The organism is Streptomyces sp. NPDC058092 (assembly GCF_042884935.1).
Lineage (GTDB): Bacteria > Actinomycetota > Actinomycetes > Streptomycetales > Streptomycetaceae > Streptomyces.
The window spans coordinates 80,866-138,536 of sequence record NZ_JBHVSY010000015.1 but is presented as its reverse complement, the minus strand read 5'-3'; the positions used below and the strand labels follow the sequence as shown (position 1 = coordinate 138,536).

Sequence of the window (57,671 nt, the reverse complement as noted above, 5' to 3'; positions counted from 1 at the left end):
TGCTGGCCAGGGTCCGGACCAACCACGGAACGGTCCACCCCGGTTACCGCGAACCCGTCCAGCTGCTGATCGACATCAAGACCGACGGGGCGGCCGCCTACCTCGAACTCGACCGGCAGCTCCGGCGGTACCGGCAGATGCTGACGGCGTACCACCACGGCCGGGTCCGGCCCGGCGCGATCACGCCCGTCATCTCCGGCGACCGCGCCGCTCGCGTCCCGATGGAGGCACAGCGCACCCGGTACGCCTTCTACGACGGCCGGCCCGACGACCTCGGGACTGCGGCCACCGCGTCGTTCATACCGCTCATCAGCAGCAGCTGGCGCGACAACTTCGGCTGGCTGGGCGCGGGTCCCTTCCCCGTGGCCGAGCGGGACAAACTGCGCTCGCTCGTCACCACGGCCCACCGAAGCGGCCAGCGCGTCCGTTTCTGGGCCACTCCCGATGTCCCGGGACCGGAGCGGGACGCCGTATGGACCGAGCTGCTGGCCGCCGGGGTCGACCACCTCAACACCGACGACCTGGCGGGGCTCGAACACTTCCTCCGTACCCATGACAAGGACGCCGGGGCCGGGGCCGGGGCCGCTGCGCTCGGCGGCTGACCGGACACGGGCGAGCGTGACAGCCAGTCAACACCCATATGGCGGACACGCCAGTCCGCCGGATGGCCTCCCCGCTACGCCACACTGGCGGCCGAATGCCGCAATTCCGGCGCGGCGGAGGAGGTTGGCCATGGCCATTTCGATCTCACTGGTGCTGCTTCTGCTGATCCTTGCGGTGATCTTCCTCCGCAACGGGGGGCTGAAAATCTCGCATGCGCTGGTCTGCGCCATGCTCGGGTTCTTCCTCGCGGGTACGAGCATGGCGCCGACCATTCAGAACGGCTTGACGGCCACGGCCGACGTCGTCAGCAGCCTCAAGCCCTGAACTACGGCGGCCCGTTCGGTGACCGGGGCCCCAACGGCACGGTCACCGGACACCGCGTGCGGTGCAGCCGCTGGCCGGTCCCGGGCCTCGGTCGCAGACGGTCGTCGGTGATCCGGAACAGGGTGGATACGGACCGGTACCACGAGCAGAAAGTGATCGTTCCGAACAGTCGGTGGCACGAAGCCGTCATCCGGGGACGGCCGGCAGGTGGGGATGAAACGGTCCTGGGCGACACGGACAGAACGGGTGACGGGCCCCGTCCGGACCTCGCACCGGGCCCCGCACCTCCCCAAGGACCATGGAGAACGCCGCCATGTCTTTTCCGCCCCTCGGACGCGAATCCGGCGCCGCTCACCACGAGTACTGCGCCCCCGGACGCTGTTGCCGCTGCCAGCAACGCCCCTGGACGACCAGGACGGGCAACGAAAAGCTCTGCGGTCCGTGCGCCGCCTGCTGCCGCGAATGCGGCCGGGCCCCGGCACCGTATCTGGACGGGCTCGACGGCGGTCTCTGTCTCGACTGCCGTGGCCTGTGCGGCCGTTGCCGCAAACCGCTGCCGCCCGAGGGCGGCTGTCCGTGCCGGAAGAAGTGGGAGAGGGCGGGGAGCGACCCGGTCGGCTACGTTCTCCAAGCGCTTCCCCAGCCGCTGCTGCGGGCGCTCGGCCGCCGCCTTCCGCCCGCTGTTGTCGAACTGGTCCATCAGGAGCTGTCCCGGCGCAGCGCCTACCAGCTCCTGGACCGGGTCGAACGTCGCTGGAATCTCCGCTGGGCCCACGCACTCCATGAGAAGAACGGGGAAAGCGAGCGTCGTTGGAGCGCTGCCGACATCGCGGAGCAGCTGCTGCGTCCGGGGTCCTGCTCCAACCCCCAGTGCGAGGACGGTTGTCTCGTCGCCACCGACACCGCGTGTCCGCACTGCCGACGGCCCGAGCATCGTTTCCTTTCCTCGGTCGCCGACCGGGTCGCCACGTCGGACCGCGCACGGGCCACGGCCGCCGAGATCCGGCGCGCGATGCTCGACCGGCGTGACCGCACGCGACGCCCCGGCCCGCGGTCCGGTCCCGGCTGACCCCGGCCGGCCGTACGGTGCGGCACCGTTCTGCGATGCGTCGTGTTGCGCTGCCATGAAGTCGTCATGAAACAGCGTGCAGTTGCATGGACACCTCAAGGGGTGCGCTCTGGCGTCGGGCGGTACGGGACACGGAGTGACCGTGACCGGCGCCCCGCGGCTCACCGGGTGGCGCGCACCTGCGGGGAGCGCAGCCATTCGGTGAGCAGGCGGTTGACGTCGGCGGTGCGCTCCTGCCGGATCCAGTGCCCGCACCCCGGCAGGATGTGGGAGGAGACCAGACCGGGAAGGGTCTCGGGGAAGCTCTCGACGGCGTCGGCCATCCAGGTGGTCGCCGCGTCGAGCTCCCGCCGATGAACAGCGCGGGCTGGGTGACCGGCGCACCGTCCCAGGCGGCGAGATCCTCCCAGTCCCGGTCGACATTGCGGTACCTGTTGAGCGCCCCCGCCAGCCCGGTCCGCTCGAACTCCGCCGCATAGAAGTCGAGATCGGACTCACTCAGCCAGGAAGGGCGCACACCGGAGACGAACCGGTCCCGGAGTCGTGCCCCCGGCGGGACGAAGAAGAGGCTGCCCTGACCCTCCGGAGGCATCGTGTCGGCGGACAGCCCGGCGTAGAAACCGGCCGGCCAGCCCCGCACATCGGGTTCGATCTCCCCTCACGAGCCGACGAGCCGGGACCGGATCAGGAACCGCACCCCCTCCGGTGCCTCCAGAGAGAATCCGCTGCCCCGCCCCTCCACCACGTCGACGATCAGCCGGGTGTGCGCCCACACCTCGTACTGGCTCCTCGACATCCAGAACGGGACGCTCTCCGCCACCCCGTCCACATCGAGTGAGGCCAGCAGCACGTCCGAGCCGCCGGTACGGAATTCACCGGCCTGGTAACACATGGGCGCACTGCCGTCGCAGCAGCCGCCCGACTGGTGGAACATCAGCGGACCGTGGGCCGCGCGTAGCCGGCGCACCAGATCGGCGGCTGCGGCGGTGAGCTCCACGGCCGCAGCCCCGGACGGGCTCATCGCCGCGGCCCGGAATCGGAGTTTCCCGCAGCGCGGCGGACCGGCCCCCGGGTCTTCGTACCGAGTCGGTTCAAGGATCGGTCCCTTCGGCCTGGTGCGTGAGAGGGTGTGCCGACGCTGCGGCCGGGCCTGTACCGCACCGTACGCTGCTCAGTTCGCCTTCGCCCACGCGTAACGGTGTTCGGGCCGACCGGTGTCGCCGTACTTGAGACTGAGGCTGATGCGGCCCGCACCCTCCAGATACTTGAGGTATCGCTGGGCGGTGGAGCGGCTCAGCCCGGACCGGGCGGCGACCTCATGGGCGGACAGCGGCTCCCCGGCCGCCGACAGAACGTGGCGGATCACATCGGCCGTGGGCGCCGAGTGGCCCTTGGGCAGGGCCGCCGCAGGGCCGGACTCCGCGGTGCGAAGCGCGGCGAAGATCTGGTCGACCTGCTCCTGCCCCGCCTCGCCCCGACCACCGCCCACGCCTTCGAGGGTGCGACGCAGGGCCGCGTAACTCTCCAGCTTCGACCGCAGACCGGTGAAGCTGAACGGTTTGACCAGGTACTGCAGGGCGCCGTACCGCATCGCGGTCCGGACGGTCGACACATCGCGGGCCGCGGTCACCATGATCACATCGGCCGGGTGACCGAGCTGGCGCAGCCGCCGTACCAGGGTCAGCCCCGTCTCGTCCGGAAGATAGTGGTCGAGAAGGACCAGATCGACACGTTCGCGCTCCAGGAAGGCCAGCGCCTGCGCGGCGGTGTGCGCACGCGAGACGACGCGGAAGCCGGGAACCCTGGCCACATACTCGGCGTTGATCTCGGCGACACGGAAATCGTCGTCCACCACCAGGACATCGATCATCGCAACTCTCCCACTTCGGTCGGCGGCCGGACGCCGAGTGCCTCGGGCAGAACGACGGTGAAGACCGCGCCACCGCCGGCCCTGGCCGTGACGCGAGCCGCGCCACCGTAGCGCTCGGCCAGCCGGCGCACCAGTGCCAGGCCCAGACCGCGGCCGCGGTGCGCGGGGGACTCCTTGGTGGACCAGCCCTCGGTGAAGATGTGCTCGCGCATGCCGGGAGGTATTCCGGGACCGTTGTCGCTGACCCGCAGGACCGCGGTCGTCCCCTCGGCGAGCAGCTCGACCTCGATGAGCGAGGCGACGTCCAGCGCGTTGTCGATGAGGTTGCCGAGGACCGTCACCAGATCGCGCGGGTCCACCACCACGTCCGGGAGCCGGGTGCTCGGCGAGACGCGCAGGGACGCGCCCCGCTCCGCCGCGATGGCCGACTTGCCCACCAACAGCGCCGACAGCAGCGGATCGTTGACGCGTTCCGCGACCTGCTCCGCCGATGCCCGGTGACCATTGGTCACCTCAGCGACGAACTCCACCGCGGCATCGTGCCTGCCGAGTTCCAGCAGCCCGAGCAGGGTGTGCAGCCGGTTGGCGTGCTCGTGGTCCTGGGCGCGCAGCGCGTCCAGCAGGCCGTGCGTGGAGTCCAGTTCACGGCCGAGGAGCTCCAGCTCGGTGCGGTCGCGCAGGGTGACGACGGCTCCGCCGTCACCGGTGGGCATGCGGTTGGCGATCAGCACGCGCCCGTTGCAGACGGTGATCAGGTTGGCTCCCTCGACGCGTCCCGCCAGCACCTCCGTCGTACGGCCGGGCGGCAGCACCTCGCCGAGCGCCCGCCCGACGGCGTCCTGGCCCAGCTCCAGCAGCCGCCGTGCCTCGTCGTTGAGCAGCCGGATCCGGCCCCGGGCATCGAGGGCGAGCACGGCCTCGCGGATGCTGTGCAGCATGGCCTCCCGCTCGTCCAGCAACGCGGAGATGTCGGCGAACGCGAGCCCGTGCGTACTGCGCTGCAGGCGCCGCGAGACGGCCAGGGCGGCCAGTACACCCACGGCGAGCGCCGCTCCGGAGTAGAGCAGCAGACCGGGAATGGCTCCGAGGAGCCGCTCATGGACGCTGTCGTAGGCGATGCCGACCGAGACGGCGCCCACGATGGTCCCGTTCGCGTCGCGCAGGGGGACCTTCGCGCGTGCCGAGCGGCCCAGGGTTCCGTTGTCGATCTGCATGATCTCCCGGCCGGCCAGCGCCGTGCTGGGATCGGTCGATACGTGCCTGCTGATCTGCGCGGTGTCGGTGTGCGACCAGCGCACCCCGCGGGTGTCCATGACCACGATGTAGAGCGCCCCGGTGGCCCGCCGGATCCGTTCCGCCTCGGCCTGCACCGGTCCGGAGGGGCTGGGGTCGGTGCTCGTCAGATTGCGTACCAGACCGGGTTCGGCGGCGGTGGTCTGGGCGATGGACAACGCCTGGTGCATCGCCTGATAGTCGAGCTGGTGGCTGAGGGGCGCGAGGAAGAGTCCGGTGACGAGCATGATCACGCCGGTGGTGATGACGACCTGGGTGAGCAGGACCTGGGCGAAGACACGGCGGGGCCAGTGAATCCGCATGTGCTTCGACCTCTGCCTTCCGCCGAGCAGGAACCTGATGCTCCGTTTCGTCCTTGTGTGAACGCAACGTAAACGTCGCCGACGCCGATGACCAGTCCTCGTGTCGCATTCGTTGTCGCATCGCGAGCAAAACGAGCAGAACCGCGGGTTATGGGCACAAGCAGGAGTTGTGAGCGCAAGGGTGCCCAGGTGCGCGCGCCGCACTTAGCGTCCCGCTCCATGAACAGCGAAACGAGCCCCGCCATCGAGCTGCGGGGGGCGAGCAAAGCGTTCCGGACTCCGTCGGGGACGCTCCACACCGCCGTACGGGATCTGGACCTCACGATCGGGCGCGGCGAATTCGTCGCCGTGGTCGGCCCGACCGGCTGCGGCAAGTCGACCACGCTGACCCTGGTCAGCGGTCTGGAAGAGCCCACCGAGGGGGAGGTGCTGGTCGGCGGCGAGCCGGTGCGCGGCATCGGCGACAAGGTCGGATTCGTCTTCCAGCAGGACGCGGTCTTCCCCTGGCGGACCGTGCTGTCCAACGTGATGGCCGGTCCCCGCTTCCGTGGCGTGCCGAAGCCCGAGGCGAAGGAGCGGGCCAGGGAATGGCTCGCCCGGGTCGGCCTCTCCTCCTTCGAGGACCGTTACCCCCACCAGTTGTCCGGCGGTATGCGCAAGCGGGTCGCCCTCGCGGCCACCTTCGTCAACGACCCCGAGATCCTGCTCATGGACGAACCCTTCTCCGCGCTCGACGTGCAGACCAGGGCCCTGATGTCGGACGAACTGCTGGAACTGTGGGCCGGTACCGGCGCCTCCGTCGTCTTCGTCACCCATGACCTGGAGGAGTCCATCGCGCTGGCCGACAAGGTCGTGGTCATGACCGCGGGACCGGCCACGATCAAGGAGGTCTTCGAGATCGACCTGCCCCGCCCCCGCAAGGTCGAGCAGGTGCGTCTGGAGCCCCGGTTCATCGAGATCTACCGGGAGATCTGGTCCTCGCTCGGTGAAGAGGTCCGTATCACCCGCGAGAGGGGTGCGTTCAATGTCGCCTGAAACCATCACCGCGAGCGCCCCCGTCACCAAGACCGAACGCACCCAGGCCCGGGCGCGGGCCGCCCGGAACCGCAAGTACCTGGTGCTCGGGAGCCGGATCGCGGTGCTCCTCGCGGTCATCGGACTGTGGGAGTGGCTGGCCCGCACCGCGGTCATCGACCCGTTCAACTTCTCCATGCCGTCCAAGATCTGGGACCAGATCCGCACCTGGGTCGTCGACGGCACCGCCCAGGGCTCCTTGTGGGAGCAGATCTGGTACACGCTCTACGAGGCGCTGCTCGGCTGGGTCATCGGTGTCATCGCCGGTGTGCTGCTCGGCATCGCACTGGGCCGCGTCCGGTTCGCCGCCGATGTCCTCGGCCCGTACATCAAGGTGCTCAACGCCCTGCCGCGTATCGTGCTGGCGCCGATCTTCCTCATCTGGTTCGGGCTCGGACCGGCCTCGAAGGTCGCCTCCGCGGTCGTCCTCGTGTTCTTCCCCGTCTTCTTCAACGCCTTCCAGGGAGCCAGGGAGGTCGACCGCAACCTCGTCGCCAACTCCCGCATCCTGGGCGCAAGCAACCGGCAGGTCACCCTTCAGGTGGTCATCCCCTCGGCCACGTCGTGGATCTTCACCAGCCTGCACGTGAGCTTCGGCTTCGCGCTCATCGGCGCCATCGTCGGCGAGTACATCGGCGCCACCAAGGGCCTCGGACTACTGGTCGCCGCCTCCCAGGGCACGTTCAACGCCGCCGGTGTCTACGCCGCGATGGTCATCCTCGCGATCGTCGCGCTGCTGGCCGAGGGCCTGCTGACCTTCCTCGAAAAGCGGCTCTTCCGCTGGAAACCGGCCGACGCCGACACCGCTCGCTGACGCCCGCCGTACACCCGTACACCCGCACACCCTTTTTCTTCACAAGGACGTGAATCAGATGCGCACATCCACCCGGATCTCGGCCGTCGCTGTCGCAGGGGCGCTCGCCCTGACCACCCTGACCGCCTGCGGCGGTGACTCCACCTCGGCCTCCGGTGACAAGAACGACAAGGTCAAGATCATGGTCGGGGGCCTGGACAAGGTCATCTACCTGCCCGCGATGCTCACCGAGCGGCTCGGCTACTTCAAGGAGGAGGAGGTGTCGGTCCAGCTCCTCACCGAGCCCGCGGGCGTCCAGGCCGAGACGGCCCTGGTCTCCGGCGATGTCCAGGGCACGGTGGGCTTCTACGACCACACCCTCGACCTTCAGGTGAAGGGCAAGCAGGTCGAGTCGGTCGTCCAGTTCTCCCATGCTCCCGGCGAGGTCGAGATCGTCTCGAACCAGGCGGCGGGTGACATCAAGTCGGCCAAGGACTTCAAGGGCAAGAAGCTCGGAGTGACGGGTCTCGGCTCCTCGACCGACTTCCTGACGAAGTACCTTGCCGTGAGCAACGACGTGCAGACCAGCGAATTCACGCCCGTGGCCGTCGGAGCGGGGCAGACGTTCATCTCCGCGCTTCAGCAGGGATCCATCCAGGGGGGCATGACCACCGACCCGACCGTCGCCACCATCCTGGACAAGAAGCTCGGCAAGATCCTCATCGACATGCGGACCCCCGAGGGCTCCCAGCAGGCGCTCGGCGGCCCCTACCCGTCCTCCAGCCTCTACATGCAGACCGAGTGGGTCAACAGCCACAAGGAAACCGTCCAGAAGCTGGCCAACGCCTTCGTCAAGACGCTGAAGTGGATGTCCACGCACAGCGCCGACGAGATCGCCGCGAAGATGCCCGCCGACTACGCCCAGGGCGGCGGCAAGGCGCTCTACGCCCAGGCCATCAAGAGCACCCTGCCCATGTTCACCACGGACGGCGTCATGCCCGCGGACGGCCCCGCCACCGTCGAGCGCGTGCTGAAGGCCTTCAACCCGAATCTGAAGAACGCGAAGGTGGACCTCGCCAAGACGTACACCACGGAGTTCGTCAAGAAGGCGAACTGACCCAGGGCGTCGACGACGCCCGCGCACATCGGACCGCGGAGCCCCGGCCCTGAACGACTCGTCACTTCCTGCGAGTTGTTCGAGGCCAGGGCTTCGCGGTCCGCGTTCATTCGCCTACTGCTTCCAGTTCGGCGGCTGGGCGGGGTCGAGCGTCCGCCACTGGGCGAGAACCTCGGGGTCCTGCGCATCGAGCCAGTCGGTCAGTTCGCTGAAGGAGACACAGCGCACCTCCTTGCGCGGGCAGACCTTGCGCATGGTTTCCTCGGCGGCATCCATGTAGATCCCGCCGTTCCAGTCCTCGAAGTGGTTTCCGATGAACAGCGGAGCCCGGCTGCCGTTGAACACCCGCTCGAAACCGGCGACGTAGGAATCCCCTGCCTCCTTGCGCCACTTCTGGTACTGCGCCGGGTCGCCCTCGGTGCTGCCCTCCGACTGGTTGTAGAGGAAGTTGAAGTCCATCGAAAGCACCTGGAAGTCCTTGCCGGGGAACGGCAGCATCTGCAGCGGGAGGTCCCAGATGCCGTTCTTCTTGGACGGCCAGATCTGGAAGTCCCCCGGGGAACTCGCGTCGTACCGCCAGCCGAAGGGCTTGGTCGCCGGCAGAAGGGTCTTCTGGCCTTCGAGGCACGGGGCACGCCCGCCGACCACCTCGCGGGTGGGGTCGAAGGGCAGCGGATCGAGGTCCTTGAAGCCCGTGTTCGTCTTCCAGTTCTGTACGAAGGAGTAGAACTGGTTGATCTCACCGATCCACTCGTGCGTACTCCAGTCCCCGCCCCCCTTCTTGTCGCAGAAGTGCCCGTTGAAGTGGGACCCGATCTCGTTGCCCTCCCGCCAGGCGCCGCCGAGCTGTTCCAGCGTCATGCGGATGTGTTCGCGCGTCGGGTAGGAGATCGCGGCCGCTCCGGGTTTGTGCTGGGGCGGCTCGTAGAGGTTCCTCTTCTCCTTCGGGAGGAGGTAGATACCGGTGAGGAAGAACGTCATGTGCGCATTGCTCTCCTTCGCCGCACGGCGGAAGCGCGAGAACGTGCGATCGTCGCCCTCAAGCGCGCCGTCCCACGAGAACACCACGAACTGGGGCGGTTTCTCACCGGGCTTGAGGCGTTCGGCCTTCAACCGGCCTGGCTGCGGCCCCGTGTAGGACGTGGAACCGTCCCCCAGAATCCTGACCTTCCCGTCCCATTTCCCCCCTTCCGTCTCCTTCCCGTCGCTCCCGCGACGCTCCCGGGCGGTGGGGGTCGGCGCGGCGATGGTGCTCGCCCCCTGCTGCGGGGTCCGGTGGTCCGGGGAATCGTCGGATGCCGACGCAACGAGCGCCGCGGCACCCGACGCCACCACACATGCCGCGAGCCCCAGGGCGATACGGGGCGTCAAGCGGGCCCGTATTCGTTGAACGGCTGATTCTGCTCTGGTGTCTGTCACTTCGTCGTGGCTTCCGTGTATGAGTTCCAGATCCGGGACGGGAGCTTCTTGCCGTCGGCCGCGGTGCCGCCGAGCCCCTTCAGAGGAAGTGGCGCCAGACTCTTCGCCAGGTCCATGCGGTACACGACCACGGCCGTGGACGCGGCCCGGTCGTAACCGACGTACCAGCGCGCGGTGTCGTCCTCGGTGGTTCCCGCCTTGGCGGCGACGGGTGAGGCGGAGACGGTGCCGTTCTCCCCGCCGGGCCGTGCGAGCGCCGCGGTGACCTCGTCGGCGACGGCGGACCGCACGGCGCGCCTGGCCCGCGGAAGATCCAGCCGGACCGGCTCGCCGTTGCGCGTGACCTTGCCGACCGAGTACGGATCGGTGTGCATGCCGTGAGCCGCGAACATGCCGTACGCGTCGGCCATACGGATGGCGCTCGGCGTGGAGTTGCCCATCGAGAACGCGGGAACGGGCGGACCGAAACTGGACGGGAGCAGCCCGGACGCCTCGGCCGTTCTGCGGACCTGCTTCAGCCCCGCGTCCATGCCGAGCTGGAGGAAGGGGGAGTCGACGGCCTTCGCCATGGCGTCGTGCAGACTGATGCGGCCGTAGGAGCGGTTGCCGTCGTTGTGCCCCTTGACCGTCTTCCCGCTGCGGTCCCAGTAGGGGCCTTCGGGCGTGACGACCGGAGTGCCGTCGTCACCGTCGTACACGGTGGACGGTGTGATGCTGGTCCGGGGACCATTGCGTTTGTGTAAGACGCCGTGCTCCAGGCCGGCGGCGTAGACGAACGGTGTGAATGCCGAACCGGCCGGGACGGTACCCGCGTTGGATTCGTTGAAGGCCTGCCGCTCGAAGTCCGGGCCGCCGTACACGGCGAGGATCCGGCCGTCCGGGGCGACGGACGTGGCCCCGAACCGGACATGGCGGTCGGCCTTGCGCTGCCCGGGGTCGAGTGTGTCGTCGCGCGCATCCTTCACGGCCCGGGTGAGGGCGGTCATCCGCGGTTTCTCGAACGTCGTGTAGATCTGGTAGCCGCCGAGGTCGAAACGGGCGTCGGAGATGTGCCCGGCACGCTTGGCGTACGACTCGGCGAGCTGGACGAGATAACCGTCCTGTCCGGCCGTGCTGTTGGGTCTGTGAGGCGGCTTCGGTTCGGGAAACGTGGTGTACCGGGCACGCTCGGCCGGGCTCAGCCGGCCGATCTTCACCATGCGGTCCAGTGTCCACTTCCATCGTTTGACGGCACGGTCATGGTTACGGGGACTGATGGCGGGATCGTAGAGCGAGGCCCCTTTGAGCAGTGACGCAAGGAACGCGCCCTCACTGGCGTCGAGTTGGGTGACCTCCTTGCCGTAGTACGCCTGGGCCGCGCGCTGGAGACCGTAGGTGCCCCGGCCGAACCAGCTGGTGTTCAGATACTCCTGAAGGATCTTGTCCTTGCTCACACGCCGGTCGAGCTTGACCGCGAGCAGCATCTCGGTGAACTTGCGGGAGAAGGACTGGTCCTGCGAGAGGTAGACGTTCTTGACGTACTGCTGAGTGATGGTCGATCCGCCCTGTGTGTCCCCATCGCCGACCGTGCGCCACAGCGCGCGGGTGATTCCCTGCGTCGATATGCCGTGGTCCGAGTAGAAGTCGGCGTTCTCGGCCGCCAGCACGGCCCATCGGACGTCGTCGGGGATCTTCGACAGGGGCATTTCCTGGCGGCTCACCCAGCCCGTACGGGCCATGGGAGTGCCGTCCGCCCAGTAGTAGACGGTGTCCTGCTGCGTGGCGAACGCGTTGAGGTCCTCGGGGATGTCCGTACGCGCGTAGGCGATGCCCACCACGGCCACGAGCATTGCGGTGAACATCAGGAACGAGCCCGTGACCAGCCGCCACGAGGGCACCCATCTTCGCCAGCCGCGTCGGCCCGTGCGCGGATAGTCCGGCTTGCGAGGCAGGCGCAGACGCGGTCGGTCCGCCCGTTTTCTGCACCGCTTCCCGGGGGCTAACACGGCCCGAGCGGCATGTGCCGTTCTGCTTAATATCTTGTGCTGTGTCATTCCGTCCAGCCATGACAGGCCGGGCCGGCCGCAGCTACGACCGTGCCCGTACACGTGTAGTGGTCATTGCTCGTGTGCCGCCACACGCCGTTTCGGCCGGCCCTCCCGTGGTCCCGCGGACGCCTGCCGGCGCTCGGCGGGCGGCAGGGTCATGCATCCCGGCCGGTGTATGGCATGTGCATCCCCAGGTTCAGTTCAGGCCGTGCGGCTGCTGATCGGTCCGAAACGCCCAGAGGGCGGCCACGCGCTTCCCCCTTGCCGACTCCGCCGCAGCAAAGGCCAAAGCATGACCGAGAGTTGCGTCGCGAAGTCACGTAAAGATAACAGGCCGCCCGGGCGGGTCGTGTCGCCCGGGCCCGACCGGCCGCCGTGGGTGCGTAGTTGGGCTCGGAACGAATGCTCGGTCCCGTGTCATGTCGTTGTCCGGTTCATTCCGACCCGCTGAGCGCGGAGCTGGTTCCACGGGTTCCACTGAGCGGTCGCCGAAACGTTCGCTTTCGGGTGACTTCGCGGCCGGTTGCCGCGGAAGCCCCGGCCGCGATACCCCACCATCGCTACCAGCCGGATCTGCCCGGCGTTGGGAGATTGCCATGCACATTCTGATCGTGGCGAGCGCGTTCAACAGTCTCACTCAGCGTGTTCATGCGGAGCTGAGGGACCGCGGTCACGCCGTGGCGGTGGAACTCGCAACTCCGGACGCGTCCACTCGCGACGCGTCGCTGCGGCGAGCCGTCCACGAGTTCGCCCCCGACCTCATCCTGGCCCCGTTGCTGAAGACCGCCATCCCCCGGGACGTGTGGGCGGCGTACACCTGCCTCGTCGTCCACCCCGGCCCGCCCGGCGACCGTGGGCCCTCCTCCCTCGACTGGGCCATTCACGAGGACGCGGACACCTGGGGCGTGACGGTCCTGCAGGCCGACGAGGAGATGGATGCCGGAGACATCTGGGCATCGGCCACCTTCGCGATGCCTCCGGTGGGCAAGAGCGATCTGTACCGCAACGAAGTCTCCGACGCCGCGTTGCGGGCCGTACACCTCGCCGTCGAGCGCTTCGCGTCCGGTACGTACGTCCCTCGGCCGCAGACCGGCGGGGACGAGGAGCTGCGCATCCGTATGCGGCCGTACTTCCGCCAGGAGCAGCGTCGCATCGACTGGGAGTCGGACTCCACGGAAGCGGTCCTGCGCAAGCTGCGGGCCGCCGACTCGTCCCCCGGAGTGCTCGACGAACTGCTCGGGGACGAATGGTTTCTGCACGGGGGGCACCCGGAGCACGAACTGCGCGGCAGGCCGGGCGAGCTGGTGGCCGTACGGACAGGGGCCGTCTGCCGGGCGACGGCCGACGGCGCGGTGTGGATTCCCGAACTCCGCCCCCGCCGCACGCCGGGCGGGCCCGCCACGTTCAAACTGCCCGCTGTGACGGCGCTCGCCGGGCGTCTGCCCGCACTGCCCGAGCATCCCGCGCCGCTGTACGAGGAAGGGGGCCGGCACGGCTGGAGCGACATCCGCTACCGGGAGGTGGGGCAGGCCGGGTTCCTCTCGTTCTCCTTCCCCGGCGGTGCGATGAGCACGGCGCAGTGCCGACGCCTGCACGACGCCTACCTGGTGGCCTGCCGGCGGCCCACCTCGGTGCTGGTGCTGGGAGGCGGCCGGGACTTCTTCTCCAACGGCATCCACCTCAATGTCATCGAGGCCGCCGCCGACCCCGGCGAGGAGTCCTGGGCCAACATCAACGCCATGGACGACCTCGTGGAGGCCGTTCTGACCACCACCGACCGGCTGGTGGTCTCCGCCGTGGGCGGCAACGCGGCCGCGGGCGGGGTGATGCTCGCCCTGGCCGCGGACGAGATCTGGTGCAGGTCGGGCGCGGTGCTGAACCCGCACTACCGGCTGATGGGGCTGTACGGCTCCGAGTACTGGACGTACACGCTGCCGCGCCGGGTGGGAAGCGCCGCCGCGGATCGCCTCACCGGCGACGCGCTGCCGGTGAGCGCCGAAGCCGCGGTGCGGCTCGGACTGGCCGACCGGACGGTCGACTGCGCTGCCCAGTCGTTCGCGGACGAGGTGACCCGGCCGGCGGCCCGTCTCGCCGCGTCGCCCGCGGCACAGGTGCGGATCGCGGCGAAGAAGACCGAACGGGACCGGGACGAGGCCCACAGACCCCTGGCCGACTACCGTGAGCAGGAGCTGACGGTGATGCGGCGGACCTTCTTCGACCCACGGTCGCCTTACCACGCACTGCGGCGCGCGTTCGTCCACAAGGATCCCCCCTCGGGCCGCCCCTCGCACCTCGCCCCGGGCGCCGGATCCGCAGCGGAACGGCCCGCTTTTGAGCCCGGCGTCACCGCACTGGCGGCGCACGATGGCGTACCCGCACCGAAGGCTTGCTACCAAGAACAGTGAAGGCCGATATGTCGGCCTTCACTGTTGTCTCTTTCCAGGGAGGCATCCTCATGGATGCAGCAACGTCGAACACCGTGGACGCACCCGCTGCGGCCACCGGAGAAGAGTCCCCGATCCATATCCTCTGGATCAACGCGGGGCTGAGCTGTGACGGCGACTCGGTGGCCCTGACCGCCGCGATGCAGCCGAGCATCGAAGAGATCGTGACCGGTGCGCTGCCCGGCCTGCCCAAGATCGAGGTCCACTGGCCGCTGATCGACTTCGAATGCGGTCCGGTGGGCGGTGCGGACACGTTCATCGAGTGGTTCTTCAAGGGCGAGCGCGGCGAGATCGATCCCTTCGTCCTGGTCGTGGAGGGTTCCATCCCGAACGAGACGATCAAGCCGGAGGGGTACTGGTGCGGTTTCGGTGACAACCCGGAGACCGGCCAGCCGATGACCACCAGCGAATGGATCGACCGGCTGGCGCCCAAGGCCCTGGCAGTCGTCGCCATCGGGACCTGCGCCACGTACGGCGGGATCCACGCGATGGCCGGCAACCCGACCGGTGCCATGGGCCTGCCCGACTATCTCGGCTGGGACTGGAAGTCGAAGGCCGGGATCCCGATCGTGTGCGTGCCCGGCTGCCCGATCCAGCCGGACAACTTCTCGGAGACCCTGACGTACCTGCTGTACCAGGCGGCGGGATCCGCTCCGATGATTCCGCTGGACGACAAGCTCCGGCCGACCTGGCTGTTCGGCGCCACCGTGCACGAGGGGTGCGACCGGGCCGGGTACTACGAACAGGGTGAGTTCGCCGAGACCTACGACTCGCCCAAGTGCCTGGTCAAGCTCGGCTGCTGGGGCCCCGTCGTCAAATGCAACGTTCCCAAGCGCGGCTGGATGAACGGCATCGGAGGCTGCCCGAACGTGGGCGGCATCTGCATCGCCTGCACCATGCCGGGCTTCCCCGACAAGTTCATGCCGTTCATGGACGAACCGCCGGGCGCCAAGGTCTCCGTCACCGCCAGCGGCGCGTACGGCGCGGTCATCCGCAGGCTCCGGTCGATCACGGCGAAGACCGTGGACAAGGAGCCGAAGTGGCGGCACAAGAGGGACCGGCTGACCACGGGCTACCGGCCTCCGTGGTGAACCCGTCCAGGACACCGACGGCACTGCGCACCTTCCGGTGACGACCCCACCTCACGCTTCTCAGAAGGGCTACGGCACACACGATGGCACCGACAACGAAGGCGGCCGGCGACGGCAGCGGCCTGGTGGAGATGGCCTGGGATCCGATCACCCGGATCGTGGGCAGTCTCGGCATCCACACGAAGATCGACTTCAAGCAGAAGCGGGTCGCGGAGTGCTACAGCACCTCGTCGGTCTTCCGTGGCTACAGCGTCTTCATGCGGGGCAAGGACCCCAGGGACGCGCACTTCATCACCAGCCGCATCTGCGGGATCTGCGGCGACAACCACGCCACGTGTTCCGTGTACGCGCAGAACATGGCGTACGGGGTGAAGCCGCCGCACCTCGGTGAGTGGATCATCAACCTCGGCGAGTCCGCGGAGTACATGTTCGACCACAACATCTTCCAGGAGAACCTGGTCGGGGTCGACTACTGCGAAAAGATGGTCCGCGAGACCAATCCCGGTGTCCTGGAACTTGCCGAGCGTACCGAGGCGCCGCACGCCGGGGAGCACGGATACCGCACGATCGCCGACATCATGCGCTCGCTCAACCCCATCGAGGGCGAGTTCTACCGCGAGGCCCTCCAGGTGAGCCGCTACACGCGGGAGATGTTCTGCCTGATGGAAGGGCGCCATGTGCACCCCTCCACGCTCTACCCGGGCGGTGTGGGCACCGTCGCTTCCGTCCAGCTCTTCACGGACTACCTCAGCCGCCTCATGCGCTATGTGGAGTTCATGAAGCGGGTCGTGCCCCTGCACGACGACCTGTTCGACTTCTTCTACGAGGCCCTGCCCGGGTACGAAGAGGTCGGGCGCCGGCGGGTGCTGCTCGGCTGCTGGGGAGCGCTCAACGACCCCGAGCACTGCGACTTCACCTACGCCAACATGAGCGACTGGGGACGGAGGATGTTCGTCACCCCGGGCGTGATCGTGGACGGCAAGCTGGTCACCAACGACCTGACCGAGATCAACCTCGGTATCCGGATCCTGCTGGGCAGTTCGTACTACGACGACTGGCAGGGCAAGGAGCAGTTCGTCACCCACGACCCGCTCGGCAACCCGGTCGACCCACGCCACCCGTGGAACCAGCACACGATCCCCGCGCCGCAGAAACGGAACTTCGACGACAAGTACAGCTGGGTGATGTCGCCACGCTGGTTCGACGGCAAGGACCACCTGGCCCTGGACACCGGCGGCGGTCCCATCGCCCGGCTGTGGTCCACCGCCCTGTCCGGGCTTGTCGACGTCGGCTACGTCAAGGCCACCGGACACAGCGTCGTCATCAACCTGCCCCGCACCATGACCAAGCCCGAGACCACCTTCGAGTGGCAGATCCCGAAGTGGAGCAACGCGCTGGAGCGCAACCGCGCCCGCACGTACTTCCAGGCGTACGCGGCCGCGATCGCGCTGCACTGCGCCGAAAAGGGGCTTGAGGAGGTCCGCGCCGGACGTACCCAGACCTGGGAGAAGTTCGACGTCCCCGACGAGAGCATCGGCGTCGGATTCACCGAGGCCGTGCGGGGTGTGCTGTCGCACCACATGGTGATCAGAGACGGCAAGATCGCCAACTACCACCCCTACCCTCCGACGCCGTGGAACGCCAGCACCAGGGACACCTACGGAACTCCCGGCCCCTACGAGGACGCCGTGCAGAACACTCCGATCTTCGAGGAGAACCCGCCGGAGAACTTCAAGGGCATCGACATCATGCGCACCGTGCGCAGCTTCGACCCATGCCTCCCGTGCGGCGTCCACATGTACGTCGGCGGGGGCCGGACCGTGCAGAAGATGCATGTGCCCACCGGTCTGAGCGGACTCGGCGGATGAGCGCGACCACACATACCGCGGCAGCGAAGGTGCTCGACGCGGAGCGGGCCGGGCGCCGCGTCGAAGAGGTGCTCGAACAACTGACAGCAGCCGGTGACCGGAAGACCTCCGCGACGGCCGAGGAGCTGGTGCGGGCCCTGATGGACTTCTACGGGGCAGGGCTGGCCCGGATCATCGACGGGCTCCTGGCCGCACCGGGCCGCGATACCGGCGACACCCTGGACGCACTCCTGGGCGACGGCCTCGTGTCGAGCCTGCTGGTCCTGCACGACCTGCACCCCGAGGACACCGGCATGCGCATCGGGCGGGCCCTCGAAGCCGTCCGTGATCCCGTCGAGGTGGTGAGCTTCGACGACAGCACGGGCACCCTGCGCCTGCGGACCGCCGGCACGGGCGGCTGCGGCTGCAGCGGTGCGCCGGTCGCACAACCGTCCGTCGAGAATTCCCTGGCCTGCTTCGCACCGGAAGTCACCACGGTCGAGATGGAGCCCGCGTCCGCCGGTCGGGAGCCGGCACTCCTTCAGATCGGAACCCGCCCGCCGCAAGGCGCGTCGACCGCCCGTCCGGCCCCGGCCGGGACGTCATGAGAGCGCCCCGGACGCGGGCCGGGCGGTCCGCGCCCGCCTCGGGCGTACACACCCTGCGGCGATTCGCGGTACCGCGTGAGCCGCGGCAGGAGCGGTGCGAACTGTGCGGAGTACTGGTCGCCGAGGACAACCACCGGCATCTGGTGGACACCGAGCAACGGTCGCTGGCATGCGCCTGCACTCCGTGCGCCCTGCTCTTCGAGCGGCCCGGCGCCGCCCACGGCCGGTTCCTGAGCGTCCCGGACCGCTACCTCGCCGACCACGACCACCGTCTCGACGACAACGCGTGGGAGCTCCTGCAGATCCCGGTCAGCGTGGCGTTCTTCTTCCGCAACGCCGCACTGGACCGGCTGGTGGCGCTCTACCCGAGCCCTGCCGGAGCCACCGAGAGCGAACTCGATCCGTTGGCCTGGCAGACGGTCCTCGGTGGCAGCCGTCTCTCCGAGCTGCTCGAACCCGACGTGGAAGCCCTGCTGTTGCGCCGCTCCGAGGGCCGGGCCCAGTGCTATCTGGTACCGATCGACATCTGCTACGAACTGGTGGGACGCATGCGCCTGCTGTGGCAGGGCTTCGATGGCGGAGCCGAGGCCCGGGCCGATCTGCAGGCCTTCTTCGAACACATCGAACGCCGGGCCGGGACAACGGTGGGGGAGCGTCAGCCATGACGGACTTCACCTTCACCTGCACCGGCGTACGCGCCGATCCGTACGCCGCCGGCCCCACCCTCGTCTTCCGGCTGCGCATCACCGCGTCCGGGGAAGCGCGGGTCCACGCGCTCGCGCTGCGCTGCCAGATCCGCATCGAACCGGCACGGCGCGGCTACGGAACGACTGAGGCCGAAGGCCTGAAGGACCTGTTCGGAGAGCGCTCACGCTGGGGCAGCACACTCCAGCCCGTGCAGTTCGCCCAGGTCCCGGTCATGGTTCCCGCGTTCACCGGGGAAACCGAGACGGACGTCGTCGTGCCCTGCACATATGACCTGGAGATCGCCGCGACACGGTACATGAACGCGCTGACGGATGGTGAGGTGCCGGTCCTGATGCTCTTCTCCGGCACCGCCTTCACCGGCTCCGGCGGCTTCCGGGTCGAGCCGGTGCCGTGGGACCTGGAGGCGCCGTTCCGGATGCCGGTGGCGGTGTGGCGGGAGATGGTCGATCAGCACTTTCCCGGGTGCGGCTGGATCCGCCTTCCCCGCGACACCATGGACGCGCTGCTCGAATTCCGCTCCCGGCACGCACTGCCGTCCTGGGAGGCGACCGTCCGGGCGCTTCTCGACGCGGCCGGGACCACGGCCCTCCCGCCGCCGGAGCGAAGACTCGCCGACGCCGGGCTCGCCGGGCTCGCCGAGAGGACGGCGCAATGACCACATCCGCACTCACCCCCGCGCTGGAAGCCCGTTTCGCCGCCGCCCGGGGCGTGGCCGACGCGGTCCTCTTCGAGGGCTACGTCCTGTACCCGTACCGCGCGTCGGCGGCCAAGAACCGGCTCCGCTGGCAGTTCGGGGTGCTCGTGCCACCGGCCTGGGCGGCGGCCGCCGAGGAGCACGACTTCCAGCACACCGAGTGCCTGATGGAACCGAAGGCGGACGCGACGCTGGCGGCCGAGGTGCGGTTCCTGCACGCCCGGCGCCGCACCGTGCAGCAGATCCGCGAGGACGGCACCTTCCGGACCGTCCCCGAACTCCATCTCACCGACCGGGTCCTGGTTCCCTGGGACGAGGGCGCGGAGGAACGGGTCGAAGTGCTCACCACCGTGGCCGAGCTCACCGGCGACGGCGTCGTCGTCCACTTCACGCGCCCGGCACGCGAGGAGTACGAAACGGTCCGCGACGAGGAGGGCCGGACCGTGGGCCGCCTGGTGCGCCGCTGCGCGGAGGTCAACGGCACGGTGAGGCTGTCCGCCGCCGAACTCGACGGCCCCTACCGGGCGATGCGGCTTACCGCCGTGGTGGAGAACACCAGCACCTGGACGCCGGACGCCGCTGACGCCGACCGCGATGCCGCGCTGCCCAGATCACTGGTGGCCGCCCACCTCCTCCTGGGCCTCGACGCAGGCTCGTTCCTGTCGATGACGGACCCTCCCCAGTGGGCCGAGGGCGCGGTCGCGGGCTGCCGGAACCTGCACACCTGGCCCGTACTGGCCGGGGAGCCAGGCCGCGCGGACCTGATGCTCTCGTCCCCGATCATCCTCGAGGACCACCCGGCCATTGCCCCTGAGAGCCCCGGAGCGCTGTACGACTCCACGGAGATCGACGAGATCCTCGCGCTGCGGACGGCCGCCCTGACGGACCAGGAGAAGCGTGAGGCCCGGGGGACGGACGACCGGGCGGCCGCAGTGATCGACTTGGCCGACTCGATGCCCCCCGAGGTCCTGGAGCGGCTGCACGGCGCGGTGCGGGCCCTGCGGGAGGTCACCGGGCCGGGTGCACCCGCGGCCGTCGCGTCCGACGGATTTCCGCACGTGCCGGAAGGGGCCGACGAGTACGACCTGATCAGGCCGGACCGGCCGTGGTGGGACCCGGCGGGCGACGGCGGCGCCGACCCGGCGCACGACCGGATTCTGGTGGACGGCCGGTCGGTGGGCGCGGGCAGCCGCGTACTGCTGCGGCCGGGCCTGCGTCGTACCGACGCCCAGGACCTCTTCCTCAAGGACCGCAGCGCACTGGTCGAAGCGGTACTCCACGACGTGGACGGGGGAGTGCACCTCGCGGTCACCGTGGAGGGCGACCCCGGTGCGGACATCCGGCGCGAGCAGGGCCGGTTCCTCTACTTCCAGCCCGACGAGGTCGCACCCCTGGAGGACGCATGACGGCGCCCTCGGAGCAGAGAGCGACGACTCTGGTCGCGGGCGTCGGGAACATCTTCCTCGGCGACGACGGCTTCGGTGTCGAGACCGTACGACGGCTGGCGTCAGGACCTCTTCCCGGCCACGTCGAAGCGGTGGACATCGGGGTGCGCGGAGTTCATCTCGCGTACCAGCTCCTCGACGGGTACGACACGCTGGTCCTGATCGATGCCACGCAACGCGGCGGCGAGCCCGGAACGCTGTATCTGATCGAGGCCGACCGGCCCGGCCGTATCGAGCCGCAGGAAGCGCTGCTCGACGGCCACCGCATGTCCCCCGACGCGGTCCTGGTCCTGCTGGAAACCCTGTGCGCCGGAACGGGCTGCACGCCCCCGGGGCGCACGCTGGTCGTCGGATGCGAACCCGCCCGCGTCGACGAGGGCATCGGCCTGAGCGAGCCCGTCGCGGCTGCCGTGCCGGAGGCCGTGAACATGGTCCTGCGCCTTGTGCGGGACGACGAACGGACCGCGCCCACCGCACAGTCGGCGGCCGGTCCGGCCATGAACTGAGGAGATGAACACCATCATGAAGAAGATCATCCTCGGCGGCGCGGTCGCCGCCGCCGTTGCCGCACTCGTGACGCAGGTCATGCCCGACATCAAGCGCTACCTGCGGATTCGCGCCATGTGACGCAGCCGCATCCGTCACGCCCCGGGCTGCACCGAATGACGTACGCGGCGTGCGGCGTCGGCGAGCCAGCCCGGCTGCGGCCGCAACCCCCCGGTGTAATGACACGGGCAGGACGGAGACCCATGCACGAGATGTCCATCGCCATGGCCGTCGTCGGCCAGGTGGAAGAAGCAGCCCGGGCCGGCGGCGCCGTAGCCGTCACATCGGTCCGGCTCCAGGTCGGCGAGCTCGCCGGGGTGGTCCCCGACGCGCTGTCCTTCTGCTTCGAACTGGCCTGTGCCGGGACCGTGCTGGAAGGCGCCGAACTGGTGGTCGACTCCGTACGGGCGAGAGCACGCTGCGAGCCATGCTCGGACGAATGGGCGGTCGGAATGCCACCGCAGCTGTGCTGCCCCGTGTGCGGCGAGGCAACCGCGGAACTGCTCTCGGGCCGCGAACTCCGGATCGCCGAGGTCCACTGGGACGAGGGGCCTGCGCAGAGACGTATCCGTGAACCGATTTCCGAGGAGTGCTGAACCATGTGCCGTGTGGTCGATCTCCAGCAGGCGGTACTCGTGAAGAACGACACGACAGCGCACCGCCTGCGCACCGAACTCGCCGCCCGCGGCACCGCGGTCGTCAATCTGCTCTCCAGCCCGGGCAGCGGCAAGACGGCACTGCTCGAACGTGAATTGGTACTGGCCCGGGAGACGGGCGTCCCCGTGGCGGCGCTGACCGCCGACCTGGCCACCGAGAACGACGCCACTCGCCTGGCCCGCTCCGGCGCCCCGGTCAAGCAGGTGCTCACCGACGGACTCTGCCATCTGGAGGCCCGGATGCTGGGCGGGCACCTCGACGGGTGGCTGCCCGAGGACACCCGGCTCCTGTTCGTCGAGAACGTCGGCAACCTGGTCTGCCCGGCCTCGTACGACCTCGGCGAAACACTGAGGGTCGTCCTCGCCTCGGTCACCGAGGGCGAGGACAAGCCGCTGAAGTACCCCACCGCCTTCGGGCTGGCGCACCTGGTGCTCGTCACCAAGACGGACATCGCCGAGGCGGTGGAGTTCGACGAGGACGCGTTCCGCGCCCATGTCGAGCAGGTCAATCCCGGTGTGGAGGTGCTCCTCACCTCCGCCCGGCGCGGTGCCGGCGTCGGGGCGCTCCTCGAACGGGCACTGGGCGCCGCGAACGGCGCCCCGGTCCACCGGCCCGTCATGGCCCAGCAGCACCGGTCCACGCACACCCATACCCACGCGGAACACGGCGAGGCCTCTCACGGCAGGCCCCACAGGCATCCCGGCGAAGACGAGCCGGGCACTGCGACGGATGCGTCCGGCGCCACGGCGCACACCCGCGCGTGACGACGCAACGGTCCGGCCCGGCCACGGGCGAGCCGGTGCAGCGCCGCCGGATCACCGTCCGTGGCATCGTTCAGGGCGTCGGATTCCGGCCCTACCTGTACACGCGCGCCCTCGGCATGGGCCTGGCCGGACACGTCACCAACACCCCCGAGGGCGTCGTCGCGGAAGTCGAGGGCTCACCGGCTGCGGTGGCCCTGTTCTGCGACGGGATCGCCGCCGACGCACCTCCCATGGCCGTCCTCGATTCCGTCGAGCACAGAGACGTTCCCGCAGCCGGCGGTGCGGGCTTCACCATCGTCGCCTCCCGGGCCGGCGGGCCTTCCCGCACGCTGGTCCCTCCGGACGTGGCCACCTGCGCCGACTGCCTGGCCGAGCTGGCCGATCCCGCGGACCGGCGCCACCGGCACCCCTTCATCACCTGCACCAACTGCGGGCCGCGGTTCACCATCGTCACAAAACTGCCGTACGACCGCGCGCACACCACCATGGCCCGCTTCCCCATGTGTCCCGACTGCGCCCGTGAGTACGCGGACCCGGCGGACCGCCGCTTCCACGCCCAGCCGGTCGCCTGCCACCGATGCGGGCCCCGCCTCGACCTGCTGGTGGCACACCCGGATCCGGACAAGCCCCCGCGGCGCGCGACCGCAACGGACCCGGTCGCCGAGGCCCGCCGGCTCCTGGCCGGCGGCGCGATCCTCGCCGTCAAGGGGCTCGGCGGCTACCACCTCGCCTGCGATGCGGCCGACTCCCGGGCCGTGGCCGCACTACGCCGCCGCAAGGCCCGTGGCGACAAGCCGTTCGCCCTGATGGCCCGCGACATCACCGACATCGAACACCTCGTCCATGTCGGCGCCGAGGAGCGGGCCCTGCTCACCGGCGTCGCCCGGCCGATCGTTCTGCTGAGGCGCCGCAGCCACGCCGCCCCCGGGCCGGGCGCTCCGGCACCGTCGGACGACGTCGCCCCGGGCAGCCCCGACCTCGGCGTCATGCTCGCCTACACCCCCCTGCACCACCTGCTCCTCGGCCTGCCCGGCGACCCGGCCGGACCGCGCCTGCTCGTCATGACCAGCGGCAACGTGGCCGGGGAACCGATCGTCACGGACGACGCCGAGGCGCTGGACCGGCTCGCCCCCCTGGCCGACGCCTGGCTGACCCACGACCGCCCGATCCATGTGCCGTGCGACGACTCCGTCGTACGCGTCTGTGACGGGGAACCGCTGACCGTACGCCGCTCACGCGGTTACGCCCCCCGGCCCGTCGAACTGCCCCTCCCGGTACCGGCGATCCTCGCCGCGGGCGGTGACCTCAAGAACACCCTGTGCCTGGCGGAAGGGCGCCGGGCCTGGCTGTCCGCCCACATCGGTGACCTGGACGACCTCGCCACCCAACACGCCTTCGAGCACGCCGGACAGCAACTGGAGGCGATCACCGGGGTGCGACCCGGCACCCTGGCCGTCGACGGGCATCCCGGATACCGCTCGGGACGGCTGACCCGCCGTCTGGCCGGTGAACGGCAGGTCGTACGCGTACAGCACCATCACGCGCACATCGCCTCGGCGATGGCCGAACACGGCCTGGACGGCACACGGCGCGTGATCGGCGTCGCGTTCGACGGCACCGGCTACGGCGACGACGGAGCCGTGTGGGGCGGCGAGTTCCTGCTGGCGGACTACGACGGATACCACCGGTTCGGGCATCTCGCGTACGTCCCCCTGCCCGGTGGCGACGCCGCCGTACACCGTCCGTACCGCATGGCCCTGGCACATCTGCACGCGGCGGGCATCGACTGGGCGCGCGACCTGCCGTGCGCGGCTGCCTGCCAGGCCGGAGAACTGGACGTACTCTCACGGCAGTTGGAGCGGAATCTCCATTGCGTGCCCACCTCCAGCATGGGCCGGCTGTTCGACGCGGTCTCCTCCCTCACCGGCATCTGCCACCGGGCCGGATACGAGGCCCAGGCCGCCGTCGAACTCGAGACCGCCGCGCTCGGGACGGCTCGGGACGACTGCGGCGGATACGAGTTCGCACTGCGCCGTCCCGCGCCGGACAGCACGAGCGCACTGATCGCCGACCCCGCGCCCGTACTTTCGGCGGCGGTCGAGGATGTGCGCGCGGGTACCGCGCCCGGTGTCGTCGCGGCACGCTTCCACGAGGCGGTGGCCGCCCTCGTACGCAGCACCTGCGTCCTGGCGCGTCAGCAGCACGGCCTGGACACCGTGGCCCTGACCGGCGGAGTCTTCGCCAACACGCTGCTCTCCTCGGCCTGCGCCCGGATGCTGCGCGAACTCGACTTCACCGTCCTGAGACACCACCAAGTCCCCCCGAACGACGGGGGGCTGGCGCTGGGGCAGGTGATGGTCGCCGCCCGGACCCGCGCCCCCCGAACACCCGATGGACGCATCGGCGCGGCGCGGGGGAGCGCGGCCACCCACTGACAGCCCGCCCGGCAGGACCGGGCGGGCGGGAGCAACAACAGCGAGGAGAAGCCATGTGCCTGGCGGTGCCCGGCAGAGTACTGGAGATCGAGGAACGGGACGGCACGCGCATGGCCACCGTCGACTTCGGCGGAGTGGTCAAGGAAGCGTGTCTGGAGTATCTGCCGGACCTTCAGGTCGGTGAGTACGCCATCGTCCACGTGGGGTTCGCCCTGCAGAAACTGGACGAGGAGTCGGCCAGGCAGACGCTGGAGCTGTTCGCCCAACTCGGCATGCTCCAGGAGGAGTTCGGCGACCCATGGGAAATGGCGGCAGAGGCCGGCGGACTGCCGCTGCCCGGCGCCGCCGAGGCATCGCGGGAGGCGCGGCAGTGAAGTACATCGACGAATTCCAGGACCCCGAGCTGGCCCGCGGGCTGCTCGACGAGATCCGCTCCACCGTGACCAGGCCGTGGGCGCTGATGGAGGTCTGCGGCGGGCAGACCCACACGATCATCCGGCACGGCATCGACCAACTCCTGCCGGACCAGGTGGAACTGATCCACGGACCGGGCTGCCCCGTCTGCGTCACCCCGCTGGAAGTCATCGACAAGGCGCTGGAGATCGCCTCCCGTCCCGAAGTGATCTTTTGTTCCTTCGGCGACATGCTCCGCGTTCCCGGCACCGGACGGGACCTCTTCCGGGTCCGCAGCGAGGGCGGAGACGTACGCGTCGTCTACTCCCCGCTCGACGCGCTGAAGATCGCCCAGCAGAACCCGGACCGGGAGGTCGTGTTCTTCGGAATCGGCTTCGAAACCACCGCTCCTCCCAATGCAATGACGGTCTATCAGGCACGTCGGCTCGGCATCCGCAACTTCAGTCTGCTCGTGTCCCATGTCCGGGTGCCACCCGCGATCGAGGCGATCATGCGGTCGCCGGACTGCCGGGTTCAGGCGTTCCTCGCCGCAGGACATGTGTGCAGTGTGATGGGCATGGGTGAATATCCCGAACTGGCCGAACGGTTCGGCGTCCCGATCGTGGTCACAGGATTCGAACCGCTGGACATCCTGGAGGGCGTACGCCGCACCGTGGTCCAGCTGGAACGCGGCGAACACACCGTGGAGAACGCCTACCCGCGCGCGGTGCGCCCCGAGGGGAACCCCGCCGCACTGGCCATGCTGGAGGACGTCTTCGAGGTGACCGACCGGGCCTGGCGCGGCATCGGCGTCATCCCCGGCAGCGGCTGGCGGCTTGCCCCGCGCTATCGGGACTACGACGCCGAATACCGCTTCCAGGTGACCGGTATCGACACCCGTGAACCCGCCCAATGCCGCAGCGGAGAGGTCCTGCAGGGCCTGCTGAGGCCCCACGAATGCGAGGCGTTCGGCACCGTCTGCACCCCTCGCACCCCACTCGGAGCCACCATGGTCTCCAGCGAGGGCGCCTGCGCCGCGTACTACCTCTACCGGCGGCTGGACATGAACAGGACCGTACCTCTGGAGGCGAGCCCCGTTGGCTGAGACCGTCGAGACCCCCTCGCGCGGCGACCGAGCCGTTTCGGCAACGCCTCCCTCCGGCATCCCGCCGCTCGATCCCACAGCATGGACGTGCCCGGCCCCGCTGCGGGATCACCCGCGCATCGTCATGGGCCACGGCGGTGGCGGCGTGCTCTCCGCCGAACTGGTCCAGCACATCTTCGCCCCCGCCTTCGGAGGCGAGACCCTGGCGCAGCTGGGCGATTCGGCGGCCGTGTCGCTGGGCGGCGCCCGCCTGGCCTTCTCCACCGACTCCTTCGTGGTGCGGCCGCTGTTCTTCCCCGGCGGCAGCATCGGCGACCTCGCGGTCAACGGCACCGTCAACGACCTGGCCATGAGCGGTGCGCGTGCCGCCTATCTGTCCTGCGGATTCATCCTGGAGGAGGGCGTCGAGCTCTCCGTCGTCGCGCGTGTCGCCGAGGCCTTCGGCGCCGCCGCGCGCAAGGCGGGCGTCGAGGTGGTGACGGGGGACACCAAGGTGGTCGAAGCCGGTCACGGGGACGGCATCTTCATCAACACCGCCGGTATCGGCCTCATCCCGGCCGGCGTGGATCTGCGGCCGCAGCGTGTCGTCCCGGGTGACGTCGTGATCGTGAGCGGGCAGATCGGTGTCCACGGCGTGGCGATCATGAGCGTGCGCGAGGGGCTGGAGTTCGGAGTCGAGATCGCGAGCGACTGTGCCGCCCTGGGCGGACTCGTGGAGGTCATGCTCGCGGTCACCCCGGACCTGCACGTACTGCGCGACCCCACCCGTGGGGGGCTCGCCGCATCCCTCAACGAGATCGCGGCCGCGTCGGGCATCGGCGTCCTGATCCAGGAGCGACACGTCCCCGTTCCCGCGCCGGTGGCCAATGCCTGCGCCATCCTCGGGCTCGACCCGATGTACGTCGCCAACGAGGGGAAGCTGGTGGCGTTCGTACCGCGCGAACACGCCGACGCGGTCCTGGACGCGATGCGGGCACACCCGCTGGGCCGGGACGCGGCAGTGATCGGTGAGGCGGTGGACGCCCACCCGGGCATGGTGGTGGCCCGCACGGGGCTCGGCGGGACACGTGTGGTCGACCTGCCGGTCGGGGAGCAGTTGCCGCGGATCTGCTGACGTCATCGTTGCGGTGTGCGGGTCCGGTTGCGAACCGGCCATTTCGAAGTGGCGGCCGGACCCGGCACGCGGCGGGCCACGGGCCCTCACCTGCCCCGGCACTGGGAGCGGCAGCGGGGGAGAAGAGGGGGCGCGAGGTGGCGTCAAGCGCTGTTCTGGCCAACAGCGAAACGGGCGCCGGGCAGTGACGTGGTGGCACCGGGGGGTGCATGCCTAAGGTCTGAGTGCGCGCAGCGGGGCAGACCGGCCGAGCCATGGAACAGGTCAACGACGCATCGCACAGGGGGGAAGCAGTGCCGCGTGTCAAACCCGTCCTGGCACGGGCACTCCGCAGGACTCCCCTACTTCACCTGGACGTCGCCCACCGGGACCGGGTGCGACGTCCGGGACTCAGATCTGCGGAGTACGGCCCCACCGGACCGGTGAAGGACCGCAGCGCCGTGGGGCTGTTGCAGGCGCTGCGCGACGAACGGCCGCTCACCCCGGGCACGGTGGTGGAATCCACCTCCGGCGATCCCGGCCCGGCCCTGGCCCGTCTGCTGCCCTCCGTCGACTGTGTCTTCCTCGCGGTAGCCGATCTCAAGACCCCGCACGCCACCCGCGGCATGCTCACCGAGCGCGGCGCCCGCGTGACCGCCGTCGACGAACCGGACGGCCGGGGCGGCCACCTGCTGAGCCGGCTGCGCACGGTGCGCGAGCTGTGCGGCGGCACCCTCACAGGCATCAGTGCACATCTGCGCGCGCACCGGCCCGATGTCGCCGCGATCGCCGTGGACGTACGCTGCTTGCCGGCCGTCGCCAAAAGCGCCGGACGCCGGCTGTCACCGGACATCGGGGCCAGCCGGCCCTCGGCGTTCCTGAAGAAGCCGCACAGCTACGACCGTGCCGTGTGTGTCGACGACATCGAGGCCATCGCCGTCTGCCGGATCCTCGCCGAGGACGTCGGACTCGTACTCGGGGGATCCAGCGGCTGCGCCGCACGCGCCCTGCTCACCGACCGCGGGAACGGCCGCGCGGACGACCGGCTCGCGGTCTGCCCGGCCGCCGACGACGGCGGCGGCAAATACCGCGACACCCTCTACTCCGACGACCGGGCGACCGAGCAGGGCGTCGTCAAGGAGATCACCGCCGTGGAACAACCGTGCCGCGAAGGCCTCTTCTTCGACCGAAAGCATCAGGAGCACTGACCATGGGCACGAGCACCACCCTTGACCGGCGGCGGACGGGAACCGACCACCGGCAGTTCCTGCCGCTGGTCCAGGGCGCCACGCTGATCGAGTGGACCGGCACGGGACTGTTCCTCGCCGTCTCGACCATCTACTTCGTCAAGGTCGCCCATCTCAGCACCTCGTCCGTCGGCACCGGCCTGACGATCGGCGGAGCCGTCGCCCTCGCCGCCGCCGTGCCCCTCGCCCGGCTGGCCGGACGCTTCGGGCCGAAGCCCGTCCTGATCGGTGTGATGCTGCTGCGCGCGCTGGCCACCGCCGGCTATCTGTGGGTGGACGGCTGGTGGAGCTTTCTCGTCGTGGTCGCCGTCATCGCCGTCACCGAGCAGTCCTCGCCCGCGCTCGTGCAGTCGTACGTCGGTGCGCGAACCCCCGAGAGCCTGCGCGCGAAGGTGATGGCCGTCCAGCGCACCGTCGTCAACCTCGGCATCAGTCTGGGCGGGCTGATCGCCGGAGTCGCCTTGGGCTCCGGAGCGCCCGGAGCCTTCCGGCCGCTGCTGATCGGCGGCGCACTCGCCTACGTGGCGGTGGCCGTGGTGTACGCCACCGCGCGGGGCGAGGGAGCCGCGACCGCTGTCGAGAGCGCCCGCGTCGGAGATCTGCTCAAGGACCGCCGGCTCCTGGGCTTCACCGCGTACAACGCACTGGTGTCGCTCTGGATGCCGGTGCTCAACGTGGCCTTCCCGCTGTGGCTCGTCACCGAGACGGACGTACCGGAGCGCTACGTCGGCATCCTGTACGCCGTCAACACCGTGCTGTGCATCGCCCTTCAGTACCCGCTCAACCGCTGCTACAGCACAACGCGCCGCGCGTGGTACTCGTACGCGACTGCGGCACTGCTGCTCAGCCTCGGCGCCCTGGCTTTCGCCGCCGCGCCCGGCTTCGGAGCGCGGGAAGCACTACTGGTGCTCGGCTCCGCCGTCGTCCTTCTGACGTTCGCCGAACTGCTCCAGGTCGGCGCCTCGTGGACGCTCTCCTTCGACCTGGCACCGGAGCGGTCACGCAGCGCCTACCTGGTGCTGTTCAACACCAGCCGCACCGTCGCCAACCGGGTCGCGGGCCCGGTGCTGATGACCGGCGTCGTCCTCGCCCTCGGCACGGCCGGCTGGATCGCCCTGGCATGCGTCCTGCTGCTCGGCGCGCTCGTCCCCTTCGCGATGCTGCGCGGACCGGGCGGCACCGGCGACTGAACCACCCCGGACCCCACCCCGCACCACGACCGACCCGCACGCCAAGGAGCCCCGCCCGCCATGGACTTCGAGCACTGTCCCGGCGGGCCGAGGCGTACCACCGCGCCACGTCCTCGGCGCACCCACCGTCACCCCGACCGCCGCACCGTGCAGCGGGACCCAGCAGGAGGAGCAGGCATGAACGTCCCATGGTTGAGCGTGCCGGACCCGGACCCGCAGGCCGGCACCCTTGCCGTCTGCTTCGCGCCCACCGGCGCGCACGGTTCGGCATTCGCGAACTGGCGGGGCCTGCTGCCCGAGGACACCGCTCTCGCGCTGATCACACCACCCGGCCGCGGCCCCCGCGTCGACGAGGAGCCCGTCACCGACCTGGCCGCCTACGCGGACGCCGTGGCGGCCGAGGTACGCGCGCTGCGGGGCGGGCGGCGACTGGTGCTGATCGGCGTCGGCCTCGGCGCGCTGCTCGCGTACGAGACGTCCTGCCGGCTGCTCGACGCGGGGGTGCCGGTCGCGCGGCTCTGCGCGGTGGCCGGGCAGTGTCCCGGTGACTTCCACGGCGACGGGGGCTCTGTGACCGTCGAGGACGCCCGTGCCTACGTCACCGGGACCGGACCGACCGACCCGGAGCAGCCGGCGGACCCCGAGTTCGAGGAGGTGCTGCTGCCCCCCGTCATCGCGGATCTGCGGATGGCCGCGGGCTACGACGGCAGCCGTACCCCCGTACCGCACGTCGAATTGCGCGCGGTGTGGTCGACCGATGACCCGCACGTGCCCGAAGTGACCGTGCGCCGCTGGGCCGAGTGGACCCGCGCCGAGTGCACGACGCTGTCCGTCGAGGGCGGTCACCACGCCCACCGGGAGAACCCTGCAGCGGTCATCTCCGCCTGCCTGGACGGCCTCCCCGGAGTCCGGCCGTCACGCCGCTCCGTGCTCGGCGTCGGGGCGACGGCCGTCGCGGGCACGGTGCTCGGCCTCGGCGCGATGGCGTCGGCGTCACCCACGGCATCGGCCGCACCCGCTGCGGGCGGCGTCACCTTCGACGGGGATCCCACCGACCCCGTGGTCCTCGCCGTGGCCATGATCCGCCAGAACACCAGCAACCCCGGCGACGGCGCGCTCACCCGGCCGCTCGCCCGGATGCTCCAGGGCGTCTTCCGCGCGGCCGGGGTCGGCACCGAGATCGTGCCCACCCCCAAGAACGGCAACGTCCACTTCTTCGCCCGCGTCCCCGGCAGCGGACCGGCCCGGAAGAAACCACTGGTCCTGCTCGGCCACTCCGACGTCGTCCCCGCCATCGGCGACACCTGGACGACGGACCCCTTCGCCGGTGACATCAAGGACGGCAAGCTGTACGGCCGCGGCTCGCTCGACATGAAGGGCGTCAACGCCACCTTCGTCGCCGCCCTGCTGCGCCACGTCCGCGAGGGCGCGGCCTTCGACCGCGACATCGTGTTCTGGTCCGACTGCGACGAGGAACAAGGACCTTACGGGGTGCGCTGGTTCCTCACCGGACATCCCGGAAAGGTCGAGGCGGGCGCGGTGATCACCGAGGGCGGCTGGGTGCTCAACCAGCGCGACGGCAGGACGCCCATGATCGCCTCGCTCACCTGCAACGACAAGCGCTCCCTGCTGCTGCGCCTGGAGACCTCCTCGTACGCCACCCACACGTCCAAGCCGTTCACCGGACAGGCCGTGATCCGGCTGGGCGAGGTGCTGGAGCAACTCGGGGACTGGCGCGCCCGCATCCGTCCCAACGCACTGTCCCGGCGGTACTTCGCCGAACTCGGCGAGGCCACCACCGACCGGCCGCTCGCCGAGGCCGTCCGCGCGATGCTCGACGCCCGTACCGAACAGCAGCGGGACAGAGCCGGCGAAGCGGTGGTCCGGCTCAGCGAGACCCCGGAGCTGCACAACGCGATGCTGCGTACCACGCTCGCCTTCACCTCGGCGCAGTCGGGCTACTACCCGAGCATCGTGCCGGGCACGGCGACCGCGGAGTTCCGGGCCGCATTCCTGCCGGGCGGCGACGATCCGGGCCGTACCGTCGCCGAACTGCGCTCACTGATCGGCAACCGGGCGACGCTGACCGTGGTCGGGAACACCGGCGAGAGCGAGCAGCAGGCCCTGGACCGGCTGCGCGGCTATCTGGCCACCCCCGACTCCAGCTACGACACGGACGTCTTCCGCGCCTGGCAGACGGCCGTACGCCGGACACACCCCGGAGTACGCGCCACCGCCTGCCAGTTCGAGGCCGTCACCAGCGCGGTGCCGTTCCGGGAACAGAACATACCTGTCTACGGCATGTACCCGTTCACCGTGAACCGGGACATGCTCAAGCGCATGCACGGCACCGACGAACACATCGGCGTCGACGCCCTGCGGCAGGGCACCGACACCGTCTACCAGCTACTGGCCGAACTGCGCACCGGGGCCTGACCCGCCGGACGCCGTACGGGCCCGCCCCGCCGGCACGCCCGTACGGCGCGGTCGCCGGACCCCGACGTCATTCCACCCGCACCCAGTCCAGGGTGCGCTCGACCGCCCGCTTCCAGTCGGCGTACCCCGCGGCGCGCCGCTCCTCGCTCCACTGCGGCTCCCAGCGCTTCGACTCCTGCCAGTGCTCCCGCAACTCGCCCTGGTCGCGCCAGAATCCCGTGGCGAGACCCGCCGCGTACGCGGCGCCCAGCGCGGTGGTCTCGGCGACGACGGGGCGGCTGACGGGCACTCCGAGGACATCCGCCTGGATCTGCATGCACAGGTCGTTGGCCGTGACCCCGCCGTCGACCCTGAGTACATCGAGATGGACGCCGGAGTCCTGTTCCATCGCGTCCACCACATCCCGGCTCTGGTAACAGATGGCCTCCAGAGTGGCACGCGCCAGATGGGCGTTGGTGTTGTAGCGGGCGAGGCCGACGATGGCTCCGCGGGCGTCCGAGCGCCAGTACGGGGCGAAGAGGCCCGAGAACGCCGGCACGAAATACATCCCGCCGTTGTCCTCGACGGTCCGGGCGAGCCATTCGCTCTCGGCGGCTTCGGTGATGATCTTCATCTGGTCCCGCAGCCACTGCACGGCGGACCCCGTGACCGCGATGGAGCCCTCCAGGGCGTAGACCGCCGGACTCTTCCCGAACCGGTAGGCGACGGTGGTGAGCAGGCCGTGCCGCGACCGGATCAGCTTCGTACCGGTGTTGAGCACGAGGAAGTTTCCGGTGCCGTACGTGTTCTTCGCCTCGCCCGGCTCGAAGCACACCTGCCCCACGGTGGCCGCCTGCTGGTCGCCGAGCACGCCGGTGATCGGGATCGCGGCCCGCAGGGGCCGGGACGTGCGTGTGCGGCCGTACGCCTCGGGGTCGGAGGACGGGTTGATGACCGGCAGCATCGCCCTCGGAATGCCGAAGATGTCCAGCAGTTCGTCGTCCCAGTCGAGCGTCTCCAGGTTCATGAGCATCGTCCGGCTGGCATTGGTCACGTCGGTGGCGTGGATGCCGCCGTCGGGGCCGCCGGTGAGATTCCACAGCACCCAGCAGTCGGTGTTCCCGAACACCGCGTGGCCCCGCTCCGCGGCAGCCCGGACCCCCTCGACGTGATCGAGGATCCACTTGATCTTCCCGCCGGAGAAGTAGGTGGCCGGAGGCAGCCCCGACTTGCGCCGGATGACCTCGCCGTGCCCCTCGTTCTCCAGGGCCCGGGCGATCGAGTCGGTACGGGTGTCCTGCCACACGATGGCGTTGCAGTAGGGACGGCCGGTGCGGGGATCCCAGACGACGGTGGTCTCACGCTGGTTGGTGATCCCGATGGCGTCGAGATCGGTGGCGCCGAGACCTCCGGTGCGCAGAGCGTTCTGCATGACCGAGTTGGTGCGCTCCCAGATCTCCACCGGGTCGTGTTCCACCCAGCCGGGCCGGGGCAGAATCTGCTCGTGCTCCAACTGGTGCTTGGCCACTTCGTTTCCGGCGTGGTCGAAGACCATGAAGCGGCTGCTGGTGGTGCCTTGATCCACCGCGCCGATGAAGTCAGCCATGGCATGCCGCCTTTCCGCGGTCCGCCCTCGGTGAAGGAGCCGGGCGTCAATTCTCCTGGGGCAGGGGGAGGGTGCCCTCCGGCTCCGCTTCGGCGGCGGGCAGGAAGCGGCCGATGAAGGTCTGGTAGAGGAACGCGCCGACCAGGCCGCCCACGAGCGGCCCCACGATCGGCACCCAGTAGTAGAGATTCCCGTACTGGTCCCGCCACGCCCCTCCGTAGCCGGTGAGGAAACTCGCGAGCCGGGGCCCGAGGTCACGAGCCGGATTGATGGCGTACCCGGCGTTGGTACCGAACGCCATACCGATGGCGACAACGATGAGACCCACGATGAACGGGCTGAGATTGGCGCCCGGTGGCGTATTGAGAAGATCCGTGACGGCGAAGATCAGCAGCACGAGAATGGCGGTGCCGATGACCTGGTCCCGCAGGGCGCCCCACTCGTGGACAGGAAGTGCGGGGTTCCCATTGGCAGGCAGCGTGGAGAAGACGAATTGCGTCTTGATGGTGTGCCCGGGATCCGCCCTGGCCAGGGCCTCGGTGTAATTCCAACGCACCAGCAATGCGCCGATGAATGCCCCGGCGAACTGCGCGACGGTGTAGGGAGCCACTTTCTTCCAGGGGAAATCCTTGAAAGCAGCGAGCGAGAGAGTCACCGCGGGATTGAGGTGGGCTCCGCTCAGTCTGCCCGCCACATAGATACCCAGAGTGACTCCGAGCCCCCATGCCCAGGCGATGCTGTCGTGATTCCCGAGGCCCCCCGGTGGTTCGGTGAGTGCTCCGCCCGCCACGACCTGGGCCACCACACCACAGCCGAACAGGATGAGAATCATCGTGCCGAGGAATTCCGCCGAGAGTTCCCCGACGAATCCCGACGCCTTGAGCCGCTCCATGGGCATCTCGCTTTCTGATCGGGTGCACGACCGTTGGCGGCATGGATCCACATGTGAGCGTAGACGCAGAGAATCGCTCCCGCATTCGGTGGCGCGGGCCCCGGCGACCGCGCTCGAACACCCCGGTCCGGTACGCGCGCTGGTCGTCAGCGGCGCCGGAACGAGTGAGCCCGAGTTCCGCGACCCCTGGTCCTTGGAGGTCTTGGCCGAACAGGCCCACGCCCCGGCAGCCGGAGACGTCGAAGGCTGGATCGACGCCTTCATGCGCTTCGCCGCGGGCCCGCACCGCGCACTCGACGACATCGACCCCGCCGTCGTGTGCCGACTCGTGAGATGACCGCCCGAACGGTCGCCAAGCACACCGGCGGCGAACCCGACCGGCTCGTGCCCGTGACCGACACCTGGGCGCGAGCGGCGAGGCTGACGATCCCGGTGCCGGCGATCGAGGGCGGCATCGATTGGGACGACCATCTCGGCATGGCGCGACGCCTCGTGCGGAGTGTCGCCGACGGGCGCGCGGCAACGGTCGAGGGCCGGCCGGACACCCTCGACGAGATCCTCGGGGAGTTCGTGACGGCAGTCCTCGCCGGGGAGGGCCTCAGCGGGTGACCGGGCGCGTCCGGCTGGAGAGCTTCGCCGGCCCGGGCGCCCCGAATGCCCCGGACGGCACCCGGACTCGCTTCAGCGGACGGCGGCGGCCACCGCGTCACCGGCTCCCACCGCTTCTTCCGCGGGGGTGTCGTGCAGGCCGAGGCGCAGGTGCTCGACGTGGAAGAGGGCCTGGTCGAGGAGTTCGGCGACGTGGTTGTCGTACAGCGCGTAGATCACCGAGCGGCCCCGGCGCTCGCCGGTGACCAGGCCGAGGTTGCGCAGCAGCCGCAGCTGATGGGAGCAGGCGGACTGTTCCATGCCGACCGCGTCGGCGAGTTCCGTCGCCGGGCACGGCCCCTCCTGGAGACGGGCGAGGATGCGGAGCCGGGACGGGGTGGCAAGAGCCTGCAGGGTGGCCGCCACATCGGCGGCCCCCACGGCGTCGAGGCGCTCGCGCGCGGTGGCAGCAGTGTTCGCGTCAGCTCCGTGGCCCATGCCCTACATCCTACGGAGATGAACGCATGAATGTGTGTTCATGTGATCCTGTATGGTGCGGGGGGTCGAAGTACTTCGCCCTCTCGTGTGAAGGATCACCGCTCATGTCTTTCACCCTCACCCGGCCGGCTTCGTCGGCCGACCCGGTCCGGGACGCGGTCGTCACCGGACGGCGCACCCGGATTCTGGCTCTGCCGGAGGCCCGCTGGGCCGCGGCCGCCCTGGTGCTGTTCCTGTCGGCGCTGCTCGTGCACCTGCTCGGCGCCCCGTGGTGGGCATGGGGCCCGCTGTACGCGCTGACGTACGTCGCGGGCGGCTGGGAGCCCGGGTGGGAGGGCCTGAAGGCCCTCAAGGACAGGACGCTGGACGTGGATCTGCTGATGGTCGTCGCCGCCCTCGGGGCGGCGGCGATCGGGCAGGTGCTGGACGGTGCCCTGCTGATCGTCATCTTCGCCACGTCGGGCGCCCTGGAAGCGTTCGCCACCGCACGGACCGCCGACTCGGTGCGCGGCCTGCTCGACCTCGCACCTGCCACGGCGGCCCGCCTCGGCGACGGCGGTGCCGAAGAGACCGTGCCTACCGCGCGGTTGAGGGTCGGGGACGTGATCCTGGTGCGTCCCGGCGAGCGCGTCGGCGCCGACGGCCGGGTCCTCGACGGGGCCAGTGAGGTCGACCAGGCGACCATCACCGGCGAGCCGCTGCCGGTGACCAAGGAGCAGGGCGACGAGGTCTTCGCCGGGACGCTGAACGGCACCGGGGCGCTACGGGTCGCGGTGGAGCGTGACGCAGCCGATTCGGTGATCGCCCGGATCGTCGCCATGGTCGAGGAGGCCTCCGGGACGAAGGCCCCCACCCAGCTGTTCATCGAAAAGGTCGAACAGCGGTACTCCATCGGCATGGTGGCGGCCACCCTCGCCCTGTTCATCCTGCCCCTCGCCTTCGGCGCGGACCTGCAGCCGACGCTGCTCCGGGCGATGACCTTCATGATCGTGGCGTCTCCGTGCGCCGTGGTCCTGGCCACCATGCCGCCGCTGCTGTCCGCGATCGCCAACGCCGGACGGCACGGCGTGCTGATCAAGTCCGCCGTCGTGATGGAGCGCCTCGGACAGATCGACGCCGTGGCCCTCGACAAGACCGGCACCCTGACCGAAGGCACCCCACGCGTCACCGACATCCGCCCCCTGGCCGCCCCCGGTCTGACCACGGACACGCTGCTCACCCTCGCGGCGGCGGCCGAGCACCCCAGCGAGCACCCCCTCGCGCGGGCCGTCACCGATGCGGCCCGGACGCGCGGTCTCGCCCTGCCCGCCGTGAGGGACTTCGTCTCCACCCCCGGCACCGGCGTCACCGCGACGGTGGACGGCCGTACCGTCGCCGTGGGCAGCCCCGCCCGTCTGCTGGACGGCCGTCCGGACGAAGGGGCTGCCGAACTCGCCGCGCACCTGGAGGAAGACGGCCGTACCGCCGTGCTGGTCGTCCTCGACGGCACGCCCGTCGGCGCTCTGGGCATTGCCGACCGGCTGCGCACCGACGCCCGGGACACCGTCACCCGTCTCACCGCCCTCACCGGCTGCACACCGGTGCTGGTCACCGGCGACAATCCGCGCGCCGCCGCTCGCCTGGGCGCCGAGGCCGGGATCGGCGACGTCCGGGCCGGTCTGCTGCCACAGGACAAGGTGCGCGCGGTCAAGGAGATGGAAGGCGCCGGACGGAAGGTCCTCGTGGTCGGGGACGGGGTCAACGATGCGCCGGCACTGGCCGCCGCCCACACCGGCGTCGCCATGGGCAGAGCCGGCTCCGACCTCGCCCTGGAGACCGCCGACGCCGTCGTCGTCCGCGACGAACTCGCCACCATCCCCACCGCCGTGGCGCTCTCGCGCCGGTGCCGCCGCCTCGTGGCGCAGAACCTGGTGATCGCGGCAGTCTTCATCACCGGCCTCGTCATCTGGGACCTGACCGGCACGCTGCCGCTGCCGCTGGGCGTCGCCGGGCACGAGGGCTCCACCGTCATCGTCGGCCTCAACGGCCTGCGCCTGCTGCGCGACGCCGCCTGGACGCGCGCTCGCAACGATTGGTGAGCCACCGCGCATCGGATGCCCGGGCAGGCCGTCTTCGGCCACACCCCGCACGAGCAGGTCGTCGTCCTACCGCAGTCCGTACGTATGCAGACGACTTTCGGGGGCACGGCAGCCGAGCGCGTCGTCCCGGCGGTGCCGACTGCGACGCGGCACGGGGTGCGACAGGACGGGGGAACCCGGTGGGGGTATCGTCGGGCCGGTACCGCAGGACTCGTACGACCGGGAAATTCGAGGCAGCCGTGGATCGCAGCCGGACGCGCACACCGGGAATGTTCCGGCTGCTCGTGCTGTGTGCCGTCCTGTGCGGACTGTTCCTCATGCACGGCTCCCCGGCGAGCGCCGCCGAGGGCTGTCACGGCGGCATGGCCGTGACCTCGGAACCGCCCATGTCCATGACGGCCGGTGCCGGTCACACGGCCGTGCCGGAAGAACAGGGCATCCCCCGGACGGATTCCGCCGTGACCGGGATGAACGGCGAGTCGTGCGTATCCACCCACGCCCGCGACCGGCTGCTGCCGCTCCTGATGGCGCTGGGTCTCGTGATCCTGGCCGTGTGGGTGCTCGGGCGGCTGCGTCCGGCGGTGCGAGGACCGGCACGGCGGGGCCCGCCGTTCGCCGGCAGAGAGCTGCTGCTCCAGGTGTGCGTAGCGCGGACGTGACGGGTGTCCGCCGGTTCCCGGTCCTACGGCCGGACCGGCCCGAGCATCCTGCCCGTTTCGCGCGCCACCGATGTGGTGCGATCCACCTGGAAAGAACGTGTGATGTCCGTTTCCCTGTTTTCCGCTGCCCGCCGCCGCACGCTCGCGGCCGTCGGCACCGTCGCCGCACTCGCCCTGACGCTGGCGGCCTGCGGCTCCTCCGAAGGCTCCGACTCCGACGGCTCGTCCATGCCCGGCATGGACCACGGCTCCGCCGGCGCCTCCGCGCCGGCCACCCCCGGCGGTGCGTTCAACGACGCGGACGTGAGGTTCGCGCAGCAGATGATCCCGCACCACCAGCAGGCCGTCGAAATGGCGAAGCTGGCCGACGGCCGCGCCGCCGACCCCGAGATCAAGGAACTGGCCGCCGCGATCGAGAAGGCCCAGGACCCCGAGATCAACACCATGAAGGGCTGGCTGACGTCCTGGGGCAAGCCGCTGCCCGAGTCCTCGTCCCCGATGGGTGACATGCCCGGCATGGACCATGGCTCGGACGGCGGTTCGGGGATGCCCGGGATGATGTCCGACAAGGACATGAGCGACCTCGAAGGTGCCCAGGGCAAGGGCTTCGACAAGAAGTTCGCCCAGCTCATGATCGGCCACCATCAGGGTGCGGTCACCATGGCCGAGGACGAGCGGAAGAACGGCAGCAACGCCGACGCGAAGAAGCTCGCCGGCGCCGTCATCACCGCCCAGACCGCCGAGATCACGAAGATGAACGAGATCATCGCCAGGCTCTGACCCGTGGCACGGGTGCGGGCCTCCGTCCTGCTGAAGGCCCGCAGCCCCTGCCGTGCTCCTGCCGGTCCGGCCCTTACGCCTCCGCTCGCTCCGCTTCCGGCGCAGCGAGCAGCTCGCGCACCTCCTCCGCGGTGGTGTCCTGGAGCTCCTCCCCGAGGAGCAGCCAACGGGTGATGCCGACCGATTCCAGGAACGGCAGGTCGTGGCCGGCGATCAGCAGCGCACCCTCGTACGACCGGAGTGCGCTGGTCAGCTGACGCACACCGGCGATGTCGAGGTTGTTGGTCGGCTCGTCCAGCATCAGCAACTGCGGGGCCGGCGCGGCGAGCATCGTCGCGGCGAGCGCGGCACGGAAGCGCTCTCCGCCCGAGAGGGTGCCCGCCGGTTGTTCCGCGCGCTTCCCCTGGAACAGGAAGCGCGCGAGCTGGGAGCGGATGTGATTGTCGGTGACCCCGGGAGCCATGCGGGCCACGTTCGCCGCGACGCTCAGCTCCTCGTCCAGCACATCGAGCCGCTGGGGAAGGAACCGCAGCGGTACGAACGTCCTGGCCTCGCCGGACAGCGGAGCGAGCTCGCCGGTCAGGGTGCGCAGCAGCGTGGTCTTGCCGGCCCCGTTGCGCCCGACGAGTGCGATGCGTTCGGGCCCGTGCACCTGGAGGTTGCCCTGGCGCAGCCTGCCGAACCGAGGGCGCAGTTCGTGCAGGCTCAGCACGGCGCGGCCGGTGGGAACGGCGGTGTGGGGAAGGCTCACGCGGATCTCGGCGTCGTTGCGTACCGCGTCCGCGGCCTCCTCGCGGCGTTCGCGCGCCTCGCTGAGCCGCTCCTCGTGGACGCCGCGAAGCTTGCCCCCGGACTCCTGCGCGGACCGTTTCCGGCGTCCGGCGAGGATCTTCGGAAGGCCTCCGTCGGCCTCCGCCTTCCTGCCTTGGCGCTGACGGCGGGCCAGCTTCACATGGGTCTCCTCCAGTTCGCGTTTCTGCCGGCGCACGTCGGCCTCTGCGGCCCTCAACATCCGCCCGGCGGCCTCCTGTTCGGTGGCCAGGGCCTCCTGGTAGGCCGACCAGCCACCGCCGTACCAGCTCACGGACCCGGCGCGCAGTTCGGCGATGCGGTCCACGCGGTCGAGCAGTTCGAGGTCGTGGCTGACCACGACCAGTACTCCGGAGCGCCAGTTGTCGACTGCGTCGTAGAGCCTGCGGCGCGCGAACACATCGAGATTGTTGGTCGGTTCGTCCAGCAGAAGGACGTCGGGCCGTTCCAGCAGCAGGGCGGCCAGGCGCAACAGGACGGTCTCCCCGCCGGACATCTGGCCCACGGTGCGGTCCAGCTCCAGGTATCCGAGCCCGAGCGACCCCAGTGTCGCGAGGGCCTGTTCCTCCACGTCCCAGTCGTCGCCGATCGTCTCGAAGTGCTTCTCGTCCACATCCCCGGCCTCGATGGCGCGCAGCGCGTCGCGACGCTCGGCGATGCCCAGGGCCTCGTCCACCCGCAGTGTCGTGTCGAGGGTGATGTTCTGAGGAAGGTGGGCGAGGTTGCCGCCGACGGTCACCGAGCCCTGGGAGGGGCACAGCCGGCCGGCCAGCAGGCGCAGCAGTGTGGACTTGCCCGCGCCGTTGTTGCCGACGAGGCCGGTGCGGCCCCGGCCGATGCTGAGCGAGAGCCCGTCGAAGACGGTCGTGCCGTCCGGCCACTGGAAAGACAGGGCGGAGCAGGTGAGGGAGGCGCTGGGGGTGGTGGGTGTCGCCATGGTGATCCTCGCAGTCGTGAGCGCGGTGAAGGGGGCTTCGTATGCGAGCACCACGCAGCGACCGAAACGGGAACAGGTACGGCGGTCCAGAAGATCGAGGGACGGCTCATGCACCGAGGTCGCATCCACGCGGGGTCACGGGCAGGAGGAAACACTGCTACTGCGTGACGGGCGCACGACCGGAGTCGTACGGCGCGATGATCGCGAACCTCAGATGCGCAACGTCCACCTCTATCGGAGACAACAGGACAGCTCGACATCTTAACGATCCGGCGGGCGGAGGGCAACGCCTCGGTGCCGTGCGGGGGAGTGGCACGCGCGGACGGTCGGCCGGTCCTGCCGGGTGTGGCCGGCCCGACGGCGGTGCACCGGAGCGAGAACATGCGAAGAGCCAGTCAAATGTCTAATATGTGCGATTTCGTTAGACATGAGCTCTTGGGCAACAAAGAGGCATTTAGGGGGAGTTGCGATCTCTGAGCATTGCCCGAAATGCCCCTTTCTGACGCTGTGTGGCGTGAGTCACGTTCAGGCCTCGCGATGTCGTGGCGCGCCACCCGGTTCCCTTCTGTGCAAGGAAATTTGGCATTGCGATGTGAGGTGGCTTACTTCCCGTTCCGTGATTCGATCTTGCAAATGAATTGTGATCAAAAAATAGGGGCTTGTTCCCTTCGGTATTTCTCGCCTACGGTCACCGTCAATCCGGACGGAACGCCGAATCCTGCCGCCGTCCGAGAATCCAACCCAGTCACGTACGGCAGGAGCGGGGGACCCAGGTAAGCCGCCGAACCGGTATCCGGAACGGCTCGGGGTGAAGTCGCAATTGCATGCGGCCAGACATCTCCAGTCTGAACCCGACAGCTCACCTCGTAGGCGACGGAGAGGAATTCGCCATGCCCACCACGGGTAAGTACCGCCGTCGCAAGCCCACTTCGCTGACCCGCGGTTTCATCGCCGCGACCACGGGCGGAGCCGCGCTCGTGCTGCCGCTGTTCTGCGCCGGCTTCGCCTCGGCCGCGCCGGCCCAGGCTGCCACCGCCGAAAAGGCCACGGCGCCGGCCGCCGCCACCGCCAAGGAAATCTCCGTACAGAAGGCCGCGCCCACCACCTATTCAGTGATCTCGGGTGACACCCTTTCCAAGATCGCGAAGGGGTATTCCGTCAGCGGTGGCTGGCAGAAGCTGTACGAGGACAATCGAGAGACCATCGGTGACAACCCCACCCTGATTCACCCGGGCATGAAGCTGACCATCGGCGCCAAGGCCGGGTCCAGCGCTTCCACTGGCGTATCCGCCGTGAACAACGTCGCGGTATCGACCCCCGCCGCCCCCGCCAAGTACACCAACAATCTGGACGGCTGGATCAAGGAATCGCTGGCCGTCATGGCCCAGCACGGCATCCCCGGCAGCTACGACGGCATCCACCGCAACATCATGCGCGAGTCCTCCGGCAACCCCAGGGCCATCAACAACTGGGACTCGAACGCCGCCAAGGGAACGCCGTCCAAGGGGCTCCTGCAGATCATCGCCCCGACGTTCCGTGCCTACCACGTGCCCGGCACGTCGATGGACAGCTACGACCCGGTCGCCAACATCACCGCAGCGTGCAACTACGCGGCCGACAAGTACGGCTCGATCGACAACGTGTTCGGCGCCTACTGACGCACAACGACTCCTGACGGCGGTTCAGGACCGACGGGTTCACGAGTTCACGGGGCGCCGAGCAGGCCCCTCGTGAAGGACCGCACCCGCCGGTCAGGGACCGCCGTTCGGCCGCTTCCAGGGGCACCTACTCCGGCCTCCGGAGCGGTGGCCTGGGAACCGTGGCCGCTGCTCCTTCACGGACGGACTTCACCACCGCGTCGTGAAGGCGTCGGCTGTCGTCCTCGGAGCAGCACGGCACGGGGCTGCCCGACATGGTGAACCAGTCGATCGCACCCGTGTACTGCACAGTCACCTGGGCTACGTCATCGGCCCAGGTCGTGTGAACCGTCAGGTCCCCGGACAGGACGCCGACCTCGTCCGTCAGCACGCCACCATGCCCGGAGAACACACCGCGAGTCGTCCATGACGCCCAAGCCATGACTCCAGGCTGGCACCAAGTCCGTGGATGCGCACCCGCAGCCGGAGTGTGGGCACCCGAAGCCCGGTCGACGCGCACCCTCAGCCGTCCGCGCGCCGCGGTGCTCCGGGACGCCCACACCCTTCCGGATTCTGGAACGGGCGAAACTTTCCACCGGATTTCGCTGCGGTTCCCGCACCCGCCGATCGCCAACAGGATGACGCACTTTCAACGCCAAACCGTTGGATCGGATCGCCGAAACAACGAATTCCGTAGGTGAACAGCTCTTGACCTGCGGAACTCGTCAGGATTGCATGTCGCGCTGGGAGCGACGAAACCACTCACCACGTCCTCGTCTGGAGGCGATACCGCTCCCGCGCTCAGTCACCGCACCTGTTGATCGGAATCGCACGATGACCGAAACGCTCAGCGCTCCCCAGGCGCTGGCCCCCGCGACCGGCCCCATCCCACAGAAGCTCAAGCGTTCCATCGGCGTCGTGGGCGCAACACTGCTCACGCTCTCCTGCGTGACGCCCGCTTCGACACTCTTCGTGGTCGTACCGGACCTGTTCTCCAGCCTCGGCACATACACCGCCCTGACCATCGGCATCGGCTCGCTGCTCTGTATCGCGGTCGCCTTCTGTTACTCGGAACTGGGCACCCTCATCCCCAGTGCGGGCGGTGAGTACGCCATGGTGTCGACCATGGCGGGACGGCTGGCCGGGTGGCTCGTCTTCGTGCTCTCCCTGCTGGTCGTGATGATCGTGCCCCCGGTCATCGCCATGGGCACGGCCGACTACCTCGCTCCCGTGGTGCACATACCGGCCCCCCTCGCGGGCGCCGGAGTCATGGTGCTCGCCACCCTCGCAGGGCTCCTGGACCTGCGCGCCAACGCGTGGATCACCGGCATCTTCCTCGTCCTGGAAGTGATCGCGGCCGGCGTCGTCGCCGTTCTCGGCTTCGCGCACTCCGAGCGCGGAGCCTCCGCGCTGGTGCACGGTTCGGTCGCCTCGTCGGGTGGGACGAGCTCCACGGTCACCGCGATGATGGTCGTCTCCGGGCTGGCGATCGCGCTCTTCATCACCCAGGGCTTCTCCACGGCCGTCTACCTCTCGGAGGAGCTGGAGAATCCCCGACGCAACGTGGCCCGTACCGTCCTCGCCACCCTCGCGATCTCCACGGCGGTCATCCTCGTCCCGGTCATCGCCATCACGCTCGGCGCCCCGGACCTCGCGGCCCTGACCTCGGGCGACCTCAACACCATGGTCGCCGCCTGGTCCAACTCGGCCGTCGGCACGTTCGTCAGCCTCTGCGTCGCCCTCGCGATCATCAACGCGGGCATCGTGATGGTCATCCAGAACTCACGGGTCCTGTTCGCCTCCGCCCGCGACAAGGCATGGCCCGAGCCGGTCAACAACGCCCTGTCCCGGCTCGGCCGGTTCGGCTCCCCGTGGGTCGCGACCCTGGTCGTCGGCGTCCCCGGCGCGGCGCTCTGCTTCGTCAACCTCGACACCCTTTACGGCGTCACCGGCGTCTCCGTCACCGGCATGTACCTGCTGGTCGCGGTCGCCGCCCTGCTCTGCCGCCGCGGGGCGCACCGCGAGGCGCCCGCCTGGCGCATGCCGCTGTGGCCGGCGATCCCCGTGCTGCTCATCGCCGTGCTCGCGTACATCCTGACCCAGCAGGAGACCGAGTACCTGCTGTGGACCGGCGGAATCACCGCGGTCGCCACGCTCTACTGGGCGCTGTATCTGCGGCCCCGCCAGGAGACCCGCTGGCTGGTCAGCATTCCGGAGGACATGCAGCCCTGACCGGACGACCGGGGTCCGCGGCCGACGTCCCGCACCCCGTCCGCCCGGCTCCGCCGTCACCCCCGCTCCGCCGTCACCTCATGACGGGCGTCGGGGGTGGCGGCGTCGGTGCTGCGGGAATCCACGGGACACCCGGGTGTCACGTCCAGATGCCGGTGATGTCGGACGCCGAGGCCGCGTTGCCTGCGTGCGTCGTCAGACCGGCCAGGTCCTCCAGGGTGCGGAGCACGTCGTAGTGGTTGCAGGTGGCACCGCTGGAGCTGCCCGGGATGACGTGCTCGCCGTAGAGGACAGTGGGGATGTGGTTGCCCGACCATGTGCTTCCCTCGTCGAACGTGACGACCAGGAGGCTGTTGTGGGTCCTGGCCCAGTCGGCATAGGCACCCAGCTTGTTCTTGATCCAGGTGTCACCGGTGGAGACCGGGCAGGTGTGCATGTCGTCGCACAGGTTCGGCACGACGAACGAGACCTTCGGCAGCTCGGTGAAGTCGGCCGGGAACTGCGCCATGGTCTTCGCGGTGCTGGTCGGCACATTGGAGAAACCGAACCAGGGGTTGTGCCGTTGCGCGTAGCCGCCGCTGCTGCAGACCGTCGAACCCTGGCGGGGCAGCGACTCGTTGTAGCTGGCCCAGGTCTTCCCGGCAGCGATCAGCCCGGCGGCGAGATTGGGTGCGGACAGGGAACCGACACCCGTACAACTGTCCTTGGTGCGGCCCTGGTCGGAGCCGGAGAACAGCATGTAGTAGTTCGGCTCGCTGGGGTGCGTGAGCGCGAAGGACCGGGTGAGGTCGGCGCCGCCCGCCTTGAGGGTGTTGTTGATGTACGGGGCGTCCGGGCTGCCGATCACCTGGTTGTAGCCGTGGTTCTCCATCACCACGACCACTACGTGATCGGGGGCCGGGAGACCGGCAACCTGCGCGGTGGAACCGGTGGTGGCCCAGAGGCCGATCGAGGCGGCGGCGAGCGCCACGGCCCCGGCCGGCCCGGTGAGAGGACGCCGCTTGTGCCGGGACGCCTCGACCTCGGCCATGACGGTCCTCCGGACAGCAGTGACGAGCACACGGTGCCGCGACCCCGGCAGCCACCGGATGGCCCCGGCCGCGTCCTGTGCCTGAAGAGCGGACGAATCCTGAAGAGCGGACGAATCCTGAAGAGCGGACGAACCCTTCCCCACCAGTCTGCCGCGCCCACTCCGCGTCACGCCGCGCTCCCGTAGCGCCCGATCGCCTGACCGCGGACGGTCCGGCGGCCCGGCGGCCGAGCGGGCGCACCCGTGGGCCATCAAGGTGGAGTCAGGGCATCGTCACTGCCACCACATCGGAACACGGGGAGTCGGAGCGAGATGAGTGTCGAGCGGGTGGGAATCGTCGTCCACCAGGGCCATCCCGAGGCCGTTGTCGCGGCGCGCGTCGTACGCGACTGGTGCGCGGCCGAGGACATTCCGTGCACGGACATCGACGTGTGGCGCGACGACGCACGCCGGCGCGGCGGACGGGAGGAGGCCCATGTCGCGGGCAACCCCGACCTCATCGTGACACTCGGCGGCGACGGGACCTTTCTGCGCGGCGCCAGGATCGCGGCCAAGCACCACGGCGCCGTCCTCGGGATCGACCTGGGCCGGGTCGGCTTCCTGACCGAGGTGCCGGTCGAGGACGTCGTCCGGGCACTCGATGCCGTCCACCGCGGGCGGGCGGACGTCGAGGAGCGCATGACGCTGACGATGAGGACCTCCCGGGTGCTGAAAGTCCCCAAGGACATCGATGCCCTGATGGGCTACGGACGACGCCCGATGCTGCCGCCTCCCCAGGTCGACCGGGAGGCCGAGGCCGGGGAGGAGGGCTGGGGAGTGGCGCTGGACGTCACGGCCCTCAACGACGTCGTCGTCGAGAAGCTGGCACGCGACCGGCAGGTGAGTCTCGGCGTGTACATCGGCGGCCGGCTCCTCGCCTCGTACTCGGCCGACGCCGTCATCATGGCGACCCCCACCGGGTCGACCGCCTACAGCTTCGCCGCCGGTGGTCCGGTGGTCTCACCACGCATGGACGCCGTCGTCTTCACACCCGTCGCACCGCACATGACCTTCAACCGCACCGTGGTCGCCGCACCGGACGAACCGGTCGCGGTGCGGGTCCTGCCCCATTCGGGGCAGGGCGCGGTCACGATCGACGGGCAGCTGCGCGGCGTACTGGACGCCGGGGACTGGCTCGGGGTGTACGCGGCCCCACGCCGTCTGCGTGTCATCAGGCTCGGCCCGCACGATTTCTACGGGCGGCTGCGCACACGTCTCCGCCTCACGGATGCCCCGGCCACGGCCGCCGACGGGGAGAGCGCACCCCTCTTCCGCCGCCACGACGGCCCCGTCCCGCACGACTTGGCCCACCTCCATCTCTCCCCGGCGGCCCGGGACGCGGCCGCTGACCGCTGACCGCGCGAGGGAGGGCCGCTCGGCATCGGGTACGCCGACATCAGCGACGCGGACCGGGCGTCGGTCGTTGCCCTCCATCCCCGCCCCGACTTCAAGCAGCGCATCCTCCGGGCCTTCACCGAAGGCATCGCAGCCAAGCCGGACACCACCCTCGGCAATGTGAAGGCCGATGTCCCGGAGCGTTACGCACCCGGATTCGAGCGGGGCAACTTCGTGGACACCATCCTGGATTCCCCCTGGCCGGAGCAGCGCGCCCCACACGGCACGCAAGCCGGTGTGCGCCCGCCTCCGGGCGCAACGTCAGCGTTGGCCGCGAGAGCCACCGGGCGGGGCGGTGTTCACGGGTGAGCGGGCAGCTCGTACGGTCCTGAGGCGTGCGCCCGTCCCACCGCCGCCTACGGGAAGGCCATGCTGTGCACACCACCGTGGCGGCTACGGCCGAGGCTGCGGCCACCGTCAGCAAGTGGCTTGACTGTGTTGTCTGTTGCATGACGGTTCCCTGCCAATTGTTCGATCGTTCGGTGGTGTCAGGAGTACATGCGGCGCTTTACGCACCGGCCCACGTACAGGGAGAACGCCCGGGAGTGCGCCGAGGTGACGAACCGGCGAGCGCACCGCCCTTTGCCTGCAACCGGCGGGATGCCGGAAACGTCGTTGCAAGAAGTGCGACCGCACGAGAAGACAGGCTGTACAAGCGTGAGAAGACAGGCTGCACGCGAAGGAAGGCGGGAGATCTTGAAGCCGAGCAGGGGCGCGTCACGCCGAGCGGTACTCGCCGGCGGTCTGGGGGCGGCGCTGGCCACCGTCCCCATGACATCGGCCGCGTACGCCGCCGGCCCGGGGAGCGGGGCGGCGCGGAAGTTGCACGACCTGGAACGGGCGCATGCCGCGCGGCTGGGGGTGTTCGGGTGGAACACGGTGACGGGCAGGGCCGTCCTCCACCGGGGGGATGAGCGCTTCCCCATGTGTTCGGTGTTCAAGACGCCGGCCGTCGGGGCCGTCCTGAGAGACCTCGACCATGACGGGACGTTCCTTTCCAAGGTCATTCACTACACGGAGCAGGACATCAAGAGGTCGGGAGGCGCGCCCGTGACCGGTCTGCCCGAGAACCTCGCGCACGGGATGACGGTCGAGGACCTGTGCGGCGCGGCCATCACGCACAGCGACAACACCGCGGCGAACCTCCTGCTGGAGGAGCTCGGCGGACCGACGTCCGTCACTCGCTTCTGCCGGTCCATCGGTGACGAGGTGACCCGGCTCGACCGCTGGGAGCCGGAGCTGAACTCGGCGGAACCAGGACGTCCGACCGACACCACCAGTCCCCGGGCCATGGGCCGGACCTACGCGCGGCTCGCACTCGGGGACGCCCTGGAGGCGGGGGACCGGAAGCGGCTGACCGGGTGGCTGCTGGCCAGCACGACCGGCGGCAACCGCCTGCGCGCCGGCCTTCCCGAGGACTGGACCGTCGGCGACAAGACCGGCACCGGCAACTACGGGACCACGAACGACGTGGGCATCGCCTGGCCGTCCCACCGGGGGCCGCTCGTGATGGCTGTGCTGTCCACTCGGCACGAGGAGGACGCCGAGGCGGACGACCACCTGATCGCCGAGGCAGCCACCATCCTGGCGGCGGCCCTCACCTGACGCCGGCGACCACACCCACCACCTACGCACCTGATGGACCGTGGCGGCCACAACAGGGCTCGCCTGCCCCGTGACCTGGGGGAGTGCCGTCAGCGAGCGTGTCACCGCGAAGGTAGCCTCTCCCGATGCGTATCGGGATCATCGGCACCGAGAACACCCATGTCGACCACATCGTCGGCCACCTCAACATTCACGAGGCGGGCGGCGACGCCCGCGTCGTGGCTCTCAGCGGCGGGCACAGTCGGCGCAACGACATGCTGGCAACCACCGCAGGGGTGGAGAGGATTGTCGACGAGCCCACCGCCCTGCTCGGGCTGGTGGACGCCGTCATCGTCGCGGACCGGTACGGCGCGCACCACCGCGACCTGGCCATCCCCTTCCTGACCGAGGGGCTTCCGGTGTTCGTGGACAAGCCGCTGGCCTGCACCGTCGAGGACGCCCGGGCCATGACGGACACCGCGCTCGCCCATGACGCGCCGCTCACGTCGTCCTCGGCACTCCGCTGGATCCCCGACGCCGACGCACTGGTGGCCCGGTCCGTGCGGGCCGGCCGGCCGCACGCGGTCGTCATGTCCGGGCCCGCCGATCCCGACAGCGAGTACGGCGGGATCTTCTTCTACGGCATCCACCCGGTTGACCTCGCCCTCCGGCTCGCCCCCGGCGAGATCTCCGACGTACGCACGGATACCACCGACACCACGGTCACCGCTTCATTCACCGCGGGCGGCACCCGTGTCGTCGTGAATTTCGTCAAGCCGAACGACAGGGACCAGATCCCGTTCCACGGAATGACGTTCACTCAGGACACCATGGTTCAGCAGACGCTCACCCTCGGCGCGCAGTACTGCGTACCGGGCCTCGAAGCGTTCCTGGAGATGGTCCGTACCGGCAGGCCACCGATCGGCTACGGGGACTTGCTGCGCCCCATCGAGGTTCTGGAGTCCGTCGCCGCCGCCCTGCGTTCACCGGCGGCCGACCTTCCTTGAGGCCACGGGGTCGGCGCCCGTCATCCGGCCGGTCAGGGGGCTTTCGTCGGCCTCGATGCGCTTCGCCAGGCGCTCGCCGCTCCGGATCCGGCGTTTATGAGCCACGGCAGACCCCCATCGCGAGTCGGCGGGACCGAGGCCGAAGCCACGCCGCCGCAGTGGCCGGGGCGAGTGGGATCCCGGGCAGCAGAGGAAGTATTTCTCCGGCCGGGGCGGCCTTTTCCCGGTGTCCACGGCCTCCCGGGCCCGCGCCGGCCGGTCGAAGAGCGCGCATCCGGAAAGGAGAATGGAAAGTCCCAACAAATTATCAGTATTACTAGTAACCCGCTGAAGGGTGGGTCGAATTATTCGCATTCGGCCCGGCTGGTCCGCCCGGGTCATTGGGAATCGGACGGTGTGGCGAATTCCCGCCCTGTCTGTCCGGCGCGGCAGGACGAGGCTTGAATCCGACGGTTGGGAGCGCCCGGCAGGGAAAAGGAAAAAGAGCGGGCTTGCCCGGCGGTCCCGACCGGGTCCGCAGAGTCCGTACAGGAGGCCGTAAGGCAGTTTCACATCAGTCTCCGGACGCACGTTTTTCACGCGTGAAAACCGGCGTCAGATGCATCGCTCTGGTGTGCCCGCAGGTAGTCATCAAGCAGTTCCTCTTTCGAGGTCTGCGCATTCTTGTGTACTGGTTCCTCCACAAAGGTGCTGCGGATGGAAAATTGCGAACCACTGCCCGGTGGTGTTCCGGAGCCGCATAGCGGTCCGGCGTGGCAGAAGGGATCCTCTGTACGTTCGGCGCACACTGCTCTCCGCGTGTCGGCGTACCCCTTCCTGCTGGTGGCCACGGTTTTGGTGGCTACGGCTGCTCTCTGTCTCGACTGGGATCCGGGCCGCGTGAGCCCGCTCTTCCTGCTCGGCACGATCGCTTACCTCGCCGCGCTCGAACGCCTGATTCCGCACCAGCGCTCCTGGCATCCGAGCCCCGGCGAATGGCGCTGGTACGGCGCCTACTTCCTGCTGACGACGGCGGCCAGCGCCCTGGCGCAATACCTCGTCACCACGGCTGTCGCCATGGTGACGCCCGACGCACCGGCGCTCCACCTCGGGGCCGAAATTCCCGCAGCTCTGCTGACGGGATCACTGGCCAGTTACCTTGTGCACCGGCTGGGTCACGTCAACCGGATATTGTGGCGACTGCACGGTGTGCACCATGTTCCACAGAAAGTAAACGTCGCCAATAACGGGGTCAATCACGTTCTCGACATCGTCCTTGCGCAGGGGGCTGTTCAATTGTCTCTGGCGCTCGTCGGGTTCTCCCAGGACTCCGTATTCGTCGTGGGTCTCTTCGTGGCCGCACAGGGCTATTTCGTCCACGCCAATATCGATGTGCGCATCGGCCGGCTCAATCATGTGCTCGCCAGCCCCGAACAACACCGCCTGCACCACAGCATCGATCTGTCCGAAGCGGGCCATTACGGATCGGATCTGTCGATCTGGGACCACCTCTTCGACAGCTACACGTGGCGGCCCGGCCGTGAGCCGATCGCGGTCGGCATCGGCGACCCCGCGTCGTTCCCTCCGACCGGTGAGATCGCCACAACCCTTCTCCATCCCTGGCGCCGTGCGAAGAGAGCCGGGGCCGGCTCCGCCTGACCGGTTGCTCTTCTCCGGAAATCCGTACCGCCCCCTCGCATCCATGCCGTGCAGCGGCGTCACGACTTGAGGAGTACGAACTTGCCCGACGTGAACAGTGCATCTGTGAGCGACAAAGTAGCGATCATCGGCATGGGCTGCCGACTGCCCGGCGGTGCGTCGGACCATCGCACTTACTGGCAGAACCTCATGGACGGCAAGGACTGCATCACACCGACACCGGCGGACCGCTACGACGTCACGACGCTCGGCAGCAGGCACAAGGAGAAGCCGGGGCGCCTGATCGGTGGCCGAGGCGGATACATCGACGGTTTCGACGAGTTCGACCCCGGCTTCTTCGGCATCAGCCCGCGCGAGGCCGACCATATGGACCCTCAGCAGCGCAAACTGCTGGAGGTGGCCTGGGAGGCGCTGGAGGACGGCGGCCAGCGGCCCGCGGAGCTGGCCGGAAGCAATACCGCCGTGTTCGTCGGCGCGTTCACGCTGGACTACAAGATTCTCCAGTTCTCCGATCTGGGCTTCGGCTCGCTGGCCGCGCACACCGCCACCGGCACCATGATGACGATGGTCTCGAACCGTCTCTCGTACTGCTTCGACTTCCGCGGCCCCAGCCTGTCGATCGACACGGCGTGCAGTTCCTCCCTGGTGGCGGTGCACCTCGCCTGCCAGAGCCTGAACAACCGGGAGACCGATCTCGCGCTGGCCGGTGGCGTCCTGCTGCACATGGCACCGCAGTACACCATCGCCGAGACGAAGGGCGGCTTCCTGTCGCCCGACGGCCGCTCGCGCACGTTCGACGCCGCGGCCAACGGCTACGTACGGGCCGAGGGCGTGGGCATGGTCGCGCTGAAGCGGCTCGACGACGCCGTACGCGACGGCGATCCGATCCACGCGGTGATCCTCGGTACGGGGGTCAACCAGGACGGCCGCACCAACGGGATCACCGTGCCCAGCGCGGACGCCCAGACCGCTCTCGTCCGACGTGTGTGCGCCGCAGCCGGCATCGCACCCGGCGCCCTGCAGTACGTGGAAGCACACGGCACCTCGACGCCGGTCGGCGACCCGATCGAGGCGAACGCACTGAGCCGTGCGCTGGCAGTGGGCCGCAGACCCGGTGCCACGTGCTACGTCGGGTCCGTCAAGACGAACATCGGGCACACCGAAGCGGCAGCGGGCATCGCCGGACTGATCAAGACCGTGCTCTGTCTCAAGCACCGCCGTATCCCGCCCCACATCAACCTGGAGCGGATCAACACCGCCATCGACCGGGACTCCTCTCCGTACCTGATCCCGACCGAGCCGACCGACTGGCCCGAGCACGACGGACCCGCACGCGCCGGGGTGAACTCGTTCGGCTTCGGTGGGACCAACGCGCATGTCGTGCTGGAAGAAGCGCCCGAGCGGGCGGGACAGCAGACCGCGCCCCGCGAACGCGCCTGGAACATTCTTCCGTTGACCGCCCGGACCCCGGACGCCCTGCCGGAGGTGGCAGCGGGCATCCGCCGTGAACTGGCGGGGGTCCACGGGCCCGAGGTGCCCCTGCCCGACCTCGGGTACACGCTTGCCCGCCGCCGCCAGCACCTTGAGTCGCGGCTCTCCGTCGTGTACTCCTCACGGGCCGATCTCGACGAGGGACTCGCCGCCTTCCTGCAGGGCGAACCGCACTCCCGAGTGGTCCACGGCAGGCAGCTCGACACCGAACAGCGCCGCCTCGTCTGGGTGTTCACCGGCATGGGGCCGCAGTGGTGGGGCATGGGCCGCCAACTGTTCGAGGGCGATGAGGTGTTCCGGGACGCGGTCACCCGCTGCGACCTGGCCATCCGCAAACTGGCGGGCTGGTCGCTGATCGAGGAGATGACGGCCGGCGAAGCCGCATCGCACATGGGCGAGACATGGCTCGCGCAGCCGGCCAACTTCGCCGTTCAGGTGGGACTCGCGGCGATGTGGCGGCAGTACGGTGTGCGGCCCGACGCCGTGGTCGGTCACAGCACCGGCGAGATCGCCGCCTTCTACGAGGCGGGGGTCTACACCCTGGAGGACGCGGCGAGGATCGTGGTGCATCGCAGCCGGCTCCAGCAGCGGCTGACCGGAACGGGCACCATGCTCGCCGTCAGCCTCCCCGAGGAGGAGGCGCAGTCCCGGGCGGCCGCGTACGGGGACCGGGTGTCCGTGGCCGCGGTCAACAGCCCCTCGGCGGTCACGCTGGCCGGGGACCGGGACGCGCTGGCCGAACTGGCGGACGGGCTGCGGGCAGAGCAGGTCTTCGCCAAGTTCCTGTCGGTGCAGGTTCCGTACCACAGCGCCGGCATGGAGGCGATCAAGGACGAACTGCTGACCGCACTGGACGGGCTCGACCCACGGGCGGCGACGGTTCCGCTGTATCTGACGGGCCAGGAGGGCACGGCCCACGGCAGCGAGCTGGACGCGGACTACTGGTGGAAGAACGTCCGCCACCGCGTCCGCTTCCGCTCGGCCGTCGACCGGCTCGCCGACGACGGGTACGGGCTGTTCCTGGAGGTCGGTCCGCATCCGGTGCTCGGCCACTCCATCCGTGAATGCCTCGACGGCCGGAGCACAGCCGTGCACACCGTTGCGTCGATCCGCCGCCAGGAGAACGAACCGGAACGCTTCGCCGCCTCGCTGGCGCAGCTGCACACCTTCGGCGTACCCGTCGCGTGGGACACCCTGCACACGACGGGCAGTCCGGTGGCGCTTCCCCGCTACCCGTGGAAGCGCGACCGGTACTGGACGGAGCCCGGTCCCGTCGCGCAGGTCCGCCTCGGCCGTGCCGACCATCCCCTGCTGGGCCGTCGCACGACGCACCCCGAACCGACCTGGCATACGACACTCGACACCGAGCGGTTGCCCTACCTCGGCGACCACCGCATCCAGTCCGCCGTGGTCTTCCCGGCAGCGGGGTATGTGGAGATGGCCACGCAGGCGGTCCGCTCCCTGACGGGCGGCACCCACGTCGTGCTGACGGACATCGAATTCCGCAAGGCGCTCTTCCTGCCCGAGGGCGAGGACCGGGCCGTGCGCCTGACGCTCTCCTCGCAGAACGCGGCGTTCATGATCGCTTCGGCAGGCGGGTCAGGCGGGTCAGGCGGGTCAGGCGGGTCAGGCGGGTCAGGCGGGTCAGGCGGGGGAGACGGCGACCGGGCCGTGCACGCGAGTGGCGTCGTACGCTCCGGACAGCCGCGCCCGGCCGCCCCCGCAGTCGACACCGCGGCCCTCCGGGCACGCACCCGGCGCCGGCTGGTCGGCGAGGACTGCTACGCGGAGCTGGCCGCCATGGGGTACCACTACGGCCCCGCGTTCCGTGCCATCGAGGAGGTATGGATCGGCTCCGGAGAGGTCCTCGCCCGGCTCCGCCCGCCTTCGGCGATCGGCGACGGGGCGGCCCGGCACCACATCCATCCCGTGCTGCTCGACGCCTGCTTCCAGGCGTTGCTGACGACGCAGCTCCCGGACAAGGGTGAGGACCGGCAGACCTCCGGCATCCGCCTGCCCCTGTCCATCGACGAGGTGTGCCTCGCCCCGGTCGGCGACCGGCCGATCTGGGTGCATGCCACGGTGACCCGCAGCGGCACGGACGAACTCGTCGGGGACATCGCCGTCCATACGGACAGCGGTGAACCCCTGGGCGGCGTCCGTGGATTCCGCGCAGCCGACGTGGAGAAGGCGTCCACGGCGGTCGGCCTGAACACGATTGATTCCTGGCTCGCCGAGACCGTCTGGATCGACCGGCCCTTCGACACGGACACGGAAACAGTCACGGAAGCAGTCACAGACACCGGCGAGGGCGAGTGCGGTGCCGGTGCCGACTGGCTGGTGTTCGCCGACAGCCAAGGCGTCGGCGACGAGCTGAGCGCCCTGCTCGCCGCGCGCGGCGTGCGTTGTCACCTCGTGCGCCCGGGGAAGACATACCAACGGGTGGGCGACGGAAAGGAGTTCATCGTCTCGCCGGGGTCCGCCACGGACCTGGAACGGCTCTTCGCCGACCTGGACGAGGGCGGGAAGCGCGGCGAGAACGGCAAGGCACCCATCGGCACCCTCGTGCACCTGTGGAACCTCGACCGGCCGCACCTCGCCTCGGCCTCGCACCAGGACGTCGTAGAGCACCGCGACACCGGGGCGTATTCACTGGTCGCGCTCGCCCGGACGCTCCTCCGGCGCGGGACCGGCGGCCGGCTGCACATCGTGACCCGCGGCGCGCAACGCGTCGAGCCGGGGGAGGGTGTCGAGCCGCTGGGAGCGCCCGCCTGGGGAGTCGGACGGGTGCTCAGGCACCAGGAGCTGCTCTCCCATCGGGGAAAACTGATCGACCTGGATCCCGGCCGACAGGGACACGAGGGACGCCGGGCCGACGCCCGGGCGTTGCTGCGCGAGGCACTCACCGACGACGAGGAGGAGATCGCGCTGCGCGGCACCGCCCGCCTCACCAGCAGGGTGCGGCGGGCCGAAGGACTGACGCGTCCCCTTCCGCTGCGCCTGCGCGCCGATGCCAACTATCTGGTCACCGGGGCCTTCGGGGCGCTCGGCCGGCTCCTGTGCCGGACACTCGTACGGCGCGGCGCGCGCAGCCTGATCCTGATCGGACGCACCGCGCTGCCCGAGCGCCGCGCCTGGCGCGGACTCGCCCCCGACACCGCCCCCGGCCGTGCCGCGGCCTTCGTCAGGGAACTGGAGGCGCTCGGCGCCCGGATCGTCCTGGCGCCGCTCGACATCACCGACGAGACCGCGCTCACGGACTGGCTCGACGCTCACCGGCTCACCGACCCGCTGCCGGTCCGCGGGGTGTTCCACCTGGCCGGCCAGGTCCGCGACACACTCGTCACGGACATGGACCACCGCACCTTCGCCGAGGCCCACGACCCCAAGGCCATCGGCGCACATCTGCTGCACCGGCATCTGCGGGACGAACCGCTCGATCACTTCGTCCTGTTCGCCTCGATCGCCTCCCTGCTGACCACGGCGGGCCAGACCAACTACGCCGCCGGGAACGCGTTCCTGGACGCGCTGGCCCAGCACCGTCGCGCGCTCGGGCTGCCGGGGCTCAGCATCGACTGGGGACCGTGGGCCACCGGCATGATCGAAGAGCTCGGACTCGTCGACCACTATCTCCACAGCCGCGGCATGAGCTCACTCGCACCGGACGTCGGCATGGCGGTGCTGGAACGCGTCATCGGTCAGGACCGGGCCCAGCTGCTCGTTGCGACGGTCGTCGACTGGCCGGTGTTCCTGGCCTGGTACGCCTCCCCGCCCTCGCTGGTGGCCGAACTCGCGGCGGCCGCCTCCGCCGGTACGGTCGAAGCGGGCACGGGCGACGGCATCCTCGACGCCTTCCGCACCGCGGACGCGGCGGAACGCCTGGCCCTGGTGACTCGGCGGTTCACCACGGTGGCCGCCTCGGTGCTGCGGACGAGCCCCGATCAGATCGATCCGCACGCGGGCCTCAACGCGCTGGGACTCGACTCGCTCCTGGCGATGGAGCTGCGCGCCCGGCTCGGCGCCGAACTCGGCGTCGCCCCGCCCGTGGTGGCTCTGCTGAGCGGTACGCCGGTCGTGGGGGGGGGGGCCCCCGGCCCCCCCCGCCCGGGCCGGGGCGGGGGGGGGGGGGGCCGGGGGGGGGACCAAGCCGGCGGGGGGGGGGTGCAACAACCAGCCCCCCCCACCCCCGACCCACAC

General features: G+C 69.8%; 46 protein-coding genes, 4 pseudogenes and 1 riboswitch (1 of these 51 running past the window's edge). Of the genes and pseudogenes, 37 read left to right on the top strand and 13 right to left on the bottom strand.

The window, feature by feature from the left end; translation table 11 throughout:
- From ACFVV1_RS24450 to ACFVV1_RS24440, 3 genes are all read left to right on the top strand, one after another.
- Positions 1-602 carry the 3' portion of a phosphatidylinositol-specific phospholipase C/glycerophosphodiester phosphodiesterase family protein gene (locus ACFVV1_RS24450; RefSeq protein WP_389992833.1) on the top strand. It extends 322 nt beyond the left edge of the window, so 602 of the gene's 924 nt are visible here — the last part of the coding sequence; its start codon lies off the left edge, out of view; the stop codon is at positions 600-602.
- Positions 603-732: 130 nt separating this feature from the next.
- Positions 733-927, top strand: coding sequence for a hypothetical protein (locus ACFVV1_RS24445; protein ID WP_327271242.1), 195 nt, complete (start codon positions 733-735; stop codon positions 925-927).
- 313 nt (positions 928-1,240) lie between these two features.
- The gene (locus tag ACFVV1_RS24440) at positions 1,241-1,996 is read left to right on the top strand and encodes a hypothetical protein (RefSeq protein ID WP_389992830.1); all 756 of its coding nucleotides are present in this window, start codon (positions 1,241-1,243) and stop codon (positions 1,994-1,996) included.
- Between the two features lie 161 nt (positions 1,997-2,157).
- On the opposite strand, the pseudogene ACFVV1_RS24435 reads toward ACFVV1_RS24440, so the two are convergent.
- From ACFVV1_RS24435 to ACFVV1_RS24420, 4 genes and pseudogenes are all read right to left on the bottom strand, one after another.
- A pseudogene (locus tag ACFVV1_RS24435) lies at positions 2,158-2,651 on the bottom strand (alpha/beta fold hydrolase); the annotation flags it as partial.
- A 3-nt stretch (positions 2,652-2,654) separates the two neighbouring features.
- On the bottom strand, positions 2,655-3,017 hold the full coding sequence (locus ACFVV1_RS24430) for a DUF779 domain-containing protein (RefSeq protein WP_389992828.1): 363 nt from the start codon (positions 3,015-3,017) through the stop codon (positions 2,655-2,657).
- 150 nt (positions 3,018-3,167) lie between these two features.
- Positions 3,168-3,866 (bottom strand): response regulator, encoded by a 699-nt coding sequence (locus ACFVV1_RS24425; protein ID WP_389992825.1) that lies wholly within the window; start codon positions 3,864-3,866, stop codon positions 3,168-3,170.
- Positions 3,863-5,461, bottom strand: a complete 1,599-nt coding sequence (locus ACFVV1_RS24420; protein WP_389992822.1) for an ATP-binding protein — start codon at positions 5,459-5,461, stop codon at positions 3,863-3,865. Before ACFVV1_RS24420 ends, ACFVV1_RS24425 begins: the two co-directional genes overlap by 4 nt.
- Before the next feature lie 219 nt (positions 5,462-5,680).
- Here ACFVV1_RS24420 and ACFVV1_RS24415 point away from each other — a divergent pair, with 219 nt between their 5' ends.
- From ACFVV1_RS24415 to ACFVV1_RS24405, 3 genes are read left to right on the top strand one after another with little or no spacing between them, the layout of a single operon-like run.
- On the top strand, positions 5,681-6,496 hold the full coding sequence (locus ACFVV1_RS24415) for an ABC transporter ATP-binding protein (protein ID WP_389992820.1): 816 nt from the start codon (positions 5,681-5,683) through the stop codon (positions 6,494-6,496).
- Positions 6,486-7,349 carry an ABC transporter permease gene (locus tag ACFVV1_RS24410; protein WP_389992818.1) on the top strand — a complete coding sequence of 288 codons (864 nt, stop codon included), beginning with the start codon at positions 6,486-6,488 and terminating at the stop codon, positions 7,347-7,349. Before ACFVV1_RS24415 ends, ACFVV1_RS24410 begins: the two co-directional genes overlap by 11 nt.
- Positions 7,350-7,407: 58 nt before the next feature.
- Positions 7,408-8,445, top strand: a complete 1,038-nt coding sequence (locus ACFVV1_RS24405; protein WP_389992815.1) for an ABC transporter substrate-binding protein — start codon at positions 7,408-7,410, stop codon at positions 8,443-8,445.
- Positions 8,446-8,559: 114 nt separating this feature from the next.
- Here the strand turns inward: ACFVV1_RS24405 and ACFVV1_RS24400 are convergent, their stop codons facing one another.
- Positions 8,560-9,816 carry a hypothetical protein gene (locus tag ACFVV1_RS24400; protein ID WP_389992813.1) on the bottom strand — a complete coding sequence of 419 codons (1,257 nt, stop codon included), beginning with the start codon at positions 9,814-9,816 and terminating at the stop codon, positions 8,560-8,562.
- Positions 9,817-9,860: 44 nt separating this feature from the next.
- Positions 9,861-11,897, bottom strand: a complete 2,037-nt coding sequence (locus tag ACFVV1_RS24395; RefSeq protein WP_389992811.1) for a transglycosylase domain-containing protein — start codon at positions 11,895-11,897, stop codon at positions 9,861-9,863.
- A gap of 590 nt (positions 11,898-12,487) precedes the next feature.
- On the opposite strand from ACFVV1_RS24395, the gene ACFVV1_RS24390 reads away from it, so the two are divergent.
- From ACFVV1_RS24390 to ACFVV1_RS24305, 18 genes are all read left to right on the top strand, one after another.
- On the top strand, positions 12,488-14,296 hold the full coding sequence (locus ACFVV1_RS24390) for a hydrogenase maturation protein (RefSeq protein WP_389992808.1): 1,809 nt from the start codon (positions 12,488-12,490) through the stop codon (positions 14,294-14,296).
- 50 nt (positions 14,297-14,346) lie between these two features.
- Positions 14,347-15,426, top strand: a complete 1,080-nt coding sequence (locus ACFVV1_RS24385; protein WP_389992805.1) for a hydrogenase expression protein HypE — start codon at positions 14,347-14,349, stop codon at positions 15,424-15,426.
- Between the two features lie 83 nt (positions 15,427-15,509).
- A complete protein-coding gene (locus ACFVV1_RS24380) occupies positions 15,510-17,294 on the top strand; it encodes a nickel-dependent hydrogenase large subunit (RefSeq protein WP_266751072.1) in 1,785 nt (594 codons plus the stop codon).
- Positions 17,291-17,881, top strand: a complete 591-nt coding sequence (locus tag ACFVV1_RS24375; RefSeq protein ID WP_389992802.1) for a hypothetical protein — start codon at positions 17,291-17,293, stop codon at positions 17,879-17,881. The genes ACFVV1_RS24380 and ACFVV1_RS24375 overlap by 4 nt, the downstream gene beginning before the upstream one ends.
- Entirely contained in the window at positions 17,878-18,546 is a 669-nt protein-coding gene (locus ACFVV1_RS24370; protein ID WP_389992798.1) for a DUF5947 family protein, read from the top strand. Before ACFVV1_RS24375 ends, ACFVV1_RS24370 begins: the two co-directional genes overlap by 4 nt.
- Complete coding sequence (locus tag ACFVV1_RS24365) at positions 18,543-19,244, top strand: DUF6084 family protein (protein WP_389992796.1); 702 nt, start codon at positions 18,543-18,545, stop codon at positions 19,242-19,244. Before ACFVV1_RS24370 ends, ACFVV1_RS24365 begins: the two co-directional genes overlap by 4 nt.
- Complete coding sequence (locus ACFVV1_RS24360; protein WP_389992793.1) at positions 19,241-20,689, top strand: hypothetical protein; 1,449 nt, start codon at positions 19,241-19,243, stop codon at positions 20,687-20,689. The genes ACFVV1_RS24365 and ACFVV1_RS24360 overlap by 4 nt, the downstream gene beginning before the upstream one ends.
- Complete coding sequence (locus ACFVV1_RS24355; protein WP_389992790.1) at positions 20,686-21,234, top strand: hydrogenase maturation protease; 549 nt, start codon at positions 20,686-20,688, stop codon at positions 21,232-21,234. Before ACFVV1_RS24360 ends, ACFVV1_RS24355 begins: the two co-directional genes overlap by 4 nt.
- Before the next feature lie 4 nt (positions 21,235-21,238).
- Entirely contained in the window at positions 21,239-21,355 is a 117-nt protein-coding gene (locus tag ACFVV1_RS24350) for a DUF6893 family small protein (RefSeq protein WP_389992787.1), read from the top strand.
- A 122-nt stretch (positions 21,356-21,477) separates the two neighbouring features.
- Entirely contained in the window at positions 21,478-21,870 is a 393-nt protein-coding gene (gene hypA, locus ACFVV1_RS24345) for a hydrogenase maturation nickel metallochaperone HypA (protein WP_389992785.1), read from the top strand.
- A 3-nt stretch (positions 21,871-21,873) separates the two neighbouring features.
- A complete protein-coding gene (gene hypB, locus ACFVV1_RS24340; RefSeq protein WP_389992782.1) occupies positions 21,874-22,695 on the top strand; it encodes a hydrogenase nickel incorporation protein HypB in 822 nt (273 codons plus the stop codon).
- Positions 22,692-25,130: a carbamoyltransferase HypF gene (gene hypF / locus ACFVV1_RS24335; protein WP_389992780.1), complete on the top strand. Its 2,439-nt coding sequence runs from the start codon at positions 22,692-22,694 to the stop codon at positions 25,128-25,130. The genes hypB and hypF overlap by 4 nt, the downstream gene beginning before the upstream one ends.
- Before the next feature lie 53 nt (positions 25,131-25,183).
- Positions 25,184-25,504: a HypC/HybG/HupF family hydrogenase formation chaperone gene (locus ACFVV1_RS24330; RefSeq protein WP_389992778.1), complete on the top strand. Its 321-nt coding sequence runs from the start codon at positions 25,184-25,186 to the stop codon at positions 25,502-25,504.
- The gene (gene hypD / locus ACFVV1_RS24325) at positions 25,501-26,628 is read left to right on the top strand and encodes a hydrogenase formation protein HypD (RefSeq protein WP_389992775.1); all 1,128 of its coding nucleotides are present in this window, start codon (positions 25,501-25,503) and stop codon (positions 26,626-26,628) included. Before ACFVV1_RS24330 ends, hypD begins: the two co-directional genes overlap by 4 nt.
- Before the next feature lie 58 nt (positions 26,629-26,686).
- The gene (gene hypE, locus ACFVV1_RS24320; RefSeq protein WP_389992971.1) at positions 26,687-27,742 is read left to right on the top strand and encodes a hydrogenase expression/formation protein HypE; all 1,056 of its coding nucleotides are present in this window, start codon (positions 26,687-26,689) and stop codon (positions 27,740-27,742) included.
- 440 nt (positions 27,743-28,182) lie between these two features.
- Positions 28,183-28,929, top strand: coding sequence for a pyridoxal-phosphate dependent enzyme (locus ACFVV1_RS24315; protein WP_389992773.1), 747 nt, complete (start codon positions 28,183-28,185; stop codon positions 28,927-28,929).
- A gap of 2 nt (positions 28,930-28,931) precedes the next feature.
- Complete coding sequence (locus tag ACFVV1_RS24310; RefSeq protein ID WP_389992771.1) at positions 28,932-30,158, top strand: MFS transporter; 1,227 nt, start codon at positions 28,932-28,934, stop codon at positions 30,156-30,158.
- A 177-nt stretch (positions 30,159-30,335) separates the two neighbouring features.
- The gene (locus ACFVV1_RS24305) at positions 30,336-32,594 is read left to right on the top strand and encodes a M20/M25/M40 family metallo-hydrolase (protein ID WP_389992768.1); all 2,259 of its coding nucleotides are present in this window, start codon (positions 30,336-30,338) and stop codon (positions 32,592-32,594) included.
- A gap of 67 nt (positions 32,595-32,661) precedes the next feature.
- Here the strand turns inward: ACFVV1_RS24305 and glpK are convergent, their stop codons facing one another.
- Positions 32,662-34,179 carry a glycerol kinase GlpK gene (gene glpK / locus ACFVV1_RS24300; RefSeq protein WP_389992765.1) on the bottom strand — a complete coding sequence of 506 codons (1,518 nt, stop codon included), beginning with the start codon at positions 34,177-34,179 and terminating at the stop codon, positions 32,662-32,664.
- Between the two features lie 46 nt (positions 34,180-34,225).
- Positions 34,226-35,071 carry an MIP/aquaporin family protein gene (locus ACFVV1_RS24295; protein WP_389992968.1) on the bottom strand — a complete coding sequence of 282 codons (846 nt, stop codon included), beginning with the start codon at positions 35,069-35,071 and terminating at the stop codon, positions 34,226-34,228.
- 88 nt (positions 35,072-35,159) lie between these two features.
- Here ACFVV1_RS24295 and ACFVV1_RS24290 point away from each other — a divergent pair, with 88 nt between their 5' ends.
- Positions 35,160-35,408 (top strand): hypothetical protein, encoded by a 249-nt coding sequence (locus ACFVV1_RS24290; protein ID WP_389992763.1) that lies wholly within the window; start codon positions 35,160-35,162, stop codon positions 35,406-35,408.
- On the top strand, positions 35,405-35,680 hold the full coding sequence (locus ACFVV1_RS24285) for a hypothetical protein (protein WP_389992761.1): 276 nt from the start codon (positions 35,405-35,407) through the stop codon (positions 35,678-35,680). Before ACFVV1_RS24290 ends, ACFVV1_RS24285 begins: the two co-directional genes overlap by 4 nt.
- A 72-nt stretch (positions 35,681-35,752) precedes the next feature.
- On the opposite strand, the gene ACFVV1_RS24280 is transcribed toward ACFVV1_RS24285, so the two are convergent.
- Positions 35,753-36,157, bottom strand: coding sequence for an ArsR/SmtB family transcription factor (locus ACFVV1_RS24280; RefSeq protein ID WP_389992758.1), 405 nt, complete (start codon positions 36,155-36,157; stop codon positions 35,753-35,755).
- 104 nt (positions 36,158-36,261) lie between these two features.
- Here ACFVV1_RS24280 and ACFVV1_RS24275 point away from each other — a divergent pair, with 104 nt between their 5' ends.
- From ACFVV1_RS24275 to ACFVV1_RS24265, 3 genes are all read left to right on the top strand, one after another.
- Complete coding sequence (locus tag ACFVV1_RS24275) at positions 36,262-38,235, top strand: heavy metal translocating P-type ATPase (protein ID WP_389992755.1); 1,974 nt, start codon at positions 36,262-36,264, stop codon at positions 38,233-38,235.
- Between the two features lie 269 nt (positions 38,236-38,504).
- Positions 38,505-38,894, top strand: a complete 390-nt coding sequence (locus ACFVV1_RS24270; RefSeq protein WP_389992752.1) for a hypothetical protein — start codon at positions 38,505-38,507, stop codon at positions 38,892-38,894.
- A gap of 102 nt (positions 38,895-38,996) precedes the next feature.
- Positions 38,997-39,674 (top strand): DUF305 domain-containing protein, encoded by a 678-nt coding sequence (locus ACFVV1_RS24265; RefSeq protein WP_389992748.1) that lies wholly within the window; start codon positions 38,997-38,999, stop codon positions 39,672-39,674.
- Between the two features lie 270 nt (positions 39,675-39,944).
- On the opposite strand, the pseudogene ACFVV1_RS24260 reads toward ACFVV1_RS24265, so the two are convergent.
- Positions 39,945-40,686: pseudogene (locus tag ACFVV1_RS24260) on the bottom strand (ATP-binding cassette domain-containing protein); the annotation flags it as partial.
- A 120-nt stretch (positions 40,687-40,806) separates the two neighbouring features.
- Positions 40,807-41,421 (bottom strand): annotated as a pseudogene (locus ACFVV1_RS24255) (ATP-binding cassette domain-containing protein); the annotation flags it as partial.
- A gap of 699 nt (positions 41,422-42,120) precedes the next feature.
- Positions 42,121-42,307: riboswitch (cyclic di-AMP (ydaO/yuaA leader) on the top strand.
- Positions 42,308-42,311: 4 nt separating this feature from the next.
- On the opposite strand from ACFVV1_RS24255, the gene ACFVV1_RS24250 reads away from it, so the two are divergent.
- Positions 42,312-43,079: a transglycosylase SLT domain-containing protein gene (locus ACFVV1_RS24250; RefSeq protein ID WP_389992745.1), complete on the top strand. Its 768-nt coding sequence runs from the start codon at positions 42,312-42,314 to the stop codon at positions 43,077-43,079.
- A 127-nt stretch (positions 43,080-43,206) separates the two neighbouring features.
- On the opposite strand, the gene ACFVV1_RS24245 is transcribed toward ACFVV1_RS24250, so the two are convergent.
- Positions 43,207-43,500, bottom strand: a complete 294-nt coding sequence (locus ACFVV1_RS24245; protein WP_389992741.1) for a hypothetical protein — start codon at positions 43,498-43,500, stop codon at positions 43,207-43,209.
- Positions 43,501-43,892: 392 nt separating this feature from the next.
- Between ACFVV1_RS24245 and ACFVV1_RS24240 the strand changes: the two genes are divergently transcribed.
- A complete protein-coding gene (locus tag ACFVV1_RS24240) occupies positions 43,893-45,290 on the top strand; it encodes an APC family permease (RefSeq protein ID WP_389992738.1) in 1,398 nt (465 codons plus the stop codon).
- 139 nt (positions 45,291-45,429) lie between these two features.
- On the opposite strand, the gene ACFVV1_RS24235 is transcribed toward ACFVV1_RS24240, so the two are convergent.
- Positions 45,430-46,320, bottom strand: a complete 891-nt coding sequence (locus ACFVV1_RS24235) for an alkaline phosphatase family protein (RefSeq protein ID WP_389992735.1) — start codon at positions 46,318-46,320, stop codon at positions 45,430-45,432.
- Between the two features lie 312 nt (positions 46,321-46,632).
- Here ACFVV1_RS24235 and ACFVV1_RS24230 point away from each other — a divergent pair, with 312 nt between their 5' ends.
- The 6 genes and pseudogenes from ACFVV1_RS24230 to ACFVV1_RS24205 form a co-directional block, all read left to right on the top strand.
- The gene (locus ACFVV1_RS24230) at positions 46,633-47,715 is read left to right on the top strand and encodes an NAD(+)/NADH kinase (RefSeq protein ID WP_389992732.1); all 1,083 of its coding nucleotides are present in this window, start codon (positions 46,633-46,635) and stop codon (positions 47,713-47,715) included.
- 18 nt (positions 47,716-47,733) lie between these two features.
- Positions 47,734-47,961, top strand: a pseudogene (locus ACFVV1_RS24225) (diguanylate cyclase); the annotation flags it as partial.
- A gap of 564 nt (positions 47,962-48,525) precedes the next feature.
- The gene (gene bla / locus ACFVV1_RS24220; RefSeq protein WP_389992966.1) at positions 48,526-49,359 is read left to right on the top strand and encodes a class A beta-lactamase; all 834 of its coding nucleotides are present in this window, start codon (positions 48,526-48,528) and stop codon (positions 49,357-49,359) included.
- A gap of 125 nt (positions 49,360-49,484) precedes the next feature.
- Positions 49,485-50,345: a Gfo/Idh/MocA family protein gene (locus ACFVV1_RS24215; protein WP_389992730.1), complete on the top strand. Its 861-nt coding sequence runs from the start codon at positions 49,485-49,487 to the stop codon at positions 50,343-50,345.
- A gap of 696 nt (positions 50,346-51,041) precedes the next feature.
- The gene (locus tag ACFVV1_RS24210; RefSeq protein ID WP_389992728.1) at positions 51,042-51,983 is read left to right on the top strand and encodes a sterol desaturase family protein; all 942 of its coding nucleotides are present in this window, start codon (positions 51,042-51,044) and stop codon (positions 51,981-51,983) included.
- 81 nt (positions 51,984-52,064) lie between these two features.
- Positions 52,065-57,671, top strand: a 5,607-nt coding sequence (locus ACFVV1_RS24205) for a type I polyketide synthase (RefSeq protein ID WP_389992724.1), incomplete at its 3' end; no start/stop codon positions are given.

What these genes read in the sequence shown, in the direction of transcription:
- glpK (WP_389992765.1), bottom strand. Translation starts at nt 34,179, where the DNA reads ATGGCTGACTTCATCGGCGCGGTGGATCAAGGCACCACCAGCAGCCGC.
- ACFVV1_RS24405 (WP_389992815.1), top strand. Translation starts at nt 7,408, where the DNA reads ATGCGCACATCCACCCGGATCTCGGCCGTCGCTGTCGCAGGGGCGCTC.
- ACFVV1_RS24390 (WP_389992808.1), top strand. Translation starts at nt 12,488, where the DNA reads ATGCACATTCTGATCGTGGCGAGCGCGTTCAACAGTCTCACTCAGCGT.
- ACFVV1_RS24280 (WP_389992758.1), bottom strand. Translation starts at nt 36,157, where the DNA reads ATGGGCCACGGAGCTGACGCGAACACTGCTGCCACCGCGCGCGAGCGC.
- ACFVV1_RS24430 (WP_389992828.1), bottom strand. Translation starts at nt 3,017, where the DNA reads ATGAGCCCGTCCGGGGCTGCGGCCGTGGAGCTCACCGCCGCAGCCGCC.
- ACFVV1_RS24350 (WP_389992787.1), top strand. Translation starts at nt 21,239, where the DNA reads ATGAACACCATCATGAAGAAGATCATCCTCGGCGGCGCGGTCGCCGCC.
- ACFVV1_RS24305 (WP_389992768.1), top strand. Translation starts at nt 30,336, where the DNA reads ATGAACGTCCCATGGTTGAGCGTGCCGGACCCGGACCCGCAGGCCGGC.
- hypB (WP_389992782.1), top strand. Translation starts at nt 21,874, where the DNA reads ATGTGCCGTGTGGTCGATCTCCAGCAGGCGGTACTCGTGAAGAACGAC.
- ACFVV1_RS24355 (WP_389992790.1), top strand. Translation starts at nt 20,686, where the DNA reads ATGACGGCGCCCTCGGAGCAGAGAGCGACGACTCTGGTCGCGGGCGTC.
- ACFVV1_RS24230 (WP_389992732.1), top strand. Translation starts at nt 46,633, where the DNA reads ATGAGTGTCGAGCGGGTGGGAATCGTCGTCCACCAGGGCCATCCCGAG.
- ACFVV1_RS24415 (WP_389992820.1), top strand. Translation starts at nt 5,681, where the DNA reads ATGAACAGCGAAACGAGCCCCGCCATCGAGCTGCGGGGGGCGAGCAAA.
- ACFVV1_RS24245 (WP_389992741.1), bottom strand. Translation starts at nt 43,500, where the DNA reads ATGGCTTGGGCGTCATGGACGACTCGCGGTGTGTTCTCCGGGCATGGT.
- bla (WP_389992966.1), top strand. Translation starts at nt 48,526, where the DNA reads ATGACATCGGCCGCGTACGCCGCCGGCCCGGGGAGCGGGGCGGCGCGG.
- ACFVV1_RS24425 (WP_389992825.1), bottom strand. Translation starts at nt 3,866, where the DNA reads ATGATCGATGTCCTGGTGGTGGACGACGATTTCCGTGTCGCCGAGATC.
- ACFVV1_RS24375 (WP_389992802.1), top strand. Translation starts at nt 17,291, where the DNA reads ATGAGCGCGACCACACATACCGCGGCAGCGAAGGTGCTCGACGCGGAG.
- ACFVV1_RS24360 (WP_389992793.1), top strand. Translation starts at nt 19,241, where the DNA reads ATGACCACATCCGCACTCACCCCCGCGCTGGAAGCCCGTTTCGCCGCC.
- ACFVV1_RS24310 (WP_389992771.1), top strand. Translation starts at nt 28,932, where the DNA reads ATGGGCACGAGCACCACCCTTGACCGGCGGCGGACGGGAACCGACCAC.
- ACFVV1_RS24265 (WP_389992748.1), top strand. Translation starts at nt 38,997, where the DNA reads ATGTCCGTTTCCCTGTTTTCCGCTGCCCGCCGCCGCACGCTCGCGGCC.
- ACFVV1_RS24240 (WP_389992738.1), top strand. Translation starts at nt 43,893, where the DNA reads ATGACCGAAACGCTCAGCGCTCCCCAGGCGCTGGCCCCCGCGACCGGC.
- ACFVV1_RS24385 (WP_389992805.1), top strand. Translation starts at nt 14,347, where the DNA reads ATGGATGCAGCAACGTCGAACACCGTGGACGCACCCGCTGCGGCCACC.
- ACFVV1_RS24295 (WP_389992968.1), bottom strand. Translation starts at nt 35,071, where the DNA reads ATGGAGCGGCTCAAGGCGTCGGGATTCGTCGGGGAACTCTCGGCGGAA.
- ACFVV1_RS24410 (WP_389992818.1), top strand. Translation starts at nt 6,486, where the DNA reads ATGTCGCCTGAAACCATCACCGCGAGCGCCCCCGTCACCAAGACCGAA.
- ACFVV1_RS24445 (WP_327271242.1), top strand. Translation starts at nt 733, where the DNA reads ATGGCCATTTCGATCTCACTGGTGCTGCTTCTGCTGATCCTTGCGGTG.
- ACFVV1_RS24420 (WP_389992822.1), bottom strand. Translation starts at nt 5,461, where the DNA reads ATGCGGATTCACTGGCCCCGCCGTGTCTTCGCCCAGGTCCTGCTCACC.
- ACFVV1_RS24370 (WP_389992798.1), top strand. Translation starts at nt 17,878, where the DNA reads ATGAGAGCGCCCCGGACGCGGGCCGGGCGGTCCGCGCCCGCCTCGGGC.
- ACFVV1_RS24285 (WP_389992761.1), top strand. Translation starts at nt 35,405, where the DNA reads ATGACCGCCCGAACGGTCGCCAAGCACACCGGCGGCGAACCCGACCGG.
- ACFVV1_RS24440 (WP_389992830.1), top strand. Translation starts at nt 1,241, where the DNA reads ATGTCTTTTCCGCCCCTCGGACGCGAATCCGGCGCCGCTCACCACGAG.
- ACFVV1_RS24210 (WP_389992728.1), top strand. Translation starts at nt 51,042, where the DNA reads ATGGAAAATTGCGAACCACTGCCCGGTGGTGTTCCGGAGCCGCATAGC.
- ACFVV1_RS24275 (WP_389992755.1), top strand. Translation starts at nt 36,262, where the DNA reads ATGTCTTTCACCCTCACCCGGCCGGCTTCGTCGGCCGACCCGGTCCGG.
- hypA (WP_389992785.1), top strand. Translation starts at nt 21,478, where the DNA reads ATGCACGAGATGTCCATCGCCATGGCCGTCGTCGGCCAGGTGGAAGAA.
- ACFVV1_RS24270 (WP_389992752.1), top strand. Translation starts at nt 38,505, where the DNA reads ATGTTCCGGCTGCTCGTGCTGTGTGCCGTCCTGTGCGGACTGTTCCTC.
- ACFVV1_RS24215 (WP_389992730.1), top strand. Translation starts at nt 49,485, where the DNA reads ATGCGTATCGGGATCATCGGCACCGAGAACACCCATGTCGACCACATC.
- ACFVV1_RS24365 (WP_389992796.1), top strand. Translation starts at nt 18,543, where the DNA reads ATGACGGACTTCACCTTCACCTGCACCGGCGTACGCGCCGATCCGTAC.
- ACFVV1_RS24235 (WP_389992735.1), bottom strand. Translation starts at nt 46,320, where the DNA reads ATGGCCGAGGTCGAGGCGTCCCGGCACAAGCGGCGTCCTCTCACCGGG.
- ACFVV1_RS24380 (WP_266751072.1), top strand. Translation starts at nt 15,510, where the DNA reads ATGGCACCGACAACGAAGGCGGCCGGCGACGGCAGCGGCCTGGTGGAG.
- ACFVV1_RS24395 (WP_389992811.1), bottom strand. Translation starts at nt 11,897, where the DNA reads ATGACACAGCACAAGATATTAAGCAGAACGGCACATGCCGCTCGGGCC.
- ACFVV1_RS24250 (WP_389992745.1), top strand. Translation starts at nt 42,312, where the DNA reads ATGCCCACCACGGGTAAGTACCGCCGTCGCAAGCCCACTTCGCTGACC.
- ACFVV1_RS24330 (WP_389992778.1), top strand. Translation starts at nt 25,184, where the DNA reads ATGTGCCTGGCGGTGCCCGGCAGAGTACTGGAGATCGAGGAACGGGAC.